The sequence below is a fragment of the Leisingera sp. ANG-M6 genome (assembly GCF_000813905.1).
In the GTDB taxonomy this organism is placed as follows: domain Bacteria; phylum Pseudomonadota; class Alphaproteobacteria; order Rhodobacterales; family Rhodobacteraceae; genus Leisingera.
In genome coordinates, this window is record NZ_JWLG01000005.1 from 53964 (window position 1) to 111459 (window position 57496).

General features: G+C 60.2%; 47 protein-coding genes and 1 tRNA gene (1 of these 48 running past the window's edge). 19 read left to right on the forward strand and 29 right to left on the reverse strand.

The annotated features are described in order from the left end of the window. Positions 1–57: 57 nt before the first annotated feature. The gene (locus RA24_RS02775; protein WP_039189608.1) at positions 58–1605 is read right to left on the reverse strand and encodes a hypothetical protein; all 1548 of its coding nucleotides are present in this window, start codon (positions 1603–1605) and stop codon (positions 58–60) included. A gap of 125 nt (positions 1606–1730) precedes the next feature. After that, a complete protein-coding gene (locus tag RA24_RS02780) occupies positions 1731–1916 on the reverse strand; it encodes a DUF6324 family protein (RefSeq protein ID WP_039189621.1) in 186 nt (61 codons plus the stop codon). 90 nt (positions 1917–2006) lie between these two features. Here RA24_RS02780 and RA24_RS02785 point away from each other — a divergent pair, with 90 nt between their 5' ends. Both RA24_RS02785 and RA24_RS02790 read left to right on the forward strand, forming a co-directional pair. After that, on the forward strand, positions 2007–2504 hold the full coding sequence (locus RA24_RS02785; protein WP_039189836.1) for a GNAT family N-acetyltransferase: 498 nt from the start codon (positions 2007–2009) through the stop codon (positions 2502–2504). 176 nt (positions 2505–2680) lie between these two features. Then, positions 2681–2757 (forward strand) — tRNA-His (locus RA24_RS02790). Between the two features lie 226 nt (positions 2758–2983). Here the strand turns inward: RA24_RS02790 and RA24_RS22715 are convergent. Next, a complete protein-coding gene (locus RA24_RS22715) occupies positions 2984–3136 on the reverse strand; it encodes a hypothetical protein (RefSeq protein ID WP_241480886.1) in 153 nt (50 codons plus the stop codon). Between the two features lie 385 nt (positions 3137–3521). Between RA24_RS22715 and RA24_RS02800 the strand changes: the two genes are divergently transcribed. Then, positions 3522–4061, forward strand: a complete 540-nt coding sequence (locus RA24_RS02800; protein ID WP_241480887.1) for a hypothetical protein — start codon at positions 3522–3524, stop codon at positions 4059–4061. A gap of 11 nt (positions 4062–4072) precedes the next feature. Here RA24_RS02800 and RA24_RS02805 read toward each other — a convergent pair whose 3' ends face one another. Beyond that, entirely contained in the window at positions 4073–4378 is a 306-nt protein-coding gene (locus RA24_RS02805; RefSeq protein ID WP_019294710.1) for a DUF6476 family protein, read from the reverse strand. Here RA24_RS02805 and RA24_RS02810 point away from each other — a divergent pair. From RA24_RS02810 to RA24_RS02820, 3 genes are all read left to right on the forward strand, one after another. Next, positions 4377–5402 (forward strand): RluA family pseudouridine synthase, encoded by a 1026-nt coding sequence (locus tag RA24_RS02810; protein WP_039149912.1) that lies wholly within the window; start codon positions 4377–4379, stop codon positions 5400–5402. The genes RA24_RS02805 and RA24_RS02810 overlap by 2 nt on opposite strands. A 161-nt stretch (positions 5403–5563) precedes the next feature. Beyond that, on the forward strand, positions 5564–6460 hold the full coding sequence (gene rpoH / locus RA24_RS02815) for an RNA polymerase sigma factor RpoH (RefSeq protein WP_019294708.1): 897 nt from the start codon (positions 5564–5566) through the stop codon (positions 6458–6460). 517 nt (positions 6461–6977) lie between these two features. Beyond that, complete coding sequence (locus RA24_RS02820; protein ID WP_019294707.1) at positions 6978–7247, forward strand: DksA/TraR family C4-type zinc finger protein; 270 nt, start codon at positions 6978–6980, stop codon at positions 7245–7247. A gap of 28 nt (positions 7248–7275) precedes the next feature. On the opposite strand, the gene RA24_RS02825 is transcribed toward RA24_RS02820, so the two are convergent. Further along, positions 7276–8559: a methyltransferase family protein gene (locus tag RA24_RS02825; protein ID WP_082020310.1), complete on the reverse strand. Its 1284-nt coding sequence runs from the start codon at positions 8557–8559 to the stop codon at positions 7276–7278. 256 nt (positions 8560–8815) lie between these two features. Between RA24_RS02825 and RA24_RS02830 the strand changes: the two genes are divergently transcribed. Further along, positions 8816–9937: a serine/threonine protein kinase gene (locus tag RA24_RS02830; RefSeq protein ID WP_039189629.1), complete on the forward strand. Its 1122-nt coding sequence runs from the start codon at positions 8816–8818 to the stop codon at positions 9935–9937. Between the two features lie 113 nt (positions 9938–10050). Here RA24_RS02830 and RA24_RS02835 read toward each other — a convergent pair whose 3' ends face one another. From RA24_RS02835 to RA24_RS02860, 6 genes are all read right to left on the reverse strand, one after another. After that, positions 10051–10443 carry a GFA family protein gene (locus tag RA24_RS02835; RefSeq protein ID WP_082020311.1) on the reverse strand — a complete coding sequence of 131 codons (393 nt, stop codon included), beginning with the start codon at positions 10441–10443 and terminating at the stop codon, positions 10051–10053. A gap of 111 nt (positions 10444–10554) precedes the next feature. Beyond that, entirely contained in the window at positions 10555–11016 is a 462-nt protein-coding gene (locus RA24_RS21665; RefSeq protein WP_019294703.1) for a DUF995 domain-containing protein, read from the reverse strand. Positions 11017–11149: 133 nt separating this feature from the next. Next, positions 11150–11629 carry a GNAT family N-acetyltransferase gene (locus RA24_RS02845; protein ID WP_039189638.1) on the reverse strand — a complete coding sequence of 160 codons (480 nt, stop codon included), beginning with the start codon at positions 11627–11629 and terminating at the stop codon, positions 11150–11152. Continuing rightward, a complete protein-coding gene (locus tag RA24_RS02850) occupies positions 11629–13449 on the reverse strand; it encodes a M3 family oligoendopeptidase (RefSeq protein WP_039189641.1) in 1821 nt (606 codons plus the stop codon). The genes RA24_RS02845 and RA24_RS02850 overlap by 1 nt, the downstream gene beginning before the upstream one ends. A gap of 148 nt (positions 13450–13597) precedes the next feature. Further along, a complete protein-coding gene (locus RA24_RS02855; RefSeq protein ID WP_039189643.1) occupies positions 13598–14560 on the reverse strand; it encodes an alpha/beta hydrolase in 963 nt (320 codons plus the stop codon). Beyond that, positions 14560–14850, reverse strand: a complete 291-nt coding sequence (locus tag RA24_RS02860; protein ID WP_019294699.1) for an SCP2 sterol-binding domain-containing protein — start codon at positions 14848–14850, stop codon at positions 14560–14562. The genes RA24_RS02855 and RA24_RS02860 overlap by 1 nt, the downstream gene beginning before the upstream one ends. Before the next feature lie 101 nt (positions 14851–14951). Between RA24_RS02860 and RA24_RS02865 the strand changes: the two genes are divergently transcribed. The 5 genes from RA24_RS02865 (at position 14952) to RA24_RS02885 (ending at position 20094) form a co-directional block, all read left to right on the forward strand. Beyond that, positions 14952–15518, forward strand: coding sequence for a tetratricopeptide repeat protein (locus RA24_RS02865; RefSeq protein ID WP_039189645.1), 567 nt, complete (start codon positions 14952–14954; stop codon positions 15516–15518). Between the two features lie 28 nt (positions 15519–15546). Continuing rightward, positions 15547–18501 carry a helicase-related protein gene (locus RA24_RS02870; protein WP_039189648.1) on the forward strand — a complete coding sequence of 985 codons (2955 nt, stop codon included), beginning with the start codon at positions 15547–15549 and terminating at the stop codon, positions 18499–18501. 7 nt (positions 18502–18508) lie between these two features. Continuing rightward, on the forward strand, positions 18509–18883 hold the full coding sequence (locus tag RA24_RS02875; RefSeq protein WP_019294696.1) for an RNA-binding S4 domain-containing protein: 375 nt from the start codon (positions 18509–18511) through the stop codon (positions 18881–18883). A 62-nt stretch (positions 18884–18945) separates the two neighbouring features. After that, entirely contained in the window at positions 18946–19284 is a 339-nt protein-coding gene (gene fdxA / locus RA24_RS02880; RefSeq protein WP_019294695.1) for a ferredoxin FdxA, read from the forward strand. A gap of 300 nt (positions 19285–19584) precedes the next feature. Beyond that, positions 19585–20094, forward strand: coding sequence for a CarD family transcriptional regulator (locus RA24_RS02885; protein ID WP_019294694.1), 510 nt, complete (start codon positions 19585–19587; stop codon positions 20092–20094). Positions 20095–20162: 68 nt separating this feature from the next. Here RA24_RS02885 and RA24_RS02890 read toward each other — a convergent pair whose 3' ends face one another. Next, positions 20163–20921, reverse strand: a complete 759-nt coding sequence (locus tag RA24_RS02890; RefSeq protein ID WP_019294693.1) for an adenosylcobinamide-GDP ribazoletransferase — start codon at positions 20919–20921, stop codon at positions 20163–20165. 100 nt (positions 20922–21021) lie between these two features. Here RA24_RS02890 and cobT point away from each other — a divergent pair, with 100 nt between their 5' ends. After that, positions 21022–22038 (forward strand): nicotinate-nucleotide--dimethylbenzimidazole phosphoribosyltransferase, encoded by a 1017-nt coding sequence (gene cobT / locus RA24_RS02895; RefSeq protein ID WP_039189651.1) that lies wholly within the window; start codon positions 21022–21024, stop codon positions 22036–22038. 55 nt (positions 22039–22093) lie between these two features. On the opposite strand, the gene RA24_RS02900 is transcribed toward cobT, so the two are convergent. The 3 genes from RA24_RS02900 to RA24_RS02910 form a co-directional block, all read right to left on the reverse strand. After that, entirely contained in the window at positions 22094–23983 is a 1890-nt protein-coding gene (locus RA24_RS02900; RefSeq protein WP_019294691.1) for a monovalent cation:proton antiporter-2 (CPA2) family protein, read from the reverse strand. A gap of 90 nt (positions 23984–24073) precedes the next feature. Then, positions 24074–25294 (reverse strand): PAS domain-containing protein, encoded by a 1221-nt coding sequence (locus tag RA24_RS02905; RefSeq protein ID WP_039149883.1) that lies wholly within the window; start codon positions 25292–25294, stop codon positions 24074–24076. A 67-nt stretch (positions 25295–25361) separates the two neighbouring features. Next, positions 25362–25817, reverse strand: a complete 456-nt coding sequence (locus RA24_RS02910) for an Lrp/AsnC family transcriptional regulator (RefSeq protein ID WP_039149880.1) — start codon at positions 25815–25817, stop codon at positions 25362–25364. A gap of 151 nt (positions 25818–25968) precedes the next feature. Here RA24_RS02910 and hppD point away from each other — a divergent pair, with 151 nt between their 5' ends. Beyond that, complete coding sequence (gene hppD, locus RA24_RS02915; RefSeq protein ID WP_039149878.1) at positions 25969–27069, forward strand: 4-hydroxyphenylpyruvate dioxygenase; 1101 nt, start codon at positions 25969–25971, stop codon at positions 27067–27069. Positions 27070–27211: 142 nt separating this feature from the next. Here hppD and RA24_RS02920 read toward each other — a convergent pair whose 3' ends face one another. Continuing rightward, positions 27212–29602, reverse strand: a complete 2391-nt coding sequence (locus tag RA24_RS02920; RefSeq protein WP_241480888.1) for a hypothetical protein — start codon at positions 29600–29602, stop codon at positions 27212–27214. A gap of 305 nt (positions 29603–29907) precedes the next feature. Here RA24_RS02920 and RA24_RS02925 point away from each other — a divergent pair, with 305 nt between their 5' ends. After that, entirely contained in the window at positions 29908–30627 is a 720-nt protein-coding gene (locus RA24_RS02925) for an SIMPL domain-containing protein (protein ID WP_039189654.1), read from the forward strand. Between the two features lie 60 nt (positions 30628–30687). Here RA24_RS02925 and RA24_RS02930 read toward each other — a convergent pair whose 3' ends face one another. From RA24_RS02930 to RA24_RS02955, 5 genes are all read right to left on the reverse strand, one after another. Then, positions 30688–31980 (reverse strand): O-acetylhomoserine aminocarboxypropyltransferase/cysteine synthase family protein, encoded by a 1293-nt coding sequence (locus RA24_RS02930; protein WP_019294685.1) that lies wholly within the window; start codon positions 31978–31980, stop codon positions 30688–30690. 737 nt (positions 31981–32717) lie between these two features. Further along, a complete protein-coding gene (locus RA24_RS02940) occupies positions 32718–33626 on the reverse strand; it encodes a glycoside hydrolase family 26 protein (RefSeq protein WP_039149871.1) in 909 nt (302 codons plus the stop codon). Between the two features lie 3 nt (positions 33627–33629). Then, positions 33630–35447, reverse strand: a complete 1818-nt coding sequence (locus RA24_RS02945) for a glycosyltransferase (protein WP_241480889.1) — start codon at positions 35445–35447, stop codon at positions 33630–33632. Continuing rightward, complete coding sequence (gene galE / locus RA24_RS02950) at positions 35434–36453, reverse strand: UDP-glucose 4-epimerase GalE (RefSeq protein ID WP_039189658.1); 1020 nt, start codon at positions 36451–36453, stop codon at positions 35434–35436. The genes RA24_RS02945 and galE overlap by 14 nt, the downstream gene beginning before the upstream one ends. Next, positions 36453–37487: a UDP-glucuronic acid decarboxylase family protein gene (locus RA24_RS02955; RefSeq protein WP_152612799.1), complete on the reverse strand. Its 1035-nt coding sequence runs from the start codon at positions 37485–37487 to the stop codon at positions 36453–36455. Before RA24_RS02955 ends, galE begins: the two co-directional genes overlap by 1 nt. A 788-nt stretch (positions 37488–38275) precedes the next feature. On the opposite strand from RA24_RS02955, the gene RA24_RS22170 reads away from it, so the two are divergent. Further along, on the forward strand, positions 38276–38524 hold the full coding sequence (locus RA24_RS22170) for a hypothetical protein (protein ID WP_152610550.1): 249 nt from the start codon (positions 38276–38278) through the stop codon (positions 38522–38524). Between the two features lie 395 nt (positions 38525–38919). On the opposite strand, the gene RA24_RS02960 is transcribed toward RA24_RS22170, so the two are convergent. The 6 genes from RA24_RS02960 to RA24_RS21675 all read right to left on the reverse strand — a co-directional run bounded on the left by RA24_RS02960 (position 38920) and on the right by RA24_RS21675 (position 49751). Then, complete coding sequence (locus RA24_RS02960; RefSeq protein ID WP_019294679.1) at positions 38920–39372, reverse strand: response regulator; 453 nt, start codon at positions 39370–39372, stop codon at positions 38920–38922. Further along, positions 39362–41644 carry a sensor histidine kinase gene (locus RA24_RS21670; protein WP_052254199.1) on the reverse strand — a complete coding sequence of 761 codons (2283 nt, stop codon included), beginning with the start codon at positions 41642–41644 and terminating at the stop codon, positions 39362–39364. The genes RA24_RS02960 and RA24_RS21670 overlap by 11 nt, the downstream gene beginning before the upstream one ends. A 410-nt stretch (positions 41645–42054) precedes the next feature. Then, complete coding sequence (locus RA24_RS02970; RefSeq protein WP_082020312.1) at positions 42055–43440, reverse strand: methyltransferase domain-containing protein; 1386 nt, start codon at positions 43438–43440, stop codon at positions 42055–42057. A gap of 149 nt (positions 43441–43589) precedes the next feature. Further along, positions 43590–46889, reverse strand: coding sequence for a glycosyltransferase family 4 protein (locus RA24_RS02975; protein WP_052269516.1), 3300 nt, complete (start codon positions 46887–46889; stop codon positions 43590–43592). 49 nt (positions 46890–46938) lie between these two features. Then, positions 46939–48771, reverse strand: coding sequence for a DUF4422 domain-containing protein (locus tag RA24_RS02980; protein WP_039189660.1), 1833 nt, complete (start codon positions 48769–48771; stop codon positions 46939–46941). Then, positions 48771–49751 carry an NAD-dependent epimerase/dehydratase family protein gene (locus tag RA24_RS21675; protein WP_052269517.1) on the reverse strand — a complete coding sequence of 327 codons (981 nt, stop codon included), beginning with the start codon at positions 49749–49751 and terminating at the stop codon, positions 48771–48773. The genes RA24_RS02980 and RA24_RS21675 overlap by 1 nt, the downstream gene beginning before the upstream one ends. A gap of 159 nt (positions 49752–49910) precedes the next feature. Between RA24_RS21675 and RA24_RS02990 the strand changes: the two genes are divergently transcribed. The 3 genes from RA24_RS02990 (at position 49911) to RA24_RS03000 (ending at position 54993) form a co-directional block, all read left to right on the forward strand. Next, positions 49911–52514, forward strand: a complete 2604-nt coding sequence (locus tag RA24_RS02990) for a glycosyltransferase (RefSeq protein WP_039189662.1) — start codon at positions 49911–49913, stop codon at positions 52512–52514. Positions 52515–52607: 93 nt separating this feature from the next. Further along, positions 52608–53765 (forward strand): NAD-dependent epimerase/dehydratase family protein, encoded by a 1158-nt coding sequence (locus RA24_RS02995; protein ID WP_019294673.1) that lies wholly within the window; start codon positions 52608–52610, stop codon positions 53763–53765. Between the two features lie 223 nt (positions 53766–53988). After that, positions 53989–54993 (forward strand): hypothetical protein, encoded by a 1005-nt coding sequence (locus tag RA24_RS03000; RefSeq protein WP_152612800.1) that lies wholly within the window; start codon positions 53989–53991, stop codon positions 54991–54993. 218 nt (positions 54994–55211) lie between these two features. Here RA24_RS03000 and RA24_RS03005 read toward each other — a convergent pair whose 3' ends face one another. Together RA24_RS03005 and RA24_RS03010 are read right to left on the reverse strand one after the other, a co-directional pair. Next, positions 55212–56336 carry a hypothetical protein gene (locus tag RA24_RS03005; RefSeq protein ID WP_039189665.1) on the reverse strand — a complete coding sequence of 375 codons (1125 nt, stop codon included), beginning with the start codon at positions 56334–56336 and terminating at the stop codon, positions 55212–55214. Between the two features lie 133 nt (positions 56337–56469). Beyond that, on the reverse strand, positions 56470–57496 hold the end of the coding sequence (locus tag RA24_RS03010; protein WP_082020314.1) for a Pls/PosA family non-ribosomal peptide synthetase. The gene runs 3059 nt beyond the window's last position; only the last 1027 of its 4086 coding nucleotides appear in the window; its start codon lies beyond the right edge, outside the window — the gene reads right to left on this strand; its stop codon occupies positions 56470–56472.

Genomic DNA, 57496 nt, shown 5'->3' on the forward strand with positions numbered 1-57496 from the left:
GCGGGCGCCTTGGGCCAGGCAGCGCACCTGCGGCGCGCTGCAGGCGGCCCTGCTGGTTCAGGCCGTTGCGTTCAGCGCGGCGGGCTGGTGCAGCAGCGCTATGGGGGCGTTCGGGTCAGTGGCGACACCAATCGCTCCGCCTTGAGCGACATTGGTGAAGGTAATGCTGCCGCCGGTATCAAAACTCAGTGTCAGCGTGTCGCCGTCGCGGCTGGCGCTATAGGCGGAGGCCCCCATCTCACGCAGCTGCACGACAGCATTTGCGCCCTCTGTCAGCTCGACAGTGTCGTGGCCGTCGCCATGGCTGTACTGCAGAGCCACGGTGCCGCCCTGCAGCGTGAATTGGTCGTCGCCGCTGCCGCCGCGCGCGGCCAGGGTCTCGCCCACCTGCAGAGTGATCTGGTCATCGCCGCTGCCGCCGCTGACCTGCGCATAGTTGCTGAGCGCCTGGCGCATCTTCTCCGCCGCCGGCGCGCCGGGATTGAACGCTGGTGCCGGCCCCTCTTGCCAATCACGCAGGGCGCGTTGCGCCGCGACTGAAATCATGTCGTTGCCCGCACCGCCTCGGATGCGCGACACAAGTGTAGCCGCCACCGCAATGCTGTCATTGCCATCTCCCGCTCGGACCCCGCGAAGTGTGCCCGCCTGAATGGCGATTGCGTCATCGCCGCCGCCAGTGCTGATGTTGCGGGCGTGGCGGGCACGGATCGAGACCGAATCCGCATTGGCAAACTGCGCCTGCCAGCGGCCACGGCCCGGGGCGTTCTGGTGCCCGAAGGCGTTGCCCTGCATGCGTCCGAACCTGCGCCCATAGCCAAAGCCGCGGCCTTCAAAAGGCTGGGCGGACGCGCGGTCTGTGTGAATGCCCTGCACAATGCGCCCTTCCAGCGCCACGGCATCAGCCCCGTCGCCGGTGGCAACCTGCCGGATGACATCGGCGCGCAGTTCCACGCTGTCATCGCCTGCGGTTGCCGCCGTACCCGCCACGGTGGCGGGAATGTCCTGCGGCGGGGATTGCGGCTGCTCTGCTGCTGGCTGCACCGGGGCTTCAACCTGTTCTTCGGGCAATCCAGTCAGCAGGATCAGTGCGACAGAATTTTCCGGCCAGGGCTGAGAGGCCAGTGCATGCAGCGCCTTGGCCATTTCAACAATGCGCTTTTCGTAATAGCTGGCTTCCGGGCTGGCCACGCTGGCCTGTGTCACCTCCTGAGGCGGCAGGACCTCCACTGCGGGAGCGGGGGCGGGCTGCAGCGCAACGGTCGCCTCCGGTGCAGCGGGTGCTGCTATGGCGCCAGGCTGCGCTGCGGCTTCAGGAGCGGGCGCAGGGGGTGGAACAGGGGCAGGGCTTGCCGGTGCACCGCCCAGTTTCACAACTGCGGTTTGCACCTGCGGTTTCTCCCAGCCGTGCGCCGCCGGCGGCAGTCCTTCCGGTCCGCGGCGGCCCTGGCTGCCGAACAGCCCGTTGGCCTCCTGCTGCAATTCATCGGCGCTCACGCCGAGGGCAGGGTTTATCCCGCCCAGAGAGGCGCTCGCGCCGCTGGTCACGGCGGTCAGCTGCGCCGAATAGAAGAAGGGGGTTGCTGCGCTGCTCGTCAGGTTCACCATTGTACTCACTCCGATAACTGGCTGAGCACAAGGGTGAGCCTTGGGGCTTTAGATAGATATAATAGTTAAAATTGCAGTTCAGAAAATTCGCGTGAAAACAGCGTCGGATTTTCCGAAAGCTTGCCTTATTTGACAGTGCGGGCCGCCTGGGCCGCAGCGCGAAGCTCGTCGGCGATCTCTTCGGCTTCTTCCGGGTCAAAGTCCATCGGGATCTCGACGCCGCCCGCCTCGATGAAGATCCGCACCATGCCCTGGTCGGTCTGCCCGATCTGCATGTTTGCTTCCACGTCGCGTTCGGTATTGATGCCCATTTTGCACTCCACTGGCGGCCAGCTGCTTGAATGCTGGTGCTAGCCGGGTACAGGCTGAAACACAAGCCGGGTTTGCGCTACACTGTCAGCATGATGGATGTAACGCTGCGCCGATTCGCCCCTACTGACATGCAATGGCTGGTGGCCCGCCACCAGGATATCTATGCCCAAGAGGCCGGTTTCGACGGCAGTTTCGGAACGCAGGTCGCGGATATCGTGCACAGCTTCTGCGCAAGTCATGACCCGGTTTGCGAACGCGGCTGGATGGCGGTCAGCGGCAAGGAACGGCTGGGCACGGTGTTCTGCATGAAAAAGACCGAAGATACCGCGCAGCTGCGGCTGTTCCTCCTGACGCCCAAGGCGCGCGGCAAGGGGCTGGGCAAGCGGCTCCTGCGCGACTGCATGGAGTTTGCCCGGGGTGCGGGCTACCGCGGCATGATGCTGAAAACGCACGAAAGCCACCGCACGGCCTGTGCTCTGTACCAAGCCTTCGGCTGGCAGTTGCAGGACAGCCGCGCAGTGCGCAATTACGGTCAGGATCTGGTTGAACAAACCTGGAGCCTGTCGTTTCAGGACGCACTGGCCTGAGCAGGGGCGGGCGGAAAATTAGGTTTGAATGCAAGCGGTTGTGGACAACTTTCCGCGTTCTCGCCTGTGCCGCCCGGGAACTGGAGAATGTGCAATCTGGTACAGCGGATTTCTGAAACAGAAAGACGAAAAACCTCTTGCACGCCTCTGGAGCGTGCTATAAACGGCCCCTCAGTGCCGCCTTAGCTCAGTTGGTTAGAGCGCTGGATTGTGGATCCAGAGGTCCCCCGTTCAAGCCGGGGAGGCGGTACCATCTCCCCAAAAAGAATACTGTTCCAGTTCGCCAGACACCGCTTGCTGCTGTTGGTGAGCGGCCCTGTCTGATCGCGTCGGGTGTTGTTTCCTCGGCAGGATGCCTGCTCCGGTCTGGAGGTATGCATACAAGAAGAGGGCCGCCGCACAGAGATGCGGCGGCCCCATCTGGTCCCGGCAGTTATCAGAGCGGAAGTGCCGATTCTTTGCCCAACCGGCAGGAGGGCTTAGTTGCTTCCGGTCGAGGTGGTCGTGGTAGTGGCCGTGCCGTCATCGCCATCGGCAATCAGCGCAATGAACAGGACGCCGCCGATGGCTGCGGCTGCTGTACCTTCCGTCAGTCCGGTATTCGGCAGGCCGCTGGTATTGGTCTGTGCCACGGCTTCTGCGCCAGGTGCCTGGCAAGTCACTTGAAGCGAACCGTCCGGCAAGTAGCTGGCGGAGACGGGCACACCGGCGCCACAGGCCAAACGGCGCTTGGCTTCCTCCAGTGCGGGGTCGGCCTGGGCCAGGGCCGCTTGTCCCGCGAGAGTAAGCGGAAGGATGAGTGAAGCTGCCTGCAAGATACTGGTGCGCATGGAAAAACAACCTTATGCTTTACGATGTGTAAAAGTTAACCGGCGGCTTGGCTCCGGGCAATATAGCTGCTGGCAGCGGCATTGCTCCGGCAGGATGCTGCCAAGATGCGCCGTCAAATGAGCGGTTTCAGACCGTAGCGAGGGTATCAATATGTTTCAGACAGCCATCAGAAACTTGACTGCAGGCATGACCTGCCTGGCAGTGGGGAGCGTTCCGGCTCTGGCTCAGGCCCCGGTGACCTATTCAGTGGTAATTCCTGCGGGCGAGTACGGTTCAGCAGCGTTCCTGGGGGAGCTTTTGGCCACATTGGCTGCGGCCAAGGCGTTTTGCCAATCCACTGGTGATTCGGCGCTTCAAGTGGACTGCCTGTCGGAACGGCTGGAAACCGCCGCCGGTGGAATCCCGGAAGGCACCGATTATGATGAGGTGCGCGAAGTGCTTAAGGACACTTCCCAGCGGCTCAAGCGGCTGGCACGCCAGAACAGCGATCCGGCCCGGGGCCGGGTATCTGTGACCAGCTCAGCAAACCCGGCGGAACGCACCAGCCGTCCGCTGATCCCAGTCAATTCTGCGGCGCAGGCGGCAGTGAATCTGGAAGCAACCCGCATTCTGGATGAGGCTGCCACAATTCTTTTGCGCAGTGCAGAAGCTGCGCAGGAGCGGCAAACCCAATACGCCCAGATCGCTGCAGCGATTGGTTCCAACAAGGTGCTGCTGAGGTCCTGACCGGTCCCGGCTCAGTCGGTGATCTGAACTTCCTGACGCAACGCGCCGCTCTCGCGGTCAAAGATCAGGATACGGTTGTCCTGGCTGACGACGGCGATCCAGTCGCGCCCAAGTGTCACCGCTTCGGCCTCCACGCCCTCGGGCAGGGTGATTTCTGCGGGCAGCGGCGCGTCAGTGTCTTGCAGGCGGATGACAAGCAGCGAGATAATCACTACAAGCCCGCCAATCATCACCACGGTCAGCGTGGTCACCAGCCGCCGCAGGAACCGGATCTGCGGCGGCTCCGTTTGGATTTCGGTCTCGGAAGGATCAGTCATGGGCAGCCGCCGGATTGAGTTTGTCATCGCGGAAAACCCGCCTAAGCGGCTTGATAAAGCGGTTTCGCGCGATGTGCCAGAGGAGGCGTCGCTGTCGCGTACCCGCCTGGCCCGGCTGATCGAGGAGGGCGCGCTGATGGTTGACGGCGCCGTCGTGCAGGACCCCAAGGCCAAAATCGCCGAGGGCGCGCAGATTGCTATCCAGGTGGAAGAGGCCGAGGACAGCCACATCGGCCCAGAGGATATTCCGCTGGAAATCGTGCATGAGGACGACGACCTGATTGTCATCAACAAGCCCGCAGGCATGGTGGTGCATCCGGCGCCGGGGTCGCCTTCCGGCACTCTGGTTAACGCACTGCTGCATCACTTCGGCGGCAACCTTTCCGGCGTCGGCGGGGTCAAACGCCCCGGCATCGTGCACCGGATCGACAAGGAAACCTCAGGTCTCCTCGTGGTGGCCAAATCTGACGCTGCCCACCAGGGGCTGGCGGCGCAGTTCGAGAAGCACACGGTGGAGCGCTACTATCAGGCCGTCTGCTATGGCGTGCCGGACGGCAACGATCCCCGCCTGCGCGGCGTGAAGGGCGCCAGTTTCGAGCCGGGCAACATCCTCAAGCTCACCACCCAGCTGGCCCGCCATAAGACCGACCGCCAGCGCCAGGCGGTGCTGTTTCAGGGCGGCCGCCACGCGGTGACCCGCGCCCGCATCGTCGAAAGTTTCGGCACCCCGCCTAGTCTGGCGCTGATCGAGTGCTGGCTGGAAACCGGCCGCACCCACCAGATCCGGGTGCATATGGCCCATGCCGGCCACGGGCTGATCGGCGACCCCACCTATGGCGGCCGCCGCAAGCTGGCTGCCAAGACGCTCAGCGAGGCCGGGCAGGCGGCGGTGCAGGCCTTCCCGCGCCAGGCTTTGCATGCGGCGGTTTTGGGGTTTGATCACCCGGTGAGCGGGGAGGCTCTCAGGTTCGAGGCGCCGCTGCCCCCGGATATGGCCGCATTGCTGGACGCCTTGCGCCAGTAAACTGACAGCAAATAAGCGTGTTCCCTCCTGTGACGCAATTCACAGACGAAAAGACTCGGGCTACCATAGAAGAATTCCTTAAGCGGTCCTTGAAAAGGGCTTAGCGCTATCACATATGCGCTAATGTTAAGTCCTTATACATTTTGGGAGGGACACTTTATATGGCGAATTATGCAAACCTGCCTGCCCCGACGCCCGAAGGCGGCCTGAACCGGTATCTCCAGGAAATCCGTAAGTTTCCACTGCTGGAGCCGGAAGAGGAATACATGCTGGCCAAGCGCTGGGTTGAGGAGCAGGATGCGGCTTCGGCCCACAAGATGGTCACGTCCCATCTGCGGCTGGCGGCCAAGATCGCCATGGGCTACCGCGGCTATGGCCTGCCGCAGGCCGAAGTGATCTCTGAGGCGAACGTCGGCCTGATGCAGGCGGTGAAACGCTTTGATCCGGAAAAGGGTTTCCGCCTGGCAACCTATGCCATGTGGTGGATCCGCGCCTCGATCCAGGAATATATCCTGCGCTCCTGGTCGCTGGTGAAGCTCGGCACCACCTCGGCGCAGAAGAAGCTGTTTTTTAACCTGCGCAAGGCAAAGGCCCGCATCGGCGCGCTTGAGGAGGGCGACTTGCGCCCCGAGAATGTCGCGCAGATTGCTCATGACCTTGGCGTAACAGAGGACGAGGTTATCTCGATGAACCGCCGCATGTCCGGCGGCGATGCGTCCTTGAATGCCACTGTCGGCTCTGAGGGCGAAGGCACCATGCAGTGGCAGGACTGGCTGGAGGATGAAGACGCCGACCAGGCCGGCGATTATGAGGCCCGTGATGAGCTGGAAGCCCGCCGCGAGTTGCTGGCCGAGGCGCTGGACGTGCTGAACGACCGGGAGAAAGACATCCTGACCCAGCGCCGGCTGATGGATCAGGCCGTCACGCTGGAGGACTTGAGCACGCAGTATAATGTCAGCCGCGAACGAATCCGCCAGATTGAAGTGCGCGCGTTTGAAAAGCTGCAGAAGAAGATGCGCGACCTGGCGATGGAAAAAGGCATGCTGAACGGCGCCTGATCCGGAACGCAATAGAACGAATGAAAGGCGGTGCAGTGCACCGCCTTTTTTGTCATCTGACAATGATGCTGGCTTTACGGCAGTGGTTCTGCCGTAATGTTTCGCGCGCGAAACATTTGGTCATATGTGCTGACCTGTCTGGCTGGCAAATGCTGGCGGGGAAACCTGTCTGGCACGGGCCTGGCGAACTGCTGGGTGCGCGGCTGAATGGGCGTGGGCTGGCAGAATTGCTGGCTGAGATGTCTAGACGCGGCTGGCTGAAATCACGCTGGTTGCTGGCGAGGCTTGCTGTCTGGCTGCCCTGACGGGTGGCTGGAGCGCTGGCTGCTTGCGGCCTGGTGATTCTGGCTTGCTTGCAATTTCTGTATTCTGTGTAGCCGGGAGGGGCAGGGAGGTCAACGGAAAATGCAATGAAATCAAATAGTTGATAGATTTACTCGGAAATTGGCGGCAGCCGCCTCTGGTCAGGCAGACCTAGTACGCCTAAATTTACGCCTCTGGCACAGGAGGAAGGGTCATGGCAGGCGGCTGGGCGCAAGACGGCGCGGTGAATGAGCAGATCGAAGCCTCGATCAATGACGAACTGGCACGGATGAAGGCGCAGAAACGCCCCGTTGGTGAAAGCCTGACCCATTGCGCCGAATGTGAGGAGCCGATTCCGGAGAAACGCCGCATCGCCATCCCCGGCGTCAAGCTGTGCATCGAGTGCCAGCAGGAGCGCGACGGCGCCCAGCAGGCCCGCGGCGGCATCAACCGGCGCGGCTCCAAAGACAGCCAGCTGAAGTAATCATACCTGGCGTCAGCGCCCGAGGGGTCTACCGGGCAGGGGCGGTTTCGGGCGGCGAATACCGCAGCGCCGGCAGAACGCGGCCCAGCCAGCGCAGCTTGCCGTGCTGCTCAATCCACATGGCATAGGCCACATAGGCCGGGTCCTCGGACAAGTGCCGCTCCTCCGCCTTGGCGCGTAGCAGGTAGATGCCGTTGATCCCAAGAAGCAGCAGCGACAGGCGCAGCGCTTCGCCTGCCCCTTCAGTGGTGAAGAACGGCACTGACAACAGCCACCAGGAGATGTTCTTAAACAGATAGGACGGGTGGCGGGTCCAGCGGTAGGGGCCGTTGGTGATGATGCCGCGGTGCGTCAGGTTGGAAAACCGGATGCCGAATGAGGCATTGGCCCAGGCCCACAGCAGCTTGGCCGCAATGATGACGCTGCCCCACAGTGCAACTCCAGGACCCCAGCCGCCCAGCATGTCCAGCCAGCCCAATCCATCGTTGTAGTCCAGGTACTTGCGCCCGATGATCGAGAAGAACGGTACATACATTGCCAGCGTCACCGCCCAGCCCCAGAACAGCGGGTTGCAGGAGCGGATGTGGGAATTGGTAAGCCTGAGCGTCAGAACATAGCCGATGCTGACAAAGGCCAGGTCGATGCCAACTGTCAGGCGTCCCATGTAGTGGACGAAGGCGGGGAAGGAATCCACCGCGGCGGCCAGCGGGGTTTTCAGCAGATAGGCGGCGTTGCCGCTGAAATAGACAAACATCAGCGGCAGGAAGAACCCTTTGATAAGCCAGCCTAGGGCATAGTCCCGCAGAACCTCCCAATCCACCTTGTCCAGCTGCCCAAGAAACAGATAGCCCGCATGCTGGTAACCGTCGCCGGGGGCCTCCATCCGCAAATCCACCACAATGAAATAGGGCACTGCCAGAGCCAGAAGAACCGGCAGAGCGATGCGGCAGGCCTCCCAGAACGGTGTATAGAAACTCCGGTGGTATTCAGGAAACAGCCAATAGGCGGCAGCGATCACGGCCAGCGAGCCGCAAAGCCCTGCCAGCTTCTGCAGGATCCGCGGCCAGTTGATCTGCTTCTGCCCAAGACGGCCAAGCCCGGTCGCCGGGTCTGAACATGTCCTTAGCCAAAGCAGCTCATGCCCCAGCATCGGCAATGCGGTTGCCAGCATTGCGATTATCCCCGCCTCAACCCTCCCGGTACCGCTGCCGTGCAGCAGGACCAAAGCAGAGACATAGCCCGCCAGCCCAAGCAGCATTGTAAACTGGCTGGTGGCCGAGGGCGGCGGGGCTGGCGCGGGCCTGTCACTCATTCTGCTGAAGCCGGTTCCTGGTGTTACTGTCTCCTGACCCTAGCCCGATCTGCGGCAGTTTCATCCCTCGCCGCCGCGAACGGCCAAAGCCTCTTCCCCGCTTGCCCTGCCAGTGTTATATCCTGCGCCGGGCTCACAGGCGATGGCGTCGCCGCAGGCAGATCGCTCTGGCCCAAAACCACGCTCCTGTACGCCGGGACTTTCAATCGGGAGATTGAAGGCCCCGCCTTTGCCTCCCAAGACAAGGGAGGCATTCATGGCCTGGTCGCCGGAGAAAACTGAAGTCAAAAGCTGGAATGAATGGGACACGCTGCGCCATGTGATTGTGGGCCGTGCCGATGATTGCCACATCCCGCCGGAAGAGCCCGCGCTGGATGCCAAGGTGCCGGAAGACAGCGACATGCGCGGCCAGTGGGGCCGCCGCCCGCAGGAGACCATAGACCGCGCCAACGAACTGCTGAACAACTTCGCCGATCAGCTGCGCGGCCGCGGCATCCGGGTGGACCGCCCGGTCTCCATCGACCATTCCCAGCCGGTGACCACCCCGGATTTCCACACCGACAGCCAGTTCGGCTGCATGCCGCCGCGCGACGTGCTGCTGACCGTCGGCCATGAGATGCTCGAAGCCACCATGTCCTACCGCTGCCGCTGGTTCGAATACCTGAACTACAGGCCGCTGCTGAAGCAGTACTGGGAGGACGATCCGAACTTCCGCCACGAGGCTGCACCCAAGCCGCGCCTCACGGACGCGGACTACCACCCGGATTACCTCAGCGACAAAATCGGGGTGGCCAAGCGGCTGGAATGGGCAGCGGAAAAGTTCTTTGTTACCACCGAAGAAGAACCGCTGTTCGACGCCGCCGACGTGCTGCGTTTCGGCAAGGATCTGGTGGTACAGCATGGCTTCACAACCAACCTCAAGGGCATTGAGTGGCTGCGCCGCCACTTCCCGGACCACCGGGTGCACACGGTGAATTTCCCGGGCGATCCGTACCCGATCCACATCGACGCCACCTTCACGCCGCTGCGCCCGGGTCTGATCCTGAACAACCCCCAGCGCCGCCTGCCGGAAGAACAGCGCGCGATGTTCAACAAGAACGGCTGGGACATCGTCGATGCGGCCCAGCCGGCCCACAACACCCCGCCGCCGCTGTGCTATTCCTCCACCTGGCTTTCGATGAACGTGCTGGTGCTGGACCCGAAAACCGTCTGCGTCGAGAAATCAGAGGTCTACCAGGCAGAGCAGATGGACAAGCTGGGCATGGAAGTCGTCGAGGTCGAGCTGCGCGACGCCTATGCCTTTGGCGGCGGTCTGCATTGCTGTACCGCGGATGTCTACCGCGATGGGGAGTGTGAAGACTATTTCCCGCATCAATAAGGTCCTCTGGGACCCCCGCGCCGTTACCCGGCGCGGGAAACGGCTAGGAAAACATGCGTTTTCCTGGCCGGAATTCTTGCAGAATTCCGGTTGCGCTGTATCCGGGGCGCCGGTCAGAGGTATTCCGGCCCGGTGCGCTTGAGCAGCCCGTCGTCGCTGTTGAACCAGCAGAGCTTCTCTTCATGGGCGACATGCAGGGCCGGAGTAAAGGCCTCCGGGTCTGCCATCGCCGCAACGTAGAAATGCATGGTGCCGGACATCGCCTGCGAGCGGAACGACATGGGCGAGCCGCAGGTGCCGCAAAATGTCCGCTCTACTCCCGGGGATGACCGGAACAGTTTCGGCTCTTCTCCGGTCCATTGCCACTGGCCGTCGGTGACGCCGATATAGGTGGTCATCGGCGCCGAACATTGCCTTCGGCAGCTCTCGCAATGGCAGTTCACGACCGACAAGACCGGCAGTTCCACGTTGAATGTCACCGATCCGCACAGGCAGCGTCCATGCATGGGGGCCTCCCTTGGCTGATGGGATCATCCTTGGGCATGGGGTGCTGCATGTCTGGAATGTTTGCGAAGCCGATGCGGCTGGCAGCGTCATTTGACGCCTGATGAGTGCCTTTATACCCCGTAGCGTTTTCTCAGCTTGCGTACCCGAGAACTGATCTTGTTCCCTGGCTTGATGCGCTCAGCAAACTCTCTAGTCGGCTTGTACCAGGACTTGTCCTTGTCGCTGTACTTCCATAGCTGGCCCTGACTGTCGGCGACGTGGCGGAAGCACTCCTTGCGCTGTTTGCCGGGTTCGTCTTTGCCGTGGTACCAGAGGGCTTCATAACAAAGATTGCCCTTGGAGGTTGCATACCATTTGCCGAGGCCGACGCTGTCTTCCCAGATAGCTTGAAAGCTGCCGTCTGGCGCCCAATAGGTGCCGCCTTTGCTCCAGATCCAGGTTTTCCCGGCGTACAGCTTGGCGATGGTTTCACCGCTGACCCCGTTCTTTTTGTCTGGGCCAGCCGCAGAAGCTGGTGCTGCTGCAATGATCGACGCAAACGCCAAAACGCAGATTTTCTTGAACACAGACATCACTTGTACCCTCCAACTGGTGAACGGAGTGACTATACCATAAATTGTTCGGAAATCCGACGGCGTGATTGCAAGCTGTATTAGATTTTGCTGCTTAGAGTGGCCGCCCCTGATGGCGAATTAGGGTGCAGGTTTAGCCCTGCGGCAGCGCCATCCGCAGGATGTGCTGCGGGCCTGCAAGGCCGTGCGGGTAGATGCCCCCTGTATCCTGAAACCCGCCTTTCAGGTAGCAGCGGACAGCCGCGGGATTCTGCAGGTTGACGGTCAGAACCACGGCAGGACGATCCGGGTATTGGGCGGGCAGGTAGGTTTTCAGGGCCGCTACGGCGGCAGTGGCATAACCTTTGCCCTGCGCGCGGCGATCAATCATGAAGCCGCGCAGGCCCAGGGTATTTGCCTCCGCGAAATCATAGGTCTCATGATAAAGACGGTCTGTTTTGAAGAACCCGACCGCGCGGGTGCCGTCGAGGATGGCGTGGAAATCCACGCCGTCCTCATCTTCTTCAAAAGCCTGGGCTACGGTGCCGGAAAAACGGATTTGATCCGGTTCAACCTCAATACGGCTTACCAGGTCAAACTCGCTGCGGGCCACCGGGCGCAGGGCTATTGGCATCAGTCTTCCATCGCTTCCAGCTCGTCAATGAAGCCGGAGATCATCGAAAGGCCCTTGTCCCAGAACTTGGGGTCGGTGGCGTCGAGGCCGAAGGGCGCCAGCAGTTCCTTGTGGTGCTTGGAACCGCCGGCCTTGAGCATCTCGAAATACTTGTCCTCAAACCCTTCGCCGCCCTCGGCATAGACCGAGTAGAGCGCGTTCACCAGACCATCGCCGAAGGCATAGGCGTAGACATAGAAGGGTGAATGCACGAAGTGCGGGATATAGGCCCAGAAGGTCTCGTAGCCTTCCATGTACTCAAAGGCTTCACCCAGGCTTTCCGCCTGCACCGACATCCAGATGGCGTTGATGTCATCCGGGGTCAGTTCGCCGCCGCGGCGGGCTTCGTGCAGCTTGCATTCAAAGTCATAGAAGGCGATCTGGCGCACCACCGTGTTGATCATGTCCTCGACCTTGCCCGCCAGCAGCACCTTGCGCTGCTCCTTGGTTTCGGCCTTGTCCAGCATCTTGCGGAAGGTCAGCATCTCGCCGAAGACAGACGCGGTTTCCGCCAGGGTCAGCGGGGTGGAGGAGAGCATTTCGCCCTGTTCCGCCGCCAGCACCTGATGCACGCCGTGGCCCAGCTCATGCGCCAGGGTCATCACGTCGCGCGGCTTGCCCAGGTAGTTCAGCATCACATAGGGGTGCACGTTGGTGACGGTGGGGTGGGCAAAGGCACCGGGCGCCTTGCCGGGCTTCACGCCCGCATCGATCCAGCCGTCCGAGAAGAACGGCGCGGCAATCTCACCCATGCGGGGATCAAAGGCGTTGTAGGCCTCCATCACCGTCTTTTCAGCCTCATCCCAGCCGATGGTGCGGGTATCCTCCAGCGGCAGCGGCGCGTTGCGGTCCCAGACCTGCATCACGTCCAGCCCCAGCCATTTGCGCTTCAGCTCATAATAGCGGTGGGAAAGCTTGGGGTAGGCGGCAACCACTGCCTCGCGCAGCGCCTCGACGACCTCGGGCTCCACGTCGTTGGAGAGGTGGCGGCCGGTCTGCGGGCTGGGCATGCCGCGCCAGCGGTCGATGATCTCTTTCTCCTTGGCCTGGGTGTTGTGGACACGGGCGAAGGTCTTGATGTTCTCGCCAAAGACGCGCGCCAGTTCGCGGGCCGCGGCCTCGCGCTTGCTGCGGTCCTGCTCAGTCAGCAGGTTCAGGGTGCCTTCGATGTTCAGCTCTTCGCCGTTCACGGTGAAGGTGAGGCCCGCGATGGTCTCGTCAAACAGCTTTTCCCAGGCGTCGCCGACAATGCCGAGATCATGCATGAATTTCTCCAGCTCATCCGACAGCTGGTAGGGCTTCATCGAGCGGATGCGGCGGAAAACGCTGTCATAGCGCGCCAGTTCCGCATTGGCGGCCAGATGCGCGTTCATCACGCTGTCTTCGATCCGGTTCAGTTCCAGCGTGAAGAACACCAGCGGGGTGGTGGCAATGGTGACCTTTTCCTGACAATCGGACAGGAAGGCCGCGCGGTCGGCATCGGTGGTCAGCTGGTAATAGCGCAAGCCGGCAAAGGACATGATGCGGCCGGCGATGTTGTTGATCTTCTCGTTGCGCTGCACGCATTCCAGCAGCCCGTCTGCATTCAGATCAGCGAGCTTGCCCTCGTAATCGGCGGCAAATGCGGCGCATTCCTTCTCCAGCCACTCCAGGTCGCGGGCCAGTTCGGGGGCGTCCTCAGACGCATAAAGATCGCTGAGGTCCCATTCCGGCAGATCGCCGAGGCCGCCGGAACCGGCAGTGGCGTTTGCGTCGCGGACGGGGAAGGGAAGCTGGAACATGGGGGCTCCTGTCATGAGAAATTCGTTGACCCAACATCTAAGGGCGGGCTTGCGGGATCACAAGCAGGCCGGACGCCGGGCCGCAAGAGAATGGCATTTTCGGGTAAGAGCCGGGTAAACGGGGCGTACGCAGCCCAGGCAACGGGGGTCAGCGGCTGTACTGATCAAACAGGCGGCACATGCGGGAAAACACATGGGCGCGGATTTCCGGGGTTTCCATCATCACCTCGTGCTGGGCCCCCTTGATCAGGTCCAGCTCGCCGCCCGGCCAGCGGTTCATGCGGTCGTGAATGGCGCCGGGATTGACGATTTGCTCGTCAGTGCCGAGGAAGGTGATGCAGGGCAGGGCGGGGGAGGGCATCGCTGCCAGTTCCGCGCATTCCTGCAGGCTGACCCGCAGCCATTGGATGGTGGGACCGCCAAGCGCCAGATCCGGCTGGGCTGCCAGTTGGGCGTGCATCAGCTTGTACATTTCCGGATCGGTGGTCAGCGTGTTGCCCTCGAACGGGGTTATCTGCACGTATTGCTCCAACGCGGTGGTCGGCAGCAGCCGTTCGTCCAAGCGCAGCAGCGGCGCGATGCCGCCAAGGGCACGTACCAGCGGACGCAGCAACGGCGGGATCTGGATGCCCCACATCGGGCCGGTGAAGGCGCAGGAGTTGACCTCCAGCCCCTCGATCAGGGCGCGCAGGCCGATGGCGCCACCCATCGAGTGGCCAACCAGGTGCCAGGGCCGGGGCAGGTCCAGCTGCGCGGCCAGCGCGGCCAGCGCCTGCACATCTTTCTGGAAATCGGTGAAATGGCCGACATGGCCTAGCCGCCGTTCTGCCAGCATCCGTCCGGCAAGCCCTTGGCCGCGCCAGTCCACGGTCAGGGTGGCATGGCCGCGGGCGGCAAACTCGGCCGCGGCGGGCCCGTATTTCTCGATGTATTCCGTGCGTCCGGGGAACAGCAGGACCGTGCCCTTTGCCTCCCCTTCAGGACGCCAGTGGCCCGCGCGGATGCGCAGGCCATCTGAGGTGTGCACCCAGTGGGCTTCCCCGCCTGCCGGTCCCTGCGCGATCTCCGCAAACAAGGGGGCGGGCTGGAGGTCCACCGGAGCGCCGTCCATCAGGCCAGCGCCGAGGCGAGCTGCATCGCCGTGCCCATGTCGCCGTCAATGGTCAGCTTGCCGGACATGAAAGCGGCGGTCGGGTTCAGGTCGCCCTCAAGGATCGACTGAAACGTGTCGGCGTCGGCGGACATGGTCACGTCGGCCTCTTCATCGGCGACGCGGGCGCCGGAGCTGTCCAGCATGATGGCGCCCAGGCCTTCGATCTGGAATTTGGCGGAGGCGGTGAATTCGCCTGCATCCAGTTTGCCGTTCAGGGCCTCAGCTGCCTGTTCAAGGGTAACGCTCATCTTGATCCTCAATCTGTTTTGCGCGCCTTATAGCACAAACCTGTGAAGCCATAGCAGCTATTACTGGTAAATGCAGCGCGCGGGATTACACTGGGGGCATCATGGTGGCAAATTTCCCAAAGCTCAAAGCTATCGTGGCGGCAACGGCTGCCATGGCCGCGCTTTCCCTGCCTGGCAGTGGTGCCGCGCAGGCGCTGTCTGCCGAGGTGCTGCTGCAGGATCTGGCGCAGTCCGAAGCATCGGAGGCCGCGGCGATTGACCGCGAGCTGCAGGCGCTGTGGGCCAGGAGCGGTTCTCCTTCAATGGACCTGCTGCTGCGGCGGGGACGGGACGCGATGGAACGCGGCGACCTGCAGGAGGCGGTGGAGCATCTGACCGCGCTGACCGATCACGCGCCAGGCTTTGCCCGCGGCTGGTATGAACGCGCGCGGGTTTACTTCGAGATCGGCCTCTACGGCCCTTCGATAGCGGATCTGGAACGGTCGCTGGCACTGAACCCGCAGGACTACAACGCGGTCTATGCGCTGGGCGTGGTGTTTGAGCAGTTCCGCCAGCCGGAACGCGCCTATGAGGCCTACCAGCGCGCCAAGGCTATACATCCGCACCACGAGGAAGTAAGCAGCGCCCTCGAACGTCTGAGGCCCTCGATCGAGGGCAGGGAACTGTAAGCCCCGCTGGGGCGCGGGGGCTGAAGTTATGGCAAGCGCATCGCGGATCGTGGCCGTTCTGGGCCCGACCAACACCGGCAAAACCCACTATGCCATCGAACGGATGCTGGGCTACCGCACCGGAGTGATGGGCTTTCCGCTGCGCCTGTTGGCGCGGGAAGTCTATGACAAGGTGGTGGCTGCGCGCGGCCCGTCAGTCGTGGCGCTGGTCACCGGCGAGGAACGGATCGTGCCGCCGCGGGCGCAGTACTGGATCTGCACCGTCGAGGCGATGCCAGAGGGCATGGGCTGCGACTTCCTGGCGATCGACGAGATTCAGCTCTGCGCCGACCCGGAGCGCGGCCATGTGTTCACAGACCGGTTGCTGCGCGCCCGCGGTACTCATGAGACGCTGTTTCTGGGCGCAGACACCATGCGCGGACCGATCTCGGCGCTGGTGCCGGGTGTCGAATTCGTCCGTCGCGACCGGATGTCCGATCTGGTCTATGCAGGTTCGAAAAAGATAAGCCGGATGCCGCCGAGAACCGCAATCGTCGGGTTTTCGGTTGATAATGTTTATGCGATTGCCGAGCTGATCCGCCGCCAGAAGGGTGGTGCGGCGGTGGTGATGGGGGCGCTGAGCCCGCGGACACGCAACGCGCAGGTGGCGCTCTATCAGAATGGCGAGGTTGATTACCTTGTGGCGACCGATGCCATCGGCATGGGGCTGAACCTGGATATTGACCATGTGGCGTTTTCCTCCACCACCAAGTTTGACGGCCGCCGGATGCGCCCGCTGGCACCGAATGAACTGGCGCAGATCGCAGGCCGCGCGGGCCGGGGGATGAGCCACGGCACCTTTGGCGTCACCGGCGATGCAAGGCCACTGGATGAGGGCACCGCATCGGCCATCATGAACCATCAGTTCACGCCGCTGAAGAAACTCAACTGGCGCTCTGCCGATTTGCAATTCGGCTCGGTTGAGGCGCTGATCAATTCGCTCGAATCAAGCCCCTCGAACGAGAACCTGATCAAAGCGCGTGAAGCCGATGATCTGGGCGCGCTGAAGATGCTGTCGCGGGAATCCGCCGTGATCGCGCGCACCACCAATGCGCAGTCGGTGAAATTGTTGTGGGATGTTTGCCGGATCCCTGATTTCCGCGGTATCTCCCATGCCGAACACACGTCGCTTCTGGGGGTGATATTCGAGCATTTGCATGGCGGCGGGGTGGTGCCGGACGACTGGATGGCCCGCCAGATAAAGCGGATTGACCGCACCGACGGAAACATCGACACATTGTCCAAGCGTCTGGCATTTATCCGGACGTGGACATATGTCGCGCAGCGGAAGGGTTGGCTGCGTGACGAAAGCCATTGGCGCGGGGAGACGCGCGCTGTAGAAGACAGGTTGTCGGATGCTCTGCATGAGCGTTTGACTCAGCGATTTGTGGACCGGCGCACGTCTGTGCTGTTGCGGCGGCTCAAACAGAAGGAGGCCCTTTTGGCCGAAGTGAATGACAAGGGTGAAGTGACGGTCGAAGGCGAATTCGTCGGCCGTCTGGAGGGGTTCCGGTTCAGCCCGGACAAAGCTGCGCAAGGCACTGAGGCAAAGGCCCTCAAGGCGGCCTCGCTGCAGGCATTGGCGCCGCAATTCCATCTGCGCGCGGACCGGTTCTACAACGCGCCCGATACCGAGATCGACTTTACCGAACAGGGCGGTCTGATGTGGGGCGAACATGCGGTCGGCAAGCTGGTTGCCGGCGCCGACGCGCTGAACCCGCAGATCGAGGTCTTTGTGGATGAGGCCGCCGGGCCGGACGTGGCCCAGAAGGTCGAGCGCCGTCTGCTGCATTTCATCACCCGCAAGATCAACGCGCTGTTCGAGCCGCTTCTGAACCTGCAGAAAGATGAAGAGCTGACCGGTCTCGCGCGCGGCTTTGCCTTCCGCATGGTCGAAAACCTCGGCGTGCTGCCCCGTGCAGGCGTGGCGCAAGAGGTCAAGGACCTGGATCAGGACGCCCGCGGCGCGCTGCGCAAACACGGCATCCGCTTCGGCCAGTTCACCATTTTCATGCCGCTGCTGCTGAAGCCGGCGCCGACCCGTCTGCGCCTGGTGCTGTGGTCGCTGGCAAACGGCCTGCAAGACTTCCCCGAGGCGCCGCCCCCGGGTCTGGTCACCGTGCCGTCCATCAAAGACGCGCCGGAAGGCTATGACACCATGTCCGGCTACCGTGCCGCCGGCGAGCGGATGATCCGCATCGACATGCTGGAGCGTCTGGCTGACATGCTGCGCGGCGAAGACAGCCGCGGCGGCTTTGAAGCCAAGGCGGACATGCTGTCGATCACCGGTATGACGCTGGAGCAGTTCGCCGATCTGATGCAGGGCCTGGGCTACAAAGCCGAGAAGGGCGAACGCGAAAAGGTGAAGCCTACCGACGCCGTGGTGGCAGAAACCGGCACGCCTGCCGAAGGTCAGCCGGTGATGGATGCCGCTGCAGAGGCAGAGAACACCCCGGCCGCGGCACCGGATGCCGAAGGCGAGCCTGCGCCGGCGGATGTGCCTGCCGGCACTGAAGCCATCGCAGACGAGGGCGTTGCCCCCGTCGCCGAGGAACCGGCCGAGCCGGCAGCCGAGGCGCCCGTTGCGGAAACGGCTGCGGGCGAAACCCCGGTTGGTGAAGCAGCCGATGCGGCTGTTGACGCGCCGGAGGTGGAAGTCTTTTTCACCTTCACTTGGGGCGGTAACCGCGGCGGACGCCAAGGCGGCCAGCGCCAGCAGAACCGCCGCCCGCAGGGCGACGGCAAGCCTGGCGGCAAGGGCAAGCCGCGCGGTGCCAAGGGCGGCGACCGTGATGGTGGCCGGGGCAAGCCGGGCCGCAAGGGCGGTCCGCGCCAGGATCAGGGCGCCAAGACCTATTCCTCGCGTCCTGCCAAGAAGGAAAAGCAGATCGACCCGGACAACCCCTTCGCCGCAGCGCTGATGGGGCTGAAGCAGGGCGATTGACCCGGCTATGACTGAGGGGGCGCCCAAGATCCGCATCGACAAGTGGCTTTGGCATGCGCGGTTTTTCAAAACCCGCAGCCTGGCCGCGAAACAAGTCAGCGCGGGCCATGTGCGCCTCAACGGCACCAAGGCTTTGAAACCGGCTCAGAACGTTGCCCCGGGTGACGTTCTGACCTTTGCTCAAGGCAAAGTGATCCGGGTGGTCAAGGTGGAAGCCATCGGCGAACGCCGCGGCCCGGCGCCGGAGGCACAGGCGCTGTACTTTGACATGACGGAAAAGCAGGAAAAAATTCCGGCCAATCCAAAGTTCGAGGGAAAAGGCCGTCCGGACAAAAAAGCCCGCAGGGCGCTTGATCTTACCCGCAAGCCAGAGGGCTTTTGACGCCTTGAAGTGCAGCCGCGTCTGGATTAGCTAGGCGCAAACGGATAACGGGACTCGGTACAATGACCTATGTCGTGACGGAAAACTGCATCGCCTGCAAATACACCGACTGTGTCGAGGTATGCCCGGTGGACTGTTTCTATGAGGGCGAGAACACCCTTGTGATCCATCCCGACGAATGCATCGACTGCGGCGTTTGCGAACCGGAATGCCCGGCAGACGCAATCCGCCCGGATACCGAGCCGGACATGGACAAATGGGTTGAATTCAACCGCAAATATGCAGAGCTGTGGCCGGTGATCGTTTCCAAGAAGGATCCGATGCCGGGGTATGAGGAACGCGACGGCGAAGAGGGCAAGATGGAGAAGTATTTCTCCGAGGCTCCCGGCGAAGGCGGCTGATTCTCTGGCTCACGCGGCAATGCCGCATTTGTGCGGAAAACCGCCGTATCGCTTCGGGTTTTCACGGAGCCTTGCCAGAAGGCCGCCTTTCGGGCGGCCCTTTTTTATGATATACTTAGCGCACAATAGACATAAACAATCGGAGTCCGCCCCCGGTGCGCCGTAGCAGTGGCGTGCAAAATGGGCGGTATTTCTGCGGAGAAAATGTCCTGAGGGCTGGTCAAACTGAACTGACCGGATCTGGATTTTTTTTACGCCATAGTGCCGGTGCCGCCCGGCCATGAGTGAGGAAGAACCTGTATGACCAAGTCGAAGAAGCTCGAATTCCGCCCCAATGATTATGTGGTCTATCCGGCGCATGGCGTCGGCCAGATCATCTCGATCGAGGAGCAGGAAGTGGCCGGCTTTGCGCTGGAGCTTTTCGTGATCACCTTTGAAAAGGACAAGATGACCCTGCGGGTGCCGACCAACAAGGCAACCGAAGTGGGCATGCGTTCGCTGAGCTCGCCGGACGTGATCGCCCAGGCGATGAAAACGCTCAAGGGCAAAGCCAAGGTGAAGCGCGCCATGTGGTCGCGCCGCGCCCAGGAGTACGAGCAAAAGATCAACTCCGGCGACCTGATCTCGATCGCTGAGGTGGTGCGCGACCTGCACCGCACCGACGACCAGCGCGAGCAGAGCTATTCCGAGCGTCAGCTGTACGAGGCTGCGCTGGAGCGCCTGACCCGCGAAGTGGCCGCTGTTTCCGGCAACGATGAAATCGCCGCTGCAAAGCAGGTGGATGAGGTCCTGACCTCCCGCGCTGCCTGATCGCTGCGCTGATCTACGATTGAAGGCCGTGCCCGAAAGGGCGCGGCTTTTGTTCGTCTCAGGGTGAGTTAACCGCAGAAGGCAAGCAGGACGAGAAGTCCGGCAATCTCAGCCGCCTGCTGCGAAGCGCCCAGAACATCTCCGGTCTGGCCGCCGACCTTGGCCTTGGCCAGGGCGCCCAGCCCGGCCGCAGCAGCACCCATAGCCAAAGCCACGCCAAAGGCCGCGCCGCCGATCAGTGGCAGCGACAGAGCAATTGCCAGCACTGCAGCCAGCAGGCAGGGCAGGGCGCGGGGGCGGCCAACGGTCTGTGACAGGCCGGCGGAACGGGCGTTTGGCAAAAATGCCATAAGCTGGGGCATCACTGCCCGGCTCATCATTGCGATTGTCAGCAGCGGCCAGACACCGGCCGCCGCGAACACAGCGGCCAAGGCGCTCCACCGCAGTCCCAGCCCCAGGATCAGCGCGATCACCCCGTAAGCTCCGATACGGCTGTCCTTCATGATCTCCAGCCGCCGCTCGCGGGTAAAGCCGCCCCACAACCCGTCGGCGGTGTCGGCCAGCCCGTCCTCATGCATGGCGCCGGTCAGCATCACCTGCACTGCCAGCGCAAGACCTGCGGCCACCATGGCAGGCAGCCCGGCAGCCAGCGCCAGCGCCGCCAGCAGCGCTGCGGGCAGCGCCACTGCGAGACCGGCCAGCGGAAACGCCCAGACCGCCTTGGCCTGGCGCTGGAAGGCCTGCTGCGGCAGGTGCGGCAGCGGCAGCCTGGTCAGCAGCACCAGCGCCAGCAGAATGTCTTTTGCCTGAATGTCGTTTTTTTGCATTTGCGGGCCTATTGCAGTGCTTGCGGCGGGGCTGCCAGCGGTTAAACAGGGTCAATCCGCTTTATCCGCGTCCACCACTCAGATGCAACGAGGCTTTCCTATGCTGCCACAGCTTTCCTCCCTTGATGATTTCCGCGCCGCACTGGCCGGCGCGCCTGCGCAGGACCAAGCAGCTGCCGCCGCCGCTGCGGCGCGAAACAGTCAGCTGACAAAGCCGCCGGGCGCGCTGGGGCGTCTGGAGGAATTGGCGATCTGGTACGGCGGCTGGCGCGGCAGTGAGCGGCCGGAAATTGCCGCGCCCCAGGTGATCGTTTTTGCAGGCAATCACGGGGTGATGGAGCAAGGTGTTTCGGCATTCCCGGCAGAAGTGACGGCCCAGATGGTTATCAACTTCGAGCACGGCGGTGCAGCAATCAACCAGCTGGCCAAGATGGCAGGCGCACGCATGGACGTTCATGCGCTGGAGCTGGACCGTCCGACCGCTGATTTCACCAAAAGCGCCGCAATGAGCCAGGACGAATTGCTGGTGGCGCTGAAGGCTGGATGGGAGGCTGTGGACCCTTCGGCGGACCTGCTGGTCGTTGGCGAAATGGGGATCGGCAACACCACACCGGCTGCGGCCCTGGCCTGTGCGCTGTTTGGCGGAGAGGCGTCGGACTGGACCGGCCGTGGCACCGGTGTGGATGACGCAGGCCTGGCCAACAAGACCAGGGTGGTGGCGGAAGGCGTCGCGTTGCACCGCGCTGCAATCCGCGACGGTCTGGACGCGCTGGCCTGCCTGGGCGGGCGTGAGATTGCGGCCATGGCGGGTGCAATCGCCGCCGCCCGGGTGCTGCATATCCCGGTGATCCTTGACGGGTTTATCTGCTGCGCCGCGGCGGCCTGCCTGCTGCAGACTGCGGATGGTGCGCTGGACCATGCGGTTGCGGGTCATCAAAGCGCCGAAGCTGCGCATGCGGCATTGCTGGCAAAGCTGGGCAAGGAACCGCTGCTGTCGCTGGGCCTGCGCCTGGGCGAGGCCTCCGGGGCGGCGCTGGCGATTCAGGTTCTGAAAGGTGCCATCGCCTGCCACAGCGGTATGGCGACCTTTGCCGAAGCCGGTGTTTCCGACAGCTGAACCAATCGGCCTGAAGATCCAATTTTGAAGCCCCGGCCTGTGCCGGGGCTTTTTTTCATTCTGCAGCTTCGGAAGAGCGTTTGCGCTTCCGCTCAGCCATTTCGAAGATCGCGCTTTCGATAGCCTTCTCCAATTCCTGCGCCCGTTCGATATAAGCGGGGTTTTGGCTGGCGGGCACGCCCGGGATCCAGTGCTGTGCCAGATCGCGCAGGTTCTGGCGGTCGTGATTGTAGAAGGTCTGCGCGGCTTGCGCGGCCTCGTATTCGCTGAGACCGACGTTCTCCAGCACATAGCGGCCGGCGCGGACGGAGCTGTCGAACAGCTCGCGCACGATGTCATCGGCACCGGCCTGATACAGCTCATACACATGGTTGCGGTCCTTGGCGCGGGCAATGATGTGCAGGTCCGGGTAGGCCCGGCGCACATAGGAGACCATCTTGACCACACCTTCCGGGTCATCCAGCGCCACAACAAAAACCTTGGCCTTGGCGATGCCTGCGGCCTTCAAAAGTTCCGGGCGGGTTGGGTCGCCCAGGAAACTCTTGACCCCGAAGCGGCGCATTAGCTGCACCGCCTCCATATCGTGGTCCAGAACCACGGTCTTGAAGCCGCTGGCCTGCACCAGCCGGTTGACGATTTGTCCGAACCGCCCGATGCCGGCAATGATCACCGGGCCTTCTTCGTCGATCTCGTCCGGCTCAGGTGCCTGCAGAGGTTCTCCCATGCGTTTGGACAGCAGATCATAGGCAATGAACAACAGCGGGGTAATCAGCATCGACAGGGCGATCACCAGCAGCAGTTTTTCGGACAGCGCCGGCGGAAGCACGTTGAGCTGGGTGGAAAAGGCCAGCAGCACAAAGCCAAATTCGCCGGCCTGCGCCAGGCTGAGTGTAAACAGCCACAGACGCCGCCGGCGCAGGCCGAAGGCGCGGCCGACAACAAAGAGCACAGCGCCCTTGGCAAAGATCACCAGCAGCGCGAGACCGATCAGGTCGCCGGGGTCGGCCAGGAATTGGCGGTAGTTGATGCCGGCCCCCACTGTGATGAAGAACAGCCCGAGCAGAAGCCCCTTGAAGGGATTGAGGTCGCTTTCCATCTCGTGCCGGAACTCGGAGTTGGCAAGCACCACACCCGCCAGGAAGGCGCCAAGCGCAGGCGACAGGCCGACCAGGGTCATCACGAAGGAAATGCCGACCACGATCATCAGCGCCAGTGCAGTATACATCTCGCGCAGGTTGGAGGCATGGATGAAGCGGAACAGCGGCCGGGTCAGGTAAATGCCCGCCAGGATGATGAAGGCAATTGCAGCCAAAGTGACCAGCGCCACCGCCCAGCCTGGCAGCCCGTCCACCAGTGACAAAGAGCCGTGGCCGCCATGGCCGCCAGCGCCTTCCCGGCTGATCGAACCATCTGCGGCAAACTGGGGGATGGCATAGGTGCCTAGCAAGGGCAAAAAGGCGAGGATCGGAATGACCGCGATATCCTGGGTCAGCAGCACCGAGAAGGCGGAGCGGCCGCCGCCGGTCTGCATCAGCCCCTTTTCCGACAGGGTCTGCAGCACAATAGCTGTAGAGGATAGAGACAGTGCCAGGCCGACGGCTAGGCTGACATGCCAGGGCTGGCCCATGGCCATTGCTGCGCCCATCAGGACGACCGTCGATAGGGCAACTTGCATGCCGCCCAGCCCGATCAGCTTGTCCCGCATCGCCCAAAGCGCGCGCGGTTCCAGTTCCAGCCCGATCAGGAACAGCATCATGACCACGCCGAATTCAGCAAAATGGCGCAGGTCCTCGGTTTCCGCACCGGTCAGGCCCAGCACCGGGCCGATGGCGATGCCTGCCGCAAGGTATCCCAACACAGAGCCCAAACCGAGACGCGCTGCCAGCGGCACCGCAATCACTGCTGCGCCGAGGTAAATTGTCGCCTGATAGAAAAATTCTTCCATATTACAGGTATCGCAAGCCTGCCCCGGCCTTGGCAATGGCTTTGCGGCGGCGGAACAGGCTGTTGCGGCAATCGGGCGCCTGTGCGGCCTTTACTGCTCAAGCATCCGGATATCTTCGCTGAGTTTGCCGATCCGGTCCAGCCGCCTGGAAATCCGTTCCTGGAAGCCGCCGAGCTGGTCAATAATATCCGCCAGGGTTTCACCGGAATCAGTCAGGCGAGCGCTTTCGATCTTGAGCAGAACCCGGGTGGAGCTGAGGCCCAGGAAATGCCGGTGCATGATCTGGCAGGCACCGGTGATGCGCGCGGCTTCCTCATCCACTTCCTTCATGCCGTCTTCAGACCGTTTGACCTGCTGCTTCACCAGGTCGCCCAGAATCTTTCGTTCTGATTCCATGTCGGCATCACCCAGATCGCGGCGTTCCTGCTGCAGCTGGTTGTCGCATTCGATCAGAACGCGCGCCATGCCCTCGACAAACAGGCTGTCGTTCACCGAAGATTTGATCTTGGCGAAGTTGCTGTTTTCGCCCATCACGTGGGCGCCAAACCAGTCCGACATCTGCCGTGACATGGCGCCGTAGTTTTGAGACAGAACAGTGACCGGCCCGCCTGAGGGTTCGATGCGCGACGCCAGCACCCGCAGATTATGCGGAATCGTGTGCATGGCATCAAAGTCTGCGATCAGACCATCAGTTTCCTCTGCCAGCTTTTCGGCGTCTTCCAGCATGCCGGTCAGCTCTTGAATCCGTGCGTTCTGCTGGTTGCCCAGACCCTTGTCCCGCGCGATCAGTTCCTGGCTGAGGGCATGTGCTGCAAACTGGTGGTAGTCCTCGAAGCCCTGGCTTTTGAGCCAATCGAGAAGGTACTGGGCGCTTTCCTCCGGTTTGACGCCCTCGTCCTTTTCACGCTTCAGCATTTTGGCGTAAAGGCCGCGCACCTCGTCAAACAGCTTGCTGCTGGGCTTGATGCGGGCCGACAGGTACCCGTCCCCGCAGGGCACCACCACTGCAAAGACCCAATAGTACAACCCATCCTTGGCCTTGTTCTTGACGTAGGCACCGATGCTTTCGCCGCGCTGAATGGTGTCCCAGAACAGCGAGAACACCCCCTTGGGCATGTCCGGGTGGCGGATCACCTTGTGCGGCGCACCGATCAGTTCTTCCCAGGGGTAAGCGCCGACGCGGCGGAACACGTAGTTCCCGGCGCGGATCACCCCCCGGCTGTCGGTTCGGGAAAAGAATACTTCATTGAGGCCAAACGGTGCCTCGCCGCTGGTTGGGCGGGTTTCAACACGGCGGTCTACAAAGGACACGGAAAAGTTCCACTTTGGGTTACAGAAGTCGTTGCTGCATCTTTAGGCCCAAATCCTTCCCAGCTGGTTAAGTCGGCAGCGGCGCGTCGCGTTTTAATTGTGCCATCACGATCTGGCTCTGGACCCTGGCAACGCCCGGATGGGGCAGCAGAATTTCATGGATCAACGTGTTCAGTGCTTGCAGATCGGTGCAATAGACACGCAGCAGGTAATCGGCTTCGCCGGTCATCGTCCAGGCTGACGTGATTTCCGGCTGACTGGCGACCAGCCGCGCAAATCCCTTGGACTGTTCCGGCCCGTGGCTGCTGAGGTGAACCTGCACAAAGCCCTGTACCGCCAGTCCCAGTTTGGCCGGGTTCAATCGGGCCGCGTAGCCTTCAATGTATCCCTCTGTTTCCAGCCGCTGCCGCCGCCGCCCGGCCTGACTGGGCGACAAATTCAGAATCTCTCCCAGCTCCTGTGCAGTGAGATGGGCATTTTTCTGCAGAGCTGCGAGCAGTTTTGTGTCAGTCGGATCCAGCATGCGTGATTTCTCCGGAATTCAACATTGTGATGCGCAACTTGCGCGCAAATCAAGGGTGTGGTGCGCAAATACGCGGAAAAACTGCATAACGAATGCGGTATTCTTGATGCAAGAATTCACCTTGTCCCGAATGACATGAAGGAGACGCGCAATGGGTCCTTTCCCGCACAACGCCCCGAAATCCGAAATCACCCCTGAAAACCCCGCAGGCACCGACGGCTTTGAGTTTGTCGAATTTGCCAGCCCGGAGCCGGACGAACTGCGGGCGCTGTTCACCCGTATGGGTTATGAGCTGACCGGCCACCGCAAGGACCAGCCGCTGGTGGAGCTGTGGCAGCAAGGGGACGTCACCTACATCCTGAACGCAGACCCCGACAGCTTTGCCGCGAAGTTCGTGGATGAGCACGGCCCCTGCGCCCCGGCGATGGGCTGGCGGGTTGCTGATGCGCAGAAGGCGTTTGAACACGCGGTGTCCAAAGGCGCCGAGGCCTATGAAGGCCCGGGCAAGGTCATGGATGTGCCCGCGATCAAAGGCATTGGCGGCTCGCTGATCTACTTCATCGACCAGTATTACGACACCTCGCCCTACAACACCGAGTTCGAATGGCTGAAGCAGTCCAAGCCGCGCGGTGACGGTTTCTATTACCTCGATCACCTGACCCACAATGTCTACAAGGGCAACATGGACAAGTGGTTCAAGTTCTACGAGGAACTGTTCAACTTCAAGGAGATCCGCTTCTTTGATATCCAGGGTAAATTCACCGGTCTCTTCAGCCGTGCGCTGACCTCGCCCTGCGGCCGCATCCGGATCCCGATCAACGAGGACCGCGGCGAAACCGGGCAGATCGTGTCCTATCTGAAGAAGTACAACGGCGAAGGCATTCAGCACATCGCGGTTGGTACCGAGGATATCTATGCCAGCACCGACGCAATTGCCGACAAGGGCCTGAAGTTCATGCCCGGCCCGAATGACACCTATTACGAGATGTCCAAGGAACGGGTGCAGGGCCATGATGAGCCGCTGGACCGCATGAAGAAGCACGGCATCCTGATTGACGGCGAAGGCGTGGTGGACGGTGGCGAGACCCGTATCCTGCTGCAGATCTTCTCGAAAACCGTGATCGGGCCGATCTTCTTCGAGTTCATCCAGCGCAAAGGCGACGATGGCTTCGGCGAGGGCAACTTTAAGGCGCTGTTTGAATCGATCGAGCGCGAGCAGATCGAAAGCGGCGAGATCCAGGCTGCGGAGTAAGCGGCATCAGAGAGACTGACTGCGCCGGGCCTGCATAGCAGGCCCGGCTTTTTTTTGTGGCTGGGGTATTAGGAAAAGGCGCAGTTTCTGACACTTGCAGAGAAGACAGTGCCAAGAGGGAAGCAGGCAGCTATGCGGCTGTTCAGCTCTTTGGCATCGTCAGAGTTCGGTTGCGGCCGCCTTTCTGATACTGCAATTGGCCTTCGCCAATGGCAATCACGCGGCCGCCGTCGATCCGGTCGCCGACCTGCACCTTCTTGTAGCGGCCCGAGGGCAAACGAACCAAGGCACGGCGGTTGGCAGCGGTGCCATAGACGCCAATCAGGTTCAGTTTCCGCAGGTTGAGGGCGTTGTTTACGGTCGCACGCCGGGCCACGGAGGCGCTGGTCGGAATGCGCGGCGGTGCAGCAGCGGCAGCCGCAGGCACGGCGGCCGCGGTCTGCACCTGGTTTTGCGCGTTGCGGCGGGCGCGGTCGACCAGATTGGCAAAATTTGCGGGACGGCCGCGCGGCACAACCGACGACGCAATGGCCTGCGCGGTGACCGGCAGTTCTTCTTCCTCTGCCGGTTTCAGGCTGGCAGGGCGCTTGCGCGGGCGCAGCCCGGCCAGTTCGGCACGGCTGAGGCCGCCGTTCTGGGCCCGTTCCACCTGTTCCGCCAGATCAGCAGGCCGGGCCTTGGGGCGCTTGCGTGACAGCACCTGGTTGCGGGCGACTTCCTCCGCCAGCGCCTCAGCTGCCGGGTCGCTGCGGTCCGGCGCAGGCGGCGGCACCTTCTGCGGCCTGCCAAGAAAAACCGTGACGCCATCCGGGTTGAGCGTGCCTTCGGGGGTGGCCTTGACCAATCCGCGTTCGTCCAGATCAAATTCGGACCCTGCTGCGGCAGGGGAGGCAATCGCGCCCGGAACTTCGTCCTGGGCGTAAGTTTCGGGTTGCGGCAAAGCAACTGCATCAGCCGCAATTTCCGAGTGGTCAACGGAGGCAGTATAAAGTTCATCCAGGCCAGGAGCGGCGGGGATAGTGTCCAGTTCCGGAGCCACCGGCCAGACACCGGTCGCAGCGTAGCGGGCGGCCTGGGCCAGTTCGTCCAGCGGTTCTGACACTGGGGCGTCTGCCGTCCCGGGCTGCAGGGCTTGTGGATCCAGGAACGCGGTATCCGTTCCTTCTTCCGGGGGGGCGACGCCGTCGGCGGTGGCTTCATCCTCTACAGAGGGGACTGCCTCCGAATCGTCGGGTAAGGATGGTGCGGCTTCGCTCAGGCCCGGATCCGGCTGATCCGCCAGAACACTGACTTGCGGGGAAATCTCAGCCGGCTGGCCGGCAGTGCCGGAAGAAGTTTTCGGCTCGGTTTCTTCGGGTTGAAGTTCGCCAGAGATGACGGCCGGGGCAGGGGATCGGTCATTGTCCGTGGCCGGGCGGGCGGCAAAGAAACCGCCCTCGCTGAACAGTGCCCAGACTGCGACCGTAGCCAGCAGCAACAGCAGCGCGGCAGTCAGCGCAAGTCCCAGGTAGCGCGGCTTGCCGCCAGTTGCCTTTTTGCGGTCAGGCTTGGTTTCCGGCCGCGGTGCGGGCGCGGCAGGAGACGGTGCGCGCAGAGCTGCGGGTGCTGGCGGAATGGTCCGTTGCGGTACTTTCTTTTCTTCTGCCGCTGAGGTGTTTGCCGCGCCCAGCGGTTTTGCAGGCCCCTGATCAGCTACCGGCGTGCTGCCATCTGCGAGCGGAGCAGCGGCTGGAGGCGCGAGAGGGGCAGATTTGGGTGCGGGGGGCAGCGGCGGGTTTTCTGCGCCTTGCTCTGGCGCGGTGCCGCGGCGGCTGCTGAAATCCTTTGCGGCAGGTGCCGCCGTAGCGTGGCCTTCATCCGGCTGTGAAGCTTCGGGCGGCTCTGGGTGCAGGGGGTCAGGTTCTGAGGCCGGGCCGGCTGACGCGGCTGTGACGGGGGCCTCGAGGGGCTCCTGCTGGCCTAAGGCTTCCGGGCTTTCCGGAGCGGCGCCGGGCTGGGCAGCTTTGTCCGTGTCAGAAGATGAAATTGCCGGTGGAGCAGAGGCTGCAAGAGCCTCTGTTTCTTCGGGTTCAACGGAAGCAGGGGGCTGGTCTTCAGAAAGATCACCTGTTTCAGGTTCCGCAAGGTTAACCGGACCGATCACCTCGACTACGGCGTTGTCGGGTTCAACTTCGGTTCCGCGGATCATCCGGGTGGTGCCAAAGAACGGTTCGCCCCGGAAGCCGCTGTCCTGAGGTGCGGCAACAAAACTGACAGGCCCGAAGCCGTGCTCCACTGCAAAGGTTTCCGCTTCGTCGAGCGTTTCCAGCGCCACTGCCGCGACATGGGTAACACCGCCTTCGGCGCAGATGTCAAAGGCCAGGTCGTCCACGGGATAAGGCGTTGCGCCATCCAGTGCCTTGCGCGCAGCCTCAATCCGTTCGCCCGCGGTCAGATCTCCGGTCTCAACGCTCAGATACCGGATCTGGTCATTCGGCAGAATCAGCTTGGAATAGACCCCTTCTGGTGCCAGCCGCAGTGCAGCCTTGCGCATAGAGGCAAGCGCTGCAGGAAGGTCCCCGGTGTCAAATGGAGTGCTGGCCACGCTCCGCCAGCCGTCCGGGGCACGGTGCAGAAGTTCTATGCCGTCAGCGGAAAGGGAAAGAGCGAAGGCCGGTTTCATGCTTTGGGTCAAACCATCCAAATCCATACTGCCCGGGGCCGCTGCTGCGCCCGGTGTTTTGCCGCGGACCTTAAAGCAGGAACCTGCCGAGTTAAAGGAAAAGACGGGGTGCAGGCCTTGCGGGCGGCGGATTGCCGTTCCCATGTAAGGGGTATTCAGAAAAGGAGCTTTTGAGCATGAAGTCAAAGAAACTTCTGGCAGCTGCGCTGATGCTGTCGATGAGCGCCGGCACCCTGGCGGCCAGCGAGGCGGACAACCCGCGCCAGATCACTGTGACGGGCGAAAGCATGCTGCAAGTGGCGCCTGAGCTCGCCACCATCACCCTGGGCGTGACAGAAGAGGCAGAAGAAGCTGCTGCAGCCATGTCGGCCGTTGCAGAGGGGATGCAGGCCGTGATCTCGCGTTTGAAGGACGCTGGTATCGCCGCTGAGGATATGCAAACCCAGCAGATTGCCATGCACCCGGTTTGGTCGCAGGACCGTTCCTACGACAGCGGCGGACGGCGCGGGATCACGGGTTTCGAGGCTTCGAATACCCTGATGGTGCGGGTCCGCGACCTGAGCGAACTGGGGCCGGTGCTGGACGCCGTGCTGACGGCCGGGGCAAACCGCTTTCAAGGGCTAAGCTTCGGAGTTAATGATCCCTCTGCGGCCGCCGACCAAATCCGCGGCGAAGCAGTTAAGGACGCGATCCGCAAAGCGCAGCAACTGGCTGAGGCAGCAGGCATGGAACTGGGCCCGGTGCGTTCGATCTCCGAGCATGGCGGCGGTGGCGGACGTCCAATGATGACCATGGAGATGGCCCGCAGCGACGCAATGCCGATCGAGGCAGGGGAACTGACCTTCACCCATAATGTGTCGGTTGTGTTTGATATGCTGGTGCCGGGCGGTGAGTAACCGGAAAAGCGAAAAGGCCGGGCATTGCGCCCGGCCTTCCTGTTCCTGATAGGGCGAACCTTAGCCGCAGGCCTTGGCCAGTGCCTGGTCCAGATCGCGGATCAGGTCGCCGGCATCCTCAATCCCAATCGACACCCGCACCACATTGGGGCTGGCGCCTGCCGCCTCCTGCTGTTCCGGCGTCAGCTGGCGGTGCGTGGTGGATGCGGAGTGGATGATCAGCGAGCGGGTATCGCCGAGGTTGGCCACATGGCTGAATATCTCCAGCGAATCCACCAGCTTAATGCAGGCCTCATAACCGCCCTTGACCGCAAAGGTGAATAGACCGCCGGTGCCCTTGGGATAGCAGGCTTGCGCACGCTCGTAATAGGGGGAGGACGGCAGGCCGGCATAGGTCACGTAATCAATCCGGTCGTCGTTCTCGAGCCATTCCGCAACCGTGCGGGCGTTCTCGCAGTGGCGCTGCATCCGCAGGGACAGGGTCTCAATCCCCATCAGGGTATAATGCGCCGCCTGCGGGTTCATCGTCATGCCGAGATCACGCAGACCGATCGCAATACCGTGGAAGGTATAAGCCAGCGGCCCGAAGGTCTCGTGGAACTTGAGGCCATGGTAGGCCGGTTCTGGTTCGGACAGAGATGGGAACTTGTCATTTCCGGACCAGTCAAACTTGCCGCTGTCGATCACGCAACCGCCGGTCACGGTGCCGTTGCCGGTCAGGTACTTGGTTGTCGAATGCACGACCAGCGTGGCCCCTTGGGCAATCGGGTTGCACAGGTAAGGCGTGGCAGAGGTGTTGTCGACGATCAGTGGGATGCCGGCGCCATCGGTGATGTCGGCCAGCGAGCGGATGTCGGTCACATAGCCGCCGGGGTTAGCAATGGATTCGCAGAACACCGCGCGGGTGTTTTCGTCGATTGCCGCCTTCACCGCGTCCAGATCGTCGGTGTCGACGAATTTCGCAGACCAGCCGAAGCGTTTGATGGTCTGGCTGAACTGGGTGACGGTGCCGCCGTAAAGCCGGGTCGAGGCCACCACGTTGCAACCCGGCCCCATCAGCGGGAACAGTGCCATGATCTGTGCCGCGTGGCCGGAGGAGCAGCAGACCGCGCCGACGCCGCCTTCCAGCGTTGCCAAGCGTTCCTGCAGCACCGCAACGGTCGGGTTGGTCAGGCGGGAGTAGATAAAACCGACTTCCTGCAGGTTGAACAGCGCGGCGGCGTGTTCGGCATCGCGGAAGACGTAGGCCGTGCTTTGATAAATCGGCGTCTGCCGCGCGCCGGTGGCAGGGTCCGGCTTGGCGCCGGCATGGATTTGCAAGGTGTCAAAACCATAGGACGGGGCGTCGGTCATCAGTATGTCTCCCTGAAAGGTCATCTGTCGCGCGCACCACAGCATGGCTGCGCGCAGAAGGCAATCGCGTGAATGCCGCAGAGGAAGGCTTCTGCGATGCCGCACAAATGGGCCTCCGGCAAATGCCGGACGCTGCAATTCCAGGAGAACTTCTGGATTTTCAATTCAGGCGCAGCCAGCCCTGCGGTTCAGGCTGCGCTCCGGATTTGGATCGTTTGGAAGGAGAGGGCCGGACCTACTTGCGGTAGCAGCGGGACTTTTGCCCAAAGCCGCTGGGGGAGCAGACGTATGTCCCCTTGGCCAACACAGTTTCTCCAGCTAGGGATTTGCTGTCCTGCGCACTGGCGCTGCCCAGGCTGAACAGACAGGCCAGAAGCGCGCCGCCTGCAATCTTGATTGAATAAGAAAAAACCGGCACAAGCCGGAGCATCGCACGTACTGCGTACATAAACTGCACCTCGTCCTCATAGGCCCCAGGCAGCTCATTTATGCCTAAACGGCATGCGGCAGCCAAACAGCCAATTCACGCGCTGCACGATCTGCACAGCACGTTTTTCTTAGGCGCAATTCTATTTTTTTTCAACGCAGCTGTGCGGAAACCCGCTCAAAAGGCCTGACCCTGTACGGCCTTGCACAGGTGGAAAGGCTCTGAAATCAAATGGTTCGTTGCCTTGCCTGCCGATGCTGGCCGGGCGTTGCTTGAACTGTGGAGGGACAGCACCAAGCCGGATTTCGGGTCAGTTTCCTGCGGTCTCGACTCGGATACGGTGTTCCACCCGCCAATCCGGGAGACCGAACCCATTGGGCCAGGGGTAGACTTCCTGCTGGTTGAAATAGACGATGCCGGTGAGGGCGGGGTAGGCGCTCTTGTCTTGCCGGACGGTCTGTTCCCAGCGGGCAACGTATGCTTCATCGCCGGAATAGCCTAGTTCGGCCACCATGACGGGCTTGCCGTACTCCTTCACCCGCTCGTAGCGGGGGGCGAAGATTTCATCAAAGCTCATCTCGCCGCCTTTGTAGATCTGCTCCCAAGGCTGCAAGCCGAAAACGGAAAGCCCAATGATATCCACGTAGTCGTCGCCGGGATAATACTTATTCAGGTTTTCATATCCCAGCGGTGACCACATCACACGAATTTCCGGTGCTTTGTCGCGGCAGACGTCTATCATCCGTTTGAATGCATAAACATAGGTTTCCGGCTGCCACTGCGCCCAGATGAACTGGCCGCTGTTGTCGTCCATCTCTTGCGCCCAGCGGACGGTAACCTTGCTCTCAAACCGGTTCAGCACTTCGCAGATAGCGGCCATATTGCCGTCGTAGGTACCGTCCCGGATGCCGCGGATCAGCCGCGCTGGCGTGTTGCGGGCATCGCGCGTCCAGGTCCAGGGTTCAATCGTGACCAAGACCTCGCGGTTGCGTTCCTTGGCGTATTGGTCAGCCTCGGTCAGCGACTCCAGAAACAAGTCCTCCCACGGCAGGAAGAGATGTTCGACCTGAACATTCTGTTCATCTGAAAAGTCGCCATTCGGATCATAGACGCCGAAAGGCAGCTCACCGGGAGGTGGCGGGAAGGAAGGAAGGGCGGTTCCGAAAAGGGCCGCTGATACAGCGACGGTGACTAGGATATGCCGGCTAGAACGGGACATTGTCTACTCCATCTTCTGCTGGAACAGGGCATTCCCCGGCCATTCCAGGTTTATTTGGTAGGTCACAGTACCCGGCGGGCCGAGACCCGCGCCGGACACAATGTATTTGGGGGTGTAGGGAGAGAACACACCGCTGCCGTGAGACAGTGCATAGAGGCTGTGCGCGCCCTGGCTGCCGAGCGCAGCAGCAATGACTGCGGCGAGTGCCATGCAGGCTGTCGCCTGAAAGGCTGAGGCAAGCGGCCATCTGAAGGGCGACAGCCTGTTTTCCCGCAAGTGCTGGACAGTAATTACGGTGAATAGCACGGTATAAACGGCGGCGTTAATCAGGCTCAGCACCACGAAACCTGCGGCCTGCTGCAGGTCTTGCACAAACAGCGGCGGCAGCGCTGCCCCCAATGCCAGCAACAGGTAAGGCAGAAGGACTCGCAAGGGCACCGGCGGCGCCTCTCCGCCGCCTTTTGGCGTTACACGGAAGTCGACAAACCCGCCCCTCAGCCTGTCCGCAATGGCCATTCCGCAGCCAAGCAGAACCCAGGGCCACTGCGCACAGGGAAACAATGCGCGCTCCCAACTGAGAACCTTGGCGTCATACGGTCTGAGAGTATCGCGCGCGCGCATGAGGTAGACGAACAAGATCACCGCAACGGTTGAAGGAAGCGCGTGCAAAACGAAACCAAGGAAGGTCACCCCGGCAAACCGGATATCCAGCAGCAGGGCTGCAATCGGAAACAGGTACATCAGCGCCATGAACAGGGCAAAAAGCGGGTACCACAGCTGGCACAGCAGGAACTGGAACCGCAGCCGCGGCGGCAGCCCCTTCAGATAGCGCGGGGTGTAGCTCAGCAGCAGCGTTGTCAGGCTGCGCGACCATTGGAATTCCTGAGTTGCTAGATCAGCCATGCAGGCCGGGCCGGCGCCATGCGCGATGGCATCTGCTGCATGGGTGCCGCGCCAGCCTGCGGAGTTCATGAGCATCGTGGTGGAATGGTCCTCAGCAAGTTCGGGCCCCAAGCCGCCTGCTTGCTTCAGGGCGCGGGTGCGCACTGCGTAATGCGAGCCGATGCACATAGGTGCCCAGCCGGCGCTATAGCCTAGCTGGATGCCGCCATGAAACGGTGCCTCGGCAAAAAGCCGCATCCGTGCTGCCCAGCTTCTGTCCGCATTGCTGCAGCAAATGGAGGGGGCGCTGACATAGCCGGTGGCCGGGTCGTCAAACCCCTGCAGAATGGCTTCAAGATACCCGGGTTGCGGCACATGGTCGGCATCAAGCTGGGATACGATATCATAGGCTTCATAGCCGTATTGGTCATAGAAATAGGCCAGGTTGCCTTCCTTGCAGCGGGTTCTGCGCGGCCATTCCTTGCGGTGGTACTCAGAAAGGCCCTTGCGGGTTGAGATCCTGACACCATGCGCCGCACACCAGGCGCGGGTTGCGTCATCAGGATCCTCATCAGCCAGCCAAGTATCGTGCGGCGGCGTTTGCGCCAGCATGGCCGTTAGGGTCTCCTTCAGAACGGACAAAGGCTCGGCTGGGGTTTTGGTGGTTATCATGGCCACCCGCATCGGTCCTTGCAGCGACGGCCGCAGGCGGCGGCGGGTGCCATTCAGGAAAAATAGCATGAAGTAGGCAAGCAGGAAGTACAGCCAGAATATTGCAGTCGAAACAAGGGTATATCGCCCGGTGCCGATATTGTGCCCGGGCTGCAGCCACCAGTGCCAGAAATAGCCGGCAGCCAATATCCACAGACCAAACACAGCAGCTGCTGCCCAGTCAAAGCCGGGCTTGGGGGAGGGCGATGCCCGGTTATTCCGCTGCATGGCGCCCATGGCGATCCTCTCTTGCGGCGGCCAGTCCGAAGGATGGCGCCGCATCCCTGATGATCTGGTCCAGCCTGGAGCGTTCGGTGCGGAAGCCCAGCGTCTGCTGTGCCAGGCGCGGGTCCGCGGTCAGCGAGGGAGGATCTCCGGCGCGGCGCGGTGCCAGGTCATGCGGCACCGTTTTGCCGGTGACGCTGCGGATTGTCTCCAGCACTTCAAAGATCGTATGCCCGGTGCCGCTGCCCAGATTCAGAGCGGTGCTGGCACCGCCTTCTGCCAGATAGTCCGCTGCCAGCACATGGCCGCGCGCCAAGTCGCTGACATGGATGTAGTCCCTCTCGCAACTGCCGTCGCGGGTGGGGTAATCCGTGCCGAAGACTTGCAGCGGTCCGCGCCGGCCGGAAGTCGCCTGCAGCGCCAGCGGCAGCAGATGGGTTTCGGGATCGTGACGCTCGCTCAGATCGCCCTCCGGGTCGGCTCCGGCTGCATTGAAATAGCGTAGCGCCGCAAACCGCAACCCATGCGCGGCAGAGCAATCACGCAGCATTTCCTCGCACATCAGCTTGCTGCGGCCATAGGGGTTGATCGGTGCCTGCGGCGTATCCTCACGTATAGGGCCGCCTTCGGGGCTGCCATAGGTCGCACAGCTGGAAGAGAACACGACTTTGTCCACTCCTGTATCCAGGCACGCATTGATCAGGGAGATCATCCCTCCGGCATTGTTGTCGTAGTAAAAGGCCGGGCGCGCCATAGACTCTCCGACATAGGCCGAAGCGGCAAAGTGCATGACCGCCTTGATGCCGTGATTTTTGATGGCGTCCTTCAGTGCTGCAGCATTGCGCACATCTGCATGCACCAGCGGACCCCATTTGACCGCATCTGCATGTCCGGTGGTCAAGTTATCGACCGTGACCGGCAGGTAGCCCGCCTGGTGCAAAGCTTTGCAAGCGTGGCTGCCAATGAACCCGGCGCCGCCGGTCACAAGTATGGCGAACCGGCGGGGCATCAGCGGACCGCCGCGGACATCTGGTCCGGCTCAGCCATCTCAGCCTGGAAATGGCGGATGGTCCTGCGCAACCCGTCTTCAAGCCGCACTTTCGGGCGCCAGCCCAATTTGGTTCTGGCCGCGCTGATGTCGGGCTTGCGCTGCTGCGGATCGTCCTGAGGCAATTCGCGGAAAACCACTTGCGATCCGGTTCCGGTCAGCCTGCAGACTTTTTTGGCCAGTTCCAGCACCGTAAACTCACCAGGGTTGCCGAGATTGACGGGTGCCGGGCTGGGATCATTGAGTTCCATCAGCGCTTCAATTGCATCAAGCAGGTCATCTGCATAACAGAAGGAGCGCGTCTGAGCACCGCTGCCGTAAACAGTGAGATCCTCGCCCCGAAGCGCCTGATTAATGAAGTTGGACACCACGCGGCCATCCTGCGGGTCCATGAAAGGGCCGTAGGTGTTGAAGATGCGGGCAATCGAGATTTGCACGCCGTAGCGATGGTGATAGTCGTAAAACAGCGTCTCGGCAGCGCGCTTGCCCTCGTCGTAGCAGGCACGCGGCCCGAAGGTATTGACGCAGCCCCGGTATCCTTCCGGCTGCGGGCTGATTTCAGGGTCGCCATAAACCTCGGAGGTGGACGCCTGGAAAACCTTGGCCCCCTTTTCACGTGCAAGTTCAAGCGCGTTCATTGCACCCATCACGCTGGTTTTGAAGGTGTGGATGGGATCAAGCTGGTATTTCGGCGGAGAGGCCGGACACGCCAGGTTGAAGATCTGATGCACCGGACCTTTGAGCTGGTAAGGCGCCACCACGTCATGTTCAACAAAGCGGAACCGGCGGTGTGACATCAACGGTGTGATGTTGCGCATTCGCCCGGTCTGCAGGTTGTCCAGACAAACCACTTGATGGCCCTGTTCCAGTTTGCGGGCGCAGAGCTGAGATCCCAGGAATCCAGCGCCCCCGGTTACCAGAACCGTCTTGCGCATCGGCACCAACGGTTCAGCCTCGGCGTGAATTACACGCTTGTTATCGTTTCGCAGCGTCATGTACCCAACCCCCATCCGGTACAGCACCACAATATAATTGTCGGGACACGTGTCCCCTGAAAAACCGCCGTGCGCGACGGCGTTTCTTGCTTCAGCTGGCTATTATTTAATGTTATTAACCAGCGCCCCCGGACAAACTAAATTGCGTTGCATCTTTCAATACACTGCCGGCCTCGCAGAAAGACGATAGCTGCAAGACGCCCGCCATCAAGCACCGGGTGCGCCTATAGTACTTAATCGTGCGGCATTACCACTTTTGGTCAGGGATCGTTCCAGCGTTTTTACCCATCAAAGGAAGCTGCGAAACTGATCCTCAGCTTTTGGTGGAGTGAACCGCGGAATGTTATGCCGCGATGTCTGCCGGTGGTGCCAAGAGAGTTGAACTGCGTTCTCTTTGCCAGTTTGTTCTGCAACGCGAGTAATTGAGGCATGGCATATCAGGCGCAGAACGCGTTTTGAATTTCAGCATTGGCAATCCCAAAAGTGTCCTTGTTTGCCCTCATCTGCTTACTCTAAGAAGCGTTCCGGCCGCCCCTGGAAGGGCTGCTTCCTCTCTCCTGTCTCGCCGCTCTTGCCAAAGGTTTGATCCCGGATTTTTCCTGAAAAGAGAAGCCTTGATTTGACTTGCCGGAAAAGCACACCAACTGAACTGGAAAGAATATTCAAGCGATCTGTTTCCCCTTGCAGAACGTTTATAAATCAAATGCACCCGAGCGGATGAAGTGAATTGTGCTGAAATGCAGAAATGGTGGAAATCTAATTATTCCTGGAGACAAAAGGGGTCGAAGATGAAGTTGGTAAGTGTTTTTGCATTCGCTTTGGCGAGTTCCATTCTGGCCGGATGCGAAGAGTTTGAAGGTGAACAGGCGCCTGAAGTTACGCCGCCGGAATACTATCCGTGCCGCGAATTGCCTCAGGCCATAGCTCAGGCTGACGCAGTTGTCCGCAATCCGGATAGGCTAAGCGCGAATGAGCAAAACTATTGGTTCGATCGCAAAGACCGCTTGGTCAAACGTGCTTGGGAATGCAAGTCTTAACCTTCCGCCAGCGCGGTGAACACCGCCTTTGGGCACCAGAATTGGTAACCATCGAAAGTGTCTGAAAACCAGCGCCAGCAGTGAACCTGCTGGCGTCATGTGTTGAATCAGTTGCAACAGCGACATACCGTGCCAGCCTGCCTCCGGAGCTTGCTCCGCTGAACCGGCGGGTTCGCTGCGAGGCTGCCGCTTGAGTAAAGAGCGGAGGGCAGGGGCCTATGTGCCGCTTCCACAAACTCTCTCTGTCTGCTTGGTTGTTGCAAAGCGAGAAACAGGCACTGTTTGGAAGCAAACGGGCGGTATCCATGCCAGAGCCGGGTGTGGTGACACCCCGCAAAACCGGCAGTGGACTTGGGCTGCGGTAAAGGCCTGTGGAGGCAAGGCGCGTCATGCCCCTAGTGCGGAGTCGGCAGCTGCACTGTAATCCAATAGTCTCCCAGCAGATTGAGCAGGTTTGAGAAATCGTGGCCGGCAGTTTCCTTGATGATGTAGCCTGCCACGTTCTGCTGATAGGCGCGGTCTACATCGCGGGGTTCGCGGGAGGTCGTCAGCATAAAGCAAATCATGTGGCGCAGGGCCTGCCTGGACCGTATCGCCTCAACCAGTTCATGCCCGTTCATCCGCGGCATGTTGATGTCGATAAGCATGATTACGGGGCCGTTGACAGATACCTCCGGATGCCGTTGCTCAAGAATTTCCAGGGCTTCCTCACCGTCGTGTGCGCGGGTGATCTGGTTCGAAAGCCGCGCCTTGGCAAAGGCCCGCCGTACGGCCATTGCTTCAAAGTCGTCGTCCTCCACTAGAAGAATGTTGACCGGCTGCATCTGTTCCGGCGGATTAAGCTGCATTTTGTTCTCCGCTTTCTGGTTTCCTGGGCCATGTGAAAATGAATTGGGTTCCGCCGTTATCACCATCGGATACGATGCGAATGTCATGTCCCAGCACATGCAAATGCTTGCGCACGAGGGATAGTCCCATGCCGCTGCCTTCGACCTTGTCCCGTGGGGCCAGTGTCTTGAATAAGCCAAAGACGGTTTCATGATGGCGTTCGGGGATCCCTGGACCGTTGTCGGTCACGGTGAACTCCAGGAGGTCCCCTTTGTCCGCGAGACTGACATGAACCTCTCCATGCTCCTTGTCGTTATGCTTGATCGCATTGGTGATCAGATTGAGCAGAACGATTTGCAGCGGGAAGCGGGAAAAAACTGATTGCTTGAAGCTGTCGTCGAATGTGAATGAAAAATCATCGGGCGGCGCTGCCAGAAGCTCCAGATCTTCGGCAAAACTGCTGCCGTCAACCATGTCTTCCGCCGGAGCATGAGTTTCGTTGCCGATCCGGGAATGTTCTAGCAGGTCATCAAGCAGGCGCGACATGCGCCCGATCCTGGACTTCATGAAGGAGATGTGTTCGCGGGTTCCTTCCGTCAGCTTGTCCGCCAGGTCCTCCTCCAGCCAGGCCGCGGCGTGGGAAATCGCCCTCAAAGGTGCCTTCAGGTCATGGGAAGCCACATAGGCAAACTCCACCAGATCTTTGTTCGACCTGTTCAACTGTTCAATCAAATGTTCCGCTTGGAGCAGCATTTTCCGGCGTTCGGTGATGTCACGTACTACCAGCGCAAAACTTGGGGAGGCCTGCTCCGGAATAGGGGACAGGGTCAGCTCCAGCCAAGTGCGGCCGCCCTCCTGGACCGGGCCTTCGCATTCATGCATCCGGCCCAGAACCGGGCAGTCCTTCTCGTGCGGGTAGTCCGATAGGCCATGCTGAAAGCGCTCCCATTCGCCCGGTGCCAGAAACTGCGCAAAGTCATTACCTGCGGCATCAGCTTCGGACACTTGGAACATGATTTGCATGGCCGAATTAATGCGCAGAATCTTGCCTTGGCGGTCGAGAATGGCAAGCCCGTCTCCAACCCCATTGAACAGCATCAGCGCACTGGATTCCTGTTGCCGAAGCTTGGTGATCAGCTTTTCAAAGCTTCGGGCAAGATCGCCGACCTCGTCTTGTAGATGGGTTGGAAGATCAGGCAACCGCCCCTGATTGGATGCCCTGATAATTTCAGAGCTCATTTCAACCATTGGCGTCATTTCCCTTTCGACCCGTTTCCTGGAGAAACGGGCGGACCAGCCAACAAAAACCAGGCCCAGGGCGATAAGGGCAAGTGTGCTGTCCGGCAGGAAACGGGCAAAGAAATCCTGCTGCTTGATCAGGGTGAAGCTGACGGCATGACCGGAGTTGCTGAGGCTGTCGAGCCGCGTCGTTACAAACAATCTTCCGCCGCTGGTTGTCCGTACCGGCGCGTCTGCGGCTGAGGTCGCCGCCTGCCAGACACTGTCCGGCAGGCCGGCGCTGCCAGCCAGGGAAAAGACGCCTTCCTGATCACCTGCGTCCCAAGCGTAACTGCCGCCCTTTGTGTTATGCAGCACAAAATCTGCCTTGAGCGGCAGATTTCTGAAGGTGTTCCTGTTATGCTTCAGCACGTTCACGTTGATAATGATAAAGCCGAACATCTCTCCGCTGTCGCGGAAGGCGGGCACAAGGACCCGGTACATCACCGTCCTAGGTTCCGCGATGCGGCCGTTTTCGCGATTGTAGGAGGCTGTTCCTGTCAGCGCCGAACGCGGATTCAATGACAGGGCGTCCTGGAAATAGGATTCCCCAGCCTTTTCCTGCAGCCCGTCCTCTGGAACGCGCAGCACTTCGCTGCCCTGTCTGTTGAGGCGCAGGATTTCCCGGCCATTGTCATCAATGCCAACCAGGCGGATTTGCTCATAGGCAGGGCGGAGTTCAAAAAAGGCGCTGAAAATTTTGGCCAGCCGGGCAAGCGCCTCCTCCCGCTTTTCACTGCTAGCCGGGTCACCGCCGCCGTTCCTGGTCAACTGAGCGACCGCCGGCATGCTGGCGAGAATGACTGCATCCGAAACCACTTGGCCGTTGGCATCTTCGGTGGCGCGCGCGATCAGCGCAGCGGTATCCATGACCTCGTCGAGGGTTCTTTGCCGTTCCAGGTATCTGGAGGTCAGGCCGCTTGCGAGGGTAAGCAGAACAACGGCCGTGATCGAAATCGCAGCGGAAAGACCGGCGACCCGGCCTCTGAGCGAGGAAGCGGAACTTTTGAACATCTGCGGCCCTCAAGGCGATTGCATTCGCTGTGATTGCGATAGCAGGCGGCTGTTCTACGCAGAGTGGGGCTGGAAAGTGAATGAATGGATAACGTTTTGTTATCCTTCGTGAAATCTCCATAAAAACAGCATTCGCCTGCTTCTGCCCCCGTCAGGGCATAGGCAGCCAGCGCTGCCTCACGTGCGGCCCGAAGGACCTGCCCGGTGGAGCAGCGCCGATGGTCAGTTGAGGGCCAGAACTGACAAAAGCAGCCAAACACTCCGGTCTCGCTGAGAACACTTAACGCCGTATCCAATCAGTCCGGATGGCTCAGTTCATCGCCCAAACGATCCCGCAGCGGAAAACGTGCAGGTTAATCCGAAAACTTGGACAATTCCTTTTAGTGACCGGTCCAATGTTCAAGCAACTATCAACCGGTAGGAGGCTTGGGGGCCGCAACGCAGAAGACGAGATTTGTTGTCAACTCGCGTTCTTCGATATCGGGGATCGTCTTGCGGATTCTGCCGAGGACTCCTGGCGTCAGACGCGACAAGGTGGAGGGCGAAGACGGGATTTCTTGCCAGGTTTCGATGTCGAAGTATTTTTCGGTGACTGATCGGATTTCGTCAAGGCGAACCCGGTTCAAATGAGTTCTTACATAGTCGTCCTCTGGGGCGTTAACGGCAAATTCAATATGGTTCCAATCGTAAAGCCGCAGATGCTCAGGATTGTCGGTATCCAGCTGCTCCGGCCACGCCGGGTTTCCGTGATGCCCGTTCCAGCAATAGTAGTTGTGGTGGGTATAAATGAGCTTCGCATCTTTTTTGCAGAGCGTGGCGAGCTCTTTGAACACCTGCTCGAGCTGGATCAGGTGTTCCGTTACATTGTGCAGCGAAATAGCGTGAAACGTGCTGTCAATGTGCAGGTCTTCCAACTTGCCCTGGATAAGATTGATCGCGGGAAGCGAAGCGCTGATTTCCCGCGGTGTCACCCCCAGGTTTGCAACGCTTCGGGTGCGTTTGTTCCGCGCCTTTGTGCTGTCAAGCTGCATCACAGGATCCAGGCCTGTGTAGGATTTGGCACCGGCAATCAAAAAACCCATGCCATAGCCGCCGAAACCGCAGCCGACATCGAGAACCGCCCCGCCGCGGATATGGGGCTGGATGCGCTTGGGCCAGGTGATGTAATCGAGTTCCACCGATGCGCTGATCAGATGCGGGTCATAGTTTCTCAAGGCTGCCTGCAGATCACCGGCATGCTTGAAATAGGCGATTGCTGCTGCTGTTGTGTCGTCGTTCCAGCGGTTTCCAGGATCCAATTCGGCCAGCGTCGCAGCGGCGGCAAGCAGTTTGCTGTCTGGTCCGTCCTGCCGCGCTTTGAGATAGCCGGAGTTCAGTGTTTCCAGTGCTTGGGCGGCTGCCTTTGTGTTCAGTGCATCGTCAATCTGGGAACGTGTGCTCAAAGCACCAAAGTTTTTTGGGTCCTGCTCAAGAGCTTCGTCCGCCAGTTCTGACGCCAGCTCCAATTCACCACGGATCAAGGCGACCCGGGCCTTCAGCGCTAGTGCGCCAGGGTGCCGGGGGCGGAATTCCAAGAACGCATTCAAGTGAGTTTCAGCCGCAGCTGTGTCCCCGGCTTCCAGTTCGAGGCGGGCCAGATGAAAAGAGGCCACGCTTTTGGGTTTCTGAGCGGCAAGCGGCACCAGTATACGGCGGGCTTCCTCCCACTCCTGGCGCTGCATGGCCCCGATCGCCCGCGGCAGATCCGCTTGCGAGCCGTCTGCAGGTTGTGCGGGGTGAATAGTTCCTGATTGCATTGGCAGTCAGCCTCCTCAGCGTTGAAACTAGCCGGCTATACGGTGAGGGCCGCGCGGGGCCGGGTCTCACTGTGAGCCCTCAAAGAGCATATTGTGCAAACACTTGCTTGATCCTAGCTCAGGCAAGTGTCTGATAGATGTCTCTGCATTCAGCGGGTTTTGCTTCCCATCGCCTTCAGAACCCTGCCTGCGCGCCGCATCAAGGACTCGTTTCTGGCAGGAGGGCGCGTGCCTGTACGGGCGTGTTGAGTGCCGCCCTTGGCAGGAACAAGGACGCTGGGAGCTGCACTGTCCAATTCAATCTGGCCGTTGCGGACCAGGTCACCCGTTTCCAGGATCCGCAGCGAAAGGGGGCCTTTGCTGCTATTTAGAAACGCGGGCAGCACCGGAATGCGGAAGGCGTGCCGCTCCAGTCCCGGCGTGCGGCGGCCCAAGTTAGGATCATGATAGCCTGCTGGACCTGCAAATACGGGTACTGAGCCTTGCAAGACCACAATATGAAGCGTTTCTTCCGGACTGTTCTTGTCCCAAGCCCAGCCTTGCAGCCATTCGTTTTCCTGCCAGCGCCCATCGGCGGGCAGGGTCAGGAATGAACGCACATCCCGCGGATCGCTGGCGGTCTTTTCGTTCCAAACAAGCGGAGATTTCTCTGCAAGCAGCAGTTCGCTGCGGGTCTGCATCGCCAAGCGTTCCAGTTCGGGCCGGTCTGTTTCCTGGGCAAGCCGCAACAGCTCGGTTACGGTTTGCACTGAGGTATTGCCGGAAACCGGAGCAACCGCAACTGGCTGAGGCTGTTGTTGCGGCGCGTCCTGCGGGCGGGCAGGGAGATGCTTTGCCGCTTCTTCCAGATGCGGGAGCGAGGCAGCTAGGGCCTTGTTTTCAAGTGCAGCCGTTGCGGAAGCACCCTCGGTTTGCAGGCTGAATACCTTTTGCAGTGTCTCTTTAGTCAGGACAGGCTTCCGCGAGGAAAGCGCATAGGTGTTGCTGGCAAGTTTGCTAACACGAAGAAACTGATTTCCCGTCCTCGTTTCGCCGTCGAACAGGCACCAGTTAAGAGCGTAGGCCGTACCGGTTTCCCAGCTTTCGGGGATCCTGTAGCAGTATAGGGTGAGGTGATCCTTCCCGTCCGGGCTCAGATGTTCTTCCACCAGTTCAATCGGCTGATCAGCGTCACGCGCTATGAGACGGCGGCTGCCAGCACCCCGTGCAAACAGCCAAAGCGTGTTGGTCTCTTCATCAAGCCCAGCCACCAGCTTCCGTTTCAGCGCATCCCGGATTTCTTCCCGGTTCCAGTCAGCCGGTGTCAGCCACAGCGGGCTCTCCGCGGGGCGTCCTCCATCGCGAAGGGAATTGCTGCCGACGGACCGGTTGCTGCCGTTGACCATATGCAGAGCGCTCAGCAGAAATTTCCGCTGGGCCAACCCTGACTCATCAAGCAGTGGTTTGGATTTGAGGTAGGCATACACAGTATCGTCTGCCATCGCCTGCGCTTCTTCCAGCGCCTGCGGCCAATCAAGCAGCTCTTCGGGGCAGACCAGAAGATCGTCATTGAACTGCACAGCAGCCCGGGTGACAAACTCGTGCAGGATCCCCCGTTGAACGTCGTAGGGCTCGAATTGACCGACCTTGTCATAGGTGGTGCGCAGCATGGCGAAAACCTCTGGCCCGTAGGCGCGCGGGGACAGCAGCTGCGAGGCCACATCGCTGCCTGCTGGCAGTCCCCGGAGATCTCCTGCGGCACTGAAGAAGCTGGTGAACAGGCTGGCCGGCCGGTGTTCCAGCGCCGTGCGGGCAGCAGCAAGGAAGCCCGGAGCCGGCCTCACAGAGGCTCCATGCGCGATTACGATGGCGTCTGCCCCTGGCAGGTTCGCCAGCGCATGCAGCGTGCTGCCAGCTGCCTGACCGATACAGGAAAGCTCGATTACTTCGTGTCCGGCATCCTGCAGGGTAGTCTTCGCCTTGGCAACGGCACTTTGCAGTTTCGCGTCGTTGTAGGCGAGGGCCACGCTGTCAGGGCGTTCACTCAGCAAGGCTTGTGTCAGGGCTTCCACGTCATCGCCGTTGCGCAACAGCACAGCATAACGGATCGTGTCGACGGGCTGGCCGGGCGCGTCAATTTCAGCTGTAATGGCTGAAATAGCTTGCCGTGCGCCGAGCTGTTCGATCTGTTCACCGAGATAGGCGTGGAAGCCATACCAGACCTGCAGGTTCTCATCATTGGAGAACCCCGGCCTTGCGATACGCTGGCCGTGTTCCAACACCTGTTCCAACCGGTCCGCGAGCGCTGTGGAAATAGGCTCAACCAAGCAACTGGCGTGGTCCCTTTGGTCAATCAGTTCAGCGGTGCCGCCAACATCGGTCGCAATGAATGGAATGTTGCATTCCAGCGTTTCATAGACTGCCATAGTGGAGTTTTCGATCAGCGACGGCATCACTGCGATCATATCGCGCGAACACATGTGGCTGAGCGCTTCAGGCTGGTTCTTATCGGTGATGTAGGAAACCGGGAAATCCCAATCCCGCGCCTTTTCCTCGATATAATCCTGCACCTTCATACCGCCCTGAGTGGCCAGGGCGCCACCCCATTTCCCCATGAACGTCACGCTGGACGGAGAGATCTGGCGCTCGCGCAGAATATCGAGCGCGTTGCACATCAGTTCGACACCTTTGCGCCCTTCCAAGCGGCCAAAAAAGATCAGTTCACGTGATTTTACAACGTCACCCGGCTGGCGCGGCGGGCGCTGATCGGTGACTGGCACCTTGGAAAAATCCACGATGTTGGGCTGCACGAAAACATTGGCATCCGGTATCCGGTAGCCGATTTGCTCCATGAAGGTGATCAGATGGGCGGAGCCCCCAATGACTGCGTCGGCCAGTTCTACACACTTTTGTTCCGCATAGGCGGCAAGGACCAGATCGCGCCGCTCAATCGGCTGCATCTGGTAGTGGCGGTTCCAGATGTGCGGCGAAGAGGTTTTTACCAGGAAAAGCGTATCCTGAAAGGCAAGGCCCAGGCGCTTGGCCATCAGCGCATAGAACATGCCCCCGCGCCATTCCGATGTATGAACCACATCAAACCGTTCCTGATCTCTCAGCCATTGGTAGGCAGCGGCGTACCGGGGCTGCCAGTTCGGAGCACTGCTCCAGGCTGAATCGCTTGGAATATCGAGGTAGTGCAGAGTGACCCCGAAAGCGGCGAAATGCTCTACCCAGTGTTCAGGTGTTTCATCCTGAACCACGGGTCCTTTTAGGAACAGAACATGCACCTCATGCCCATGCGCAGCCAGCCCCTTGGACAGGTGGTAATAGGTAGAGGCAATACCGCCATTACGGACCGGTCCGATGATTTCTTCGGTAACAATGCAAACGCGGAGCTTGTGGTTCGAACTGCTCAGGCCGAGTGACGAAATCGCAGGGAAGCTCTTGGTCTTAAAATTGTCGATCTGCATGAAATCTCCATGTGTTTCGATGCTGTCGTCTGCTGCCTCTGACCGTCCCTCAGAGACGGATGCCCGAACAGGCATGGTAGAGCTTCAGCATTGGAACTTTCAAAAAGGGAATACGTTCTGCGGTTTTGCGGCCAGCGCTCACGAGCAAGGGGGCCAGCCTGCGCTTGCGGCGGCTGCCCTTCCTTGCCAGTCCGCTTACCACCTCGCCATAGAATGGCGTGCGGATCAGCGCCTGCCAGTAGTGCTGCGCTTCGGGGACCGCATGGCCCAGCCAGGGTTTGAAGTCCCGGTCGGCGTAATGAGTGATCCAAGGGCTGCGGCGGGCCGCCATTGCTTGCACATGGTTGTTTCTCGGTACTCGGGCATAGGCCTGCTCCGGCGCGTTGAAGACGTTCCACCGTGCATCAAGAAGGCAAACCTTGTCCTTGAAATACACATTCAGGATGTCCTGATCCCTGAATAGATACCGGCGCTCGCTGGCCATCCGGCGGAGCTTGCCGCCTATCGCTTCGGGGTTCTTCATTGCAGCGAAATCGAACAGCAGAACCCCTGCATTAAAATACCGCCCGATCTCAGCTTCTGTTAATCCAAGAGTTTCCCGCTGGTACTTGGTCAGATCCGGGACTTCGGGATCGATTGTTCTGGTCGGGCCGGACAAGGTGCGCGTCATAATCCAGTCGGGAACAGCAGCGATTTCTGCTGAACCCATATCTGCATCAAACAGTTTGCCGATGTCAGCCCTGACGATGAGGTCCGCATCCAGGTAAAGCAGGCGATTGAGCTCAGGAAACAGCGACGGGAGCAGGAACCTGTTGTAAGTGGCATTGGAAGGTGCGCGTGATGCAGACCGGTAACTGGATTCGAAAATGCCATTGGCATTGATCGGGTGAAAGCTGGTGCCTGGCCGCTCATCCATCATTGCCTGCAAGAGCGACAGGTCGCAATTGTCGATATTCGAATGCAGGAAGAAGAAATTCAGCGGCCGCGACGGGTCTGCATGATCCAGTACCGAGCGCAGCATTGCAGCTGCGTGGGGAAGGTAAGCCCGGTCTGCCGAACAGGCAATATTAACGGCGCTTTGCTCCTGGCAGTCAGCAGGTACCAAGAACGGGGACACCGCCGCGCGGCTGAGGTTCAGGACCGACACTTCCTTGATGCGTGCCGACGGGTTTGTCTTGGCTTCGTGGTGGGCAAAAACGGTTAGCAGCCGTTCCGACAGGAACCCGGGATATCGAGCCTGGTAAGGGCTGTAGGTGTCACGGTTTACAGGAGCGGCCTCAACTTTGAAAAGAATGTCGAACAGCCAGCTGCAATACCTGTCGAGTACAGGCTTGGCCATGAGTGCCAGATTGCCCAGCCGCACCTCGTAGCCGGATGCCACGGCATCCAGGCTGGCGGAATATTCCGGGTGGTCGCGCCGGATTATGCGGCACATCTCTTCCCAGTCCTGCGCATTGTGGCCGGACCGGTAGTTTTCTTCTACTGTTTTGCCCATCCGGTGCGGCCGCGGCAGCACGATGTCCCAATTCGCACCTTCCTGCATGATCCACTCTTCGGCCTCACGGCACCAGGCACGCGTGTCGAATTCGTTCGGAAATGTCTCCACCGGACCGGATGAAACGCGGCCCGAAAAATCCAGCAGCCGACGGTAGTGCATCAGTCCGGTCAGGTTATTTCCCGAATGGTTCTTCCAAGCCCAGTAGAGTACGGTAAGTTCGCACCAGGTTTCGTTTTTTTCCGAGATGTTAATGCCGGTTTCGTCGCCGATCATTCCGGGGATCGGAGACCGGGTCAGCGCCCTGCCTGCCTGAACAGGGAGCACGCAGGTGCTCTGAAGGCGCGGGGCAGGTTTATGATAGGCGACATAAAGGGCCGTTTTCATCAGGTGTCAGCCCCAGCGCTCCGGCGCGCATAATAGGCGCGTGTGCTTCGAATTCCTTCGACCAATGGGGTGAACTCCCCCCCGAGCAGCACCGCAGTATCTTCGCGTGACGCGATGACATCCCGGGGTTCGGTTTTCAGAAGTTCTTCGGCTGGAATTTTCGTGTAGCTCAGCGTCTTGCCGGTTGCAGCCTCAATCGCACTGACAACATCCATCAACGAAGTTGAAACTCCGGCGCCCAACGTGTTCACGCGGGACGTTTCTGCGCCGTTTTGAACCCTCAACGCCTGGGTAGCAATGCCACGGCCGACATCCCCGGCATAAATGAAGTCGCGCCGCTGCTCGCCGTCGCCGTTAATAAACACATCCGTTTCTTCCAGGGCCGCGCGGGTGAAGGCGTGGATGGCGCTTTTTTTGTTTTCGGAATAGCAGCCATAAACGTTAGTCATCCGGATAACCGAGAATGTGCCGCCGCGCAGCTCGACCAGCTTTTCCAGAATCATTTCTTCAGCTGCCTTTGTGGCGCCGTAGAAATTCTTGGGACAGTATGCGGAGGTGTTGCGGACCTCGAAGGTGCCGTCGAAGAGAGCACCAGCCGTTGAGATCAAGATGAAATGGTCGCCGGGTTTCACGGCCTCCAGAACGAAACCGGCCGGCTGGCTGATATTTGCTTCAATGAAATCAAGGGGTCTGTCCTTGGATTCAGCGACCCGGGTCTCTCCAGCCAGGAACACAAAGATGCGGCCGTTGAACTCTTGCTTGTCCAGTTCATCCAAAAATTCTTTGGCGCCTGGCTCCTCGTAGCCGCCGCAAAAGGCTGGAACGTCGATTGTTTCATGGCCCGGTGCCGCATTGGACATGTTGTCGATCACAGCGGGGGACAGCCCGGCGAATTCAGGGCCGTTCTGGACAACATCCAGGATGTTGCGGCCCACGAAACCATAGCCGCCAATCAGGATAAATGCAGAGCTGTTCTTCATGAAAAATCCTTTCGTCTGAGGGTTGCGTACCCGCAATCGCTGCGCGATAAAAGGCGAAATTATTGATGGCGTGCTTCTAATACCAGGGGCTGCAGCGGTGCTTCGGTCCTGTGGACGGGCGTTGAAAACAAAAAATCCGTTCAGGGGTGAAGCAGAGCAGTGCCGGGCATCAGTTTTGATTTGTCTGTAATTCTCACGGCGCACGATGAAACGCTGGTCTGCGGGCCAACGATCAGGGCAGCTGATGATGCGATCCGTGCTGCCGAAGCCAAGGGATATTCAGTTGAGCGCCTTGTCGCGCTGGACAATGCGACTGAAGAAACCTGCCAGTGGTTCTCGCAGCCTCAACTTCTGAATTGGCGGAAAATCAGTTTCGAAGAGGGTGACCTGGGAAGGGTGCGCAATGCCGCCGTGCGTTTGGCAAAGGGGTGCAGCATTGCCTTCCTGGATGCTGATGACCTTTTTTCGGAAAACTGGCTCAGCAACGGGATGGACCGCTTGCGCCAAGCGGAGCGGGCAGGGCACCGGGTGATCGTGCACCCTGAACTCAACTGGCTCTTTGACGGGGCGCATTCGGTGTTCTTGAAGCCAGACCAGACAGACCCTTTGTTCTCGCCGTATCACTTCTATTGCATGAATTACTACGACAGCCTGTGCCTTGCTCCGCGCGAGGCACATTTGGAGTTTCAATATTCTGCACGTGATATTCCGGCGGGGCTGTCGTTTCAGGACTGGCAGTTTTCTATCGAAACAATGGCGGGCGGCTGGCTGCACCTGAACGCGCCTGACACAATCATCTTCAAGCGGCGGCGCGACGCGTCTCTGGTTACTGAGAGCCGTGCGCGCAAGGCAGTTGTCCGGCAGCTGGAGCCAATGGCCGTGGACCGGGTTGCAGACCTTGGCGCTTGCGGTCAGGTTGCACTTCCTCCGGAAAGCCCGCACGTGCCCCCAGGTCAGCAGCTTGAGCAGGTTCCGCATTACGGCGCTGCATTTGCAGCGCGGGTGGAACGTGCCCGGGCGCACAAGGGGAGAATTTCTTGGCGCGACCGGCGGGCTTACAAGGTTATACGGGCCAAGTTTGACTACGCTTTCTACCTTGCTTCTTACCCGGACATTGCCGCTCTCGAAAACTTTGACCCGGTAGCGCATTATGTCCGAGCCGGCTGGAAAGAAGGCCGTAATCCGGCTCCTTGGTTTTCCACCAAAGCCTACCTGAAAAGCTATCCGGATGTGGCCCGCAGCGGGATGAACCCGTTTTTGCACTGGCTGGAAAAAGGCGAGCATGAGGGATATGTGCCCCGCCCGGTAACTGCGTTCGGCACAATTGCCGAGATGCTCGGCTGTTCCGCAGGGGATGCATTTAAATTGTGGAGGTCCCGGTACGGCGGGCTCCGCCAGCGGCTGGAGTTTGGAGAGCTGGGTGCACAGGTGGCGCGTGCCGCTCAGCACGAACCCTTGGTTGAACAAGGGTGGATGCAGGCTCTGCAGGTTAAGATTCCGCCGTTCCACACGGATGCAGTATCGGAACGCACGGCGGCGATGTGGCGCTTGAATGGCGCTGCAGGCCACCGGCGCGCGCGCCATGTGATTTGCGTGAACCGTCCGCGTTTCGGTGCTGCGCCGCGCTTCGAAGGCCATATTGCCAGGGCGCTGGCAGACGGCGATGCGAACGAAGTGCTGGTCATCCTGACGGATCAATCCGGAACCATGCCAGAAGGCAAGCTGCCGCCGGGCGTTCGCGTGGTGGACTTCGCAGCACTGACGTCCGGTTTAAAAAAGGGGGCACGGCTGCGGGTTCTGGTGGAGTTTTTGCGGGCTCTGCATCCGGAATGTGTCTTCAATGTGAATTCCCGGCTTCTTTGGGATGCGATGACCCCTTTCGGAACAGCGCTCGCGTCTTCGGCACGCCTGTTTGCCTGCCTGTTCTGCAACGAGCAAACCCCGTATGGATATTGGACGGGGTATCCGCTTCGGCGTGTCTATCCGCATTTCCAGAAACTGGCGGGAATTCTCACGGACAGCCAGTTCCTGGCCAGCGAACTTTGTGAACGCTTTATGCTGCCGCGCCAGTTGGCTGAGCGGGTGCATGTTCTGCCGAGTCCGGCAGACAGCTCGATCCCGGCCGCGCCAGCGCCGCCATCCGGCACGGGCCGGCGTCCCCAGATCTTTTGGGGCGGGCGGATGGATCCGCAAAAGAGAGCCGGGTTGGTATATGAGATTGCCCGCAGCCTGCCGGAAGCGGACTTCCGGATGTGGGGTTCCAGTGTGCTGGAAGGAGGGCCGCCACTTCCGGATCGCCCTGCCAATGTATGCCTGGAAGGGGAATATGAGCATTTTGCCAGCCTGCCGCTGGGGGAAGCCGACGTGTGGCTCTATACCTCCGCGTGGGATGGGGTGCCAGTGCAACTGCTGGAGGCTGGCATGACGGGCATTCCGCTTGTGGGGGCGGATGCCGGCGGGACACGGGAAGTGCTGCGTCCCGGGCTGTCTTATTGCCTGCCCGCGGATGCGCCTGCTGATCAATGGGCCGCCGTCCTTCGGAAAGTCCTGGCTGATCCCGCGAAGGCGCGCGCAAATGCGCTGCAATTGCGCGACGCTCTGTTACAGGAGCGGACAGAGGCCTCACACGCATTGGCGCTTGCCAAGGCAATATCAACACCGCTGTCAGCCGAGTGCGGGCAGACGTCTGGTGCTGACTTGGAGGAAGACCACGGCAAGGCGGCCGCCCTGCCGGAGAGTTCATTCAGGCAGCTCCAGCAGTAAAAAGTGCTCCAGTTTCAAATGCGCATTTCCGCTTGCGGAAAAAATCTAAGCGGTATTAATCTTCACTCAAAACAATCATAAGGCGAATTTTGGATGAAAGTTCTCATTCTTGGAGGAGACGGGTTCTGCGGTTGGCCGACCAGTCTCTATCTTTCAAACCGTGGGCATGACGTTGTTATCGTTGACAACCTTTCCCGCCGGAAAATCGACGTAGAGCTTGAGGTTGAAAGCCTCACCCCCATCCGGCCGATCGGCGAGCGCCTGCGTGTCTGGAAAGAGCTGACCGGCAAAACGATCCGCTTTGAAAACCTGACGGTGGGGCAGGATTATGAACGGCTGCTCACTCTGATCCGTGAAGAGCGGCCGGATGCCGTAATCCACTTTGCGGAACAGCGGGCTGCGCCTTACTCCATGAAAAGCGCGGCGCACAAACGCTATACAGTCTCAAACAACCTCAATGCGACCAACGATGTTCTGGCGGCTCTGGTCGAGGCTGGTTCGGATGCCCATCTGATCCATCTCGGGACCATGGGGGTCTATGGATATGGCACCGCCGGGATTGAGATCCCGGAGGGTTATTTGAATGTGAAAATCGAAACTCCTTCGGGCGACATCGAACAGGACATCCTGTACCCGCCGAACCCGGGGTCGATTTACCACATGACCAAATGCCAGGATCAGCTCCTGTTCGCCTTCTACAACAAGAATGACGGTGTCAGGGTCACCGACCTGCACCAGGGTATCGTGTGGGGAACGCAAACGCCGGAGACCAAGCTGGACGAACGGCTGATCAACCGTTTCGACTACGACGGAGACTACGGCACGGTTCTGAACCGCTTCATCATGCAAGCGGCGGTCAATTATCCTGTCACTGTGCACGGGACAGGCGGTCAGACGCGCGCCTTCATCCATATCCAGGACACCTGCCGCTGTATTGAACTGGTACTGGAAAGCCCGCCAGAGGATGGTGAACGTGTCCGGATCCTGAACCAGATGACGGAGACACACCGTGTTCGCGACCTGGCTCAAATGCTTCGCACCATGATGGGAGCTGAAATTTCCTATCTCGAAAACCCGCGGAACGAAATGGCAGAGAATGAGCTGAAAGTGAACAACGAAGGCTTCATGTATCTTGGCCTTGAGCCCGTCAGGCTGAAAGAAAACTTGATGGAAGAAGTGCGCGAGATCGCTCAGAAGTACGCTACGCGCTGCGACACATCCAAAATCCCTTGTGTATCGCTTTGGAAGTAAACACCGGTAAGGAGACACAGCGGCTGACCCCCAAGGGACCCTTCTGGGCCTTTCCGGCAGCTGACTTCTTATAAGCATAGACGGCGGCCGGGCGGATTGCTTCTCCCGGCCGCCTCCTTGCTCGTAACTGCCGCTGTAGGCATCAGACCTAAGCCTCTCCTCGGCTGGCTTGAACTGCTACCGGTTGTTTGTGGCGCGCCAGAACAGAAAAGGGTGATTTGATATGTATTCAGTGATTGCGGCGGGGGTCGTCGGCAGCTCGTTTGTAGAAAAACTTGACCTTCCCAACCTAGTGCTTAGCCAACGCCAGAGCGGCGCACCGGGCATGCTGTCATATATGGAACGGGCAATGCTGGCTGCTCTGACCAGCAAGCTGTACCGCGGTGATGGGGCCATCATCGACGGCGGCAGCTTCTTTGGATCTTCCCTGGTTGCCAGTGCTTCTGGTCTCCAAACCAACCCGGACTTTGCCAGAATGGATTTCTCGGGTTTTCCCGATGCCAGGCCTCTGCACGGTTACGAACTGGGGTTCCTGCCTGCGCCTGCCAGCGACAAGATCGACAAAAACAGGGTCTTCCATGGCACACCCTACGTTCTCGGGGAGAGCTTTGTTCCCATTTTGGAAAAGAACGTAGACCCCTACAGAGACCTGATCTCGCTTCACATCGGTGACTTGAACGAAGAAGTGTGGGAGGGCGCTCCTATCGAGATAGCGTTCATAGATGTCTGCAAAACCATGCGCTTGAACGCCCATGTCTCGAAACAGTTTTACCCCTCGATGATCGGTGGGAACTCTGTATTGATCAATCAGGACTTCTTCTTTGACCGGCTGCCCTGGATCAAGGTCACGATGGGCTACCTCAGGGATTACTACCGCTGGGAGGGCCAGGTCTTCACGTCATCAATTTATACCAGCATCAAGGACGTACCGCAGGAAGTAGCTGACTATGATCCTTTCACCCAAGGCAGCTACGAAGAATGCTTGGCATATCACGACGCTGTTGCCTTCCCGGGTATTGAGCGCAAGTACGAGTATTTCCTGGAGTTGTCGCGCGGCTACCTGATGGCACTGAAGGACCGCAAGAATGACGCTCTGGAACACTTGCGTGCCGTGGCCGATAGATACGAGGATCTGCTGGCGGATGAGCACACCGATCGGGGCAATCAATTCCGTATGGACCGGGCAGTGCGCCAAATCACCAATGGCAATATTTTCAAAGTGTCCTGATTGGTGCTGGGACGCCTGATTTGGTTGTGTAGTTCTTCCTGAGGGAGCCAGTCTTCCAAGCCGGTATCTGGTTAAACTGCCGCTTGGCATGATTTCGGAGCCGCTTGAGATCTTTGCCAAACTGCACAACCAGGCATCAGGCAGGGCGTCGCAGGTTTCCGGCTGGCTGACGGGGGACAATTGAAACCGCCAAAATTCGCGCAGTTTTCCAGCCTTACTTAAAAATCAACGCTATAGGAGAACAAAACGCCAGCGGAGTTTTCGTAGCTGCCGCTCGTCTTTTCGCGTTTGTATGCCAGCTCCACATACAGGCTGTCAAAAAAAGTCTTGCCCACAGACGCGGTGGCAAAGCGGTTGCTGCCATTGGCAATTTCGGATGTGTCGCTGCTGTTGCCGATGTCCTGCACGCCGCCGCCAAGTGTGGCGACCCAGTCGGCGCCGAAATAATATGCGGCGTTCGCCATCAAGGTTTCCTGATCAAAGGTCACGCCGTCGTCTTGCGAGTTGTCCAGGCTGACCAGTTCGGCGAACACTTCCAGCTCATTGCCGTTGGCAAGCTCGAACAGCTTGCTGGCGCCAGCGGCAAAGCCGGTTTCCGTTGCCTCTCCCGGAAGCCCGCCCTCTTGCGAGCGGTAAGTGATGTTGTAGCGGGAATCCTCGATGCCAAAGGCATCTTCGCCTTCCAGCCAGATGTTGTAGGAATTCAGGCCGCCAGTGTTGCTCAGCCCGCCGTCTGTACGGGACGCAAGCCGCTCACCGCGCAAAAAGCTCTTGGCGAGGAAACTGGTATCCAGCTGAAAGGCGCTGGCGCCTAGGATGTGTTCACCGCCCAAAGCATCCTCGAAGGAGTAGTAAACACCTGCTCCAAGCCGCTCAGTCAATTCGTAGCCGTCGTGATAGCCCGCACCGTAGAGCTCTCCGGCCACGTCATCAAAACCTATTCCGAACACCGGGTTGAACTTGCCGCCGAAGACACCAACGCTGTCAATCTCTGCATTCAGGTACAACTCTTCAAAATAGAAATCGTAGTCGTTCGGAAATGTTCCCTCACCTTTCACCGATGTGCCAAGCAAGGTGCCAACCAGCAAGACGTTCTCGTTCAAATAAAACTCGAGATCCAGCGTAGCTGTGTATTCGTCTTCCTGATCTTCCGGATCATCACTGTCGTTGTGGAGATATTCCAATGTCAGTTCAGCCAGAAAGGGCGCGGCTGGATCATAGCTTTCGTCTTCTGGCCCGTCTGCTCCATCCAGAAGAACCAGACGGTTTTCTTCGGCCCAGCCACCCGCAGGCACCGCAAGCGCCAAGGCGCACGCCGCGCATGTCACAACAATGGATTTCATTTCCTTGCGGTCCTCCTGAGGTCCTGCCCGGTCCGTGCTCAAGATACTGCCCAAAGCAGAGCATCCCTGCCGGTCGAACATGACGCACTCAATTGCCGTCTGCAACACGGCGGGCAAGCAATGCCCGGTTGAATCATTCGGCACAAAGCGGCTGCTGGCAAGCGTTTACTCGCACCTCTGCGTCGCGGTGGCCGAAGTTCAGTGCGCTTTCTGCTTCGGTATGCGGCGGCGGGCAGGCCGGGTTGCCGCACCACACATCGCCTGCACCGACTTCTTCACCTTTCATAAGGAAGGCGTTGGCTCCCAAGACCGCCTTGTCACCAACGCTGGCACCGTAATGGACAAAGCCGCCAACGCTTACCGTGGCCCCGCTGCCCACTGAGATGCGGTCCGATTTGAACACGCCTTCCTCCAGGGAGTGGCACTGCAGCGTCGCCCTGTAGTTAAGAGTTGCATTGTCGCCGATGCTGATCAGTGTTCGTTCCACGAACTGGGCGCCATCATCAAACAGCTTGCGGCCGATACGCATGCCCAGCAGGCGGCCAAGGAGACCGCGCATTGGCGTTCCTGCAAATAGGGCAGGGACTGGATGTTCGGACATTTTCCAATGCCGTTCGTGCGACCAGAAATAATCATCAAGCACGATCACCTGACGGGGTTTCAGCCTGCCGAAAGCAAGACTGGCCCGTTCGCAGAAGACAAAATAGCCGATGGTGAAGAAGCTCAGGCAAATGGCCAGGACTGCAAAGGCCGGAAAACCAACCGCAAGATAGCTCTGCCAGGCGATTTGAGCCGAGAACAGCATGATACAGACAAGCACTAGCATAGCTGCCTGATAGATCAGGGCCGTGATCAGGTTGTGATAATTCTTCTCCTTCAGCCGGCCGGCACGGGCTGCATCTTCAAGTTTGCTCGCCATCTCTGTGTCACGCTGCACGGCCCTGGGAATCTCAAAGGGAGGCGAACCCAATAGGCCTGTATTCTCCAAAACCGGCCCGTCGACAGGTATCATCGCCTTAGTCCCGATCAGGCAGTTTTCACCCGTACGCCCGCCGGCAGGATAGTGGATGTTGTTGCCCAGATAGTTCTGCGCACCGATCTTCACGGGCAGCACGCGGAAGGACGAGGCCGAATATTCTGTGTTGATCATGGACAGCCCG

Bases quoted from the DNA above. Each gene is read 5' to 3' on its own strand.
- RA24_RS02775 (WP_039189608.1), bottom strand. From the start codon at position 1,605: ATGGTGAACCTGACGAGCAGCGCAGCAACCCCCTTCTTCTATTCGGCG.
- RA24_RS02780 (WP_039189621.1), bottom strand. From the start codon at position 1,916: ATGGGCATCAATACCGAACGCGACGTGGAAGCAAACATGCAGATCGGG.
- RA24_RS02785 (WP_039189836.1), top strand. From the start codon at position 2,007: ATGATGGATGTAACGCTGCGCCGATTCGCCCCTACTGACATGCAATGG.
- RA24_RS02800 (WP_241480887.1), top strand. From the start codon at position 3,522: ATGACCTGCCTGGCAGTGGGGAGCGTTCCGGCTCTGGCTCAGGCCCCG.
- RA24_RS02810 (WP_039149912.1), top strand. From the start codon at position 4,377: ATGGGCAGCCGCCGGATTGAGTTTGTCATCGCGGAAAACCCGCCTAAG.
- RA24_RS02805 (WP_019294710.1), bottom strand. From the start codon at position 4,378: ATGACTGATCCTTCCGAGACCGAAATCCAAACGGAGCCGCCGCAGATC.
- rpoH (WP_019294708.1), top strand. From the start codon at position 5,564: ATGGCGAATTATGCAAACCTGCCTGCCCCGACGCCCGAAGGCGGCCTG.
- RA24_RS02820 (WP_019294707.1), top strand. From the start codon at position 6,978: ATGGCAGGCGGCTGGGCGCAAGACGGCGCGGTGAATGAGCAGATCGAA.
- RA24_RS02825 (WP_082020310.1), bottom strand. From the start codon at position 8,559: ATGAGTGACAGGCCCGCGCCAGCCCCGCCGCCCTCGGCCACCAGCCAG.
- RA24_RS02830 (WP_039189629.1), top strand. From the start codon at position 8,816: ATGGCCTGGTCGCCGGAGAAAACTGAAGTCAAAAGCTGGAATGAATGG.
- RA24_RS02835 (WP_082020311.1), bottom strand. From the start codon at position 10,443: ATGCATGGACGCTGCCTGTGCGGATCGGTGACATTCAACGTGGAACTG.
- RA24_RS21665 (WP_019294703.1), bottom strand. From the start codon at position 11,016: ATGTCTGTGTTCAAGAAAATCTGCGTTTTGGCGTTTGCGTCGATCATT.
- RA24_RS02845 (WP_039189638.1), bottom strand. From the start codon at position 11,629: ATGCCAATAGCCCTGCGCCCGGTGGCCCGCAGCGAGTTTGACCTGGTA.
- RA24_RS02850 (WP_039189641.1), bottom strand. From the start codon at position 13,449: ATGTTCCAGCTTCCCTTCCCCGTCCGCGACGCAAACGCCACTGCCGGT.
- RA24_RS02855 (WP_039189643.1), bottom strand. From the start codon at position 14,560: ATGGACGGCGCTCCGGTGGACCTCCAGCCCGCCCCCTTGTTTGCGGAG.
- RA24_RS02860 (WP_019294699.1), bottom strand. From the start codon at position 14,850: ATGAGCGTTACCCTTGAACAGGCAGCTGAGGCCCTGAACGGCAAACTG.
- RA24_RS02865 (WP_039189645.1), top strand. From the start codon at position 14,952: ATGGTGGCAAATTTCCCAAAGCTCAAAGCTATCGTGGCGGCAACGGCT.
- RA24_RS02870 (WP_039189648.1), top strand. From the start codon at position 15,547: ATGGCAAGCGCATCGCGGATCGTGGCCGTTCTGGGCCCGACCAACACC.
- RA24_RS02875 (WP_019294696.1), top strand. From the start codon at position 18,509: ATGACTGAGGGGGCGCCCAAGATCCGCATCGACAAGTGGCTTTGGCAT.
- fdxA (WP_019294695.1), top strand. From the start codon at position 18,946: ATGACCTATGTCGTGACGGAAAACTGCATCGCCTGCAAATACACCGAC.
- RA24_RS02885 (WP_019294694.1), top strand. From the start codon at position 19,585: ATGACCAAGTCGAAGAAGCTCGAATTCCGCCCCAATGATTATGTGGTC.
- RA24_RS02890 (WP_019294693.1), bottom strand. From the start codon at position 20,921: ATGCAAAAAAACGACATTCAGGCAAAAGACATTCTGCTGGCGCTGGTG.
- cobT (WP_039189651.1), top strand. From the start codon at position 21,022: ATGCTGCCACAGCTTTCCTCCCTTGATGATTTCCGCGCCGCACTGGCC.
- RA24_RS02900 (WP_019294691.1), bottom strand. From the start codon at position 23,983: ATGGAAGAATTTTTCTATCAGGCGACAATTTACCTCGGCGCAGCAGTG.
- RA24_RS02910 (WP_039149880.1), bottom strand. From the start codon at position 25,817: ATGCTGGATCCGACTGACACAAAACTGCTCGCAGCTCTGCAGAAAAAT.
- hppD (WP_039149878.1), top strand. From the start codon at position 25,969: ATGGGTCCTTTCCCGCACAACGCCCCGAAATCCGAAATCACCCCTGAA.
- RA24_RS02920 (WP_241480888.1), bottom strand. From the start codon at position 29,602: ATGCGCAAGGCTGCACTGCGGCTGGCACCAGAAGGGGTCTATTCCAAG.
- RA24_RS02925 (WP_039189654.1), top strand. From the start codon at position 29,908: ATGAAGTCAAAGAAACTTCTGGCAGCTGCGCTGATGCTGTCGATGAGC.
- RA24_RS02930 (WP_019294685.1), bottom strand. From the start codon at position 31,980: ATGACCGACGCCCCGTCCTATGGTTTTGACACCTTGCAAATCCATGCC.
- RA24_RS02940 (WP_039149871.1), bottom strand. From the start codon at position 33,626: ATGTCCCGTTCTAGCCGGCATATCCTAGTCACCGTCGCTGTATCAGCG.
- RA24_RS02945 (WP_241480889.1), bottom strand. From the start codon at position 35,447: ATGCAGCGGAATAACCGGGCATCGCCCTCCCCCAAGCCCGGCTTTGAC.
- galE (WP_039189658.1), bottom strand. From the start codon at position 36,453: ATGCCCCGCCGGTTCGCCATACTTGTGACCGGCGGCGCCGGGTTCATT.
- RA24_RS02955 (WP_152612799.1), bottom strand. From the start codon at position 37,487: ATGACGCTGCGAAACGATAACAAGCGTGTAATTCACGCCGAGGCTGAA.
- RA24_RS22170 (WP_152610550.1), top strand. From the start codon at position 38,276: ATGAAGTTGGTAAGTGTTTTTGCATTCGCTTTGGCGAGTTCCATTCTG.
- RA24_RS02960 (WP_019294679.1), bottom strand. From the start codon at position 39,372: ATGCAGCTTAATCCGCCGGAACAGATGCAGCCGGTCAACATTCTTCTA.
- RA24_RS21670 (WP_052254199.1), bottom strand. From the start codon at position 41,644: ATGTTCAAAAGTTCCGCTTCCTCGCTCAGAGGCCGGGTCGCCGGTCTT.
- RA24_RS02970 (WP_082020312.1), bottom strand. From the start codon at position 43,440: ATGCAATCAGGAACTATTCACCCCGCACAACCTGCAGACGGCTCGCAA.
- RA24_RS02975 (WP_052269516.1), bottom strand. From the start codon at position 46,889: ATGCAGATCGACAATTTTAAGACCAAGAGCTTCCCTGCGATTTCGTCA.
- RA24_RS02980 (WP_039189660.1), bottom strand. From the start codon at position 48,771: ATGAAAACGGCCCTTTATGTCGCCTATCATAAACCTGCCCCGCGCCTT.
- RA24_RS21675 (WP_052269517.1), bottom strand. From the start codon at position 49,751: ATGAAGAACAGCTCTGCATTTATCCTGATTGGCGGCTATGGTTTCGTG.
- RA24_RS02995 (WP_019294673.1), top strand. From the start codon at position 52,608: ATGAAAGTTCTCATTCTTGGAGGAGACGGGTTCTGCGGTTGGCCGACC.
- RA24_RS03000 (WP_152612800.1), top strand. From the start codon at position 53,989: ATGTATTCAGTGATTGCGGCGGGGGTCGTCGGCAGCTCGTTTGTAGAA.
- RA24_RS03005 (WP_039189665.1), bottom strand. From the start codon at position 56,336: ATGAAATCCATTGTTGTGACATGCGCGGCGTGCGCCTTGGCGCTTGCG.